Source organism: Thioalkalicoccus limnaeus (assembly GCF_041197575.1).
In the GTDB taxonomy this organism is placed as follows: Bacteria; Pseudomonadota; Gammaproteobacteria; order Chromatiales; family Chromatiaceae; genus Thioalkalicoccus; species Thioalkalicoccus limnaeus.
Map to the genome: position 1 here is coordinate 227,351 of NZ_JBDKXB010000002.1, position 55,660 is coordinate 283,010.

A 55,660-nucleotide genomic window follows, 5' to 3' on the forward strand; every position below is an offset into this window, starting at 1 on the left:
TAAGTTCTTCTTGTAGGCGGGGATGATCGCATTGCGCGCCTTCGAGAAGTTGGCGAATTCCATCGTCACGCTCGCGAGCTCGACGCCAGCGAAGTTCGCGTTGGTCACGTCGGCGCGGCGCAGGATGGCGCCGCCCAATACGGCATTCGTCAGGTCCACGTCGGTCAGGTTCGCGTTGCGGAGATTGACATCCTGCGCCATGACCTGGCGCAGGTTGGCGCCCCTCAGGTCGGCCCCTTCGAGGTTGGCGAGGTTGATGACCGTGAAGCCGTGGTGCTGCGTGCTCGAGAGGTCGGCCGCGTGCAAGCTGGCGAGCGCGAGGTTCGCGTCATTGAGGTGAGAGTCGCGCAGATCGGCCCCGCACAGGTTCGTCTCGCGCAGGTTCGCCCTGATGAAGAGGGCATGGCGCGCGACGACACCGGATAGATCGCTGCCGTGAAAATCGGTTCCACGCAGGTCGGCGTGGCTGAGCTCGGCGCCTTGCAGATTGGCATGGCGCACCTCGGCATTCCGCAGGTCGGCACCTGTGAGGTTCGCCCCGGTCAAATTGGTGCCTGATAATTGCGCGGCCCGGGCGCCGAGTTCGGAGCCGAACCGTGCCTGACTCAAATCGGCACCGCTCAGGTCGGCTTGATTCAGCTGAGCGCCGGTCAGCACGGCGCCGACGAGTCGCGCGCCGTGCAGGTCGGCGCCGACGAGGTCGCTGAGCTCCAAATTGGCACCGCTGAGGTCGGCGCCCCGCAGATCGGCCTCGTTGAGGCACATGTCGCGCAGATCGGCCCCGGCCAATGTCGACCCTGGGATCTGTTCGAGGACCTCGCCGCTCGTCTTGTGTCGGATCTCGATCATGTCCACCCTCGTTTCGTTGTTATGGATATCTTGGATCACGCGGGGTGACGGACACCGGTCGCGGGTCGTCACCGCAATGCCCGGCCAGGCCATTGGCCTTCAACTGGTTGTCGCGTCTCGGGTCCGATGCTGGCTTTGCCGTGTTGCTCCGCTGCACCGGGGCGTCTTGTATAGAGGGGGGCCGGTCCCCCGTTGTCAAGTCTCGCGAGCGACCGAGTCGATGATCCGAATCAGCCTCTGCGTGGCACCCCGGTTGGCGTTGACGACCCGTTGGCCGTTGTCCCCGATGCGGGCGCGTTCGGCCGCATCGGCCAACCAGGCGCAGACTTGGTCGGCTAGTTCGCGCGCATCCGCGACCTGGACCGCGGCTTGCTCGCGGACGAGGATCTCGGTCACCGAGGCGAAGTTGAACACATGTGGCCCGATCAGGATCGGCACCCCGAGCGCAGCCGCTTCGACCAGGTTGTGTCCCCCAACGGGGACCAGGCTGCCGCCGATGAAGGCGACGTCCGCCGCGCCCAGGAAGCTCGGCAGTTCCCCCATCGAATCACCAAGGAAGACCGCCGCGTCCGTCGTGCGGTCGGTGTCGTGGCTCCGGCGAGCCAGGGTCAGCCCAGCGCGTCTGACGAGCAGCGCGACCCGGTCGAAGCGCTCCGGATGGCGCGGGACCAGGACCAGCAGGGCGTCGGCCCACGAGCGCCGGATGCGCTCGTGTGCGGCGAGGATCTCCTCTTCTTCGCCTTCATGGGTGCTGGCCGCGACCCACACCGGGCGCTCGGTGCCCCAGCCTCGGCGCATGACCTCGGCGCGCTCGAGCAGGCTCGCCGGCCACTGCACATCGAACTTGAGGCTTCCGGTCGTCATGATCCGTCCCGCTCGCGCCCCGAGTGCACTGAGCCTTTCTGCGTCGGCGTCGGATTGCGCCGCGATGAAGGCGAAACGAGCGAAGGTCGCGTGGGCGAAGGGCCCGAGTCGCGCATAGCCCCGGGCCGAGCGTTCGGACAATCGGGCGTTGGCCAAGATGACCGGTATCCCGCGCTGTTCGCAGATCTTGAGCAGGTTCGGCCAAACCTCGGTCTCCATGATGATCACCAAGCGCGGTTCGACCAGATCGAGAAAACGCCGGACGACCGGGACCAGATCGAAAGGCGTGTAGAGATGAGGTACCTGTCCAGAGAATAGCGACCGCAATCGGTCGGCACCGGTCGGCGTCGTCGTCGTGACCAGGAGTGGGCCGGGCGTCTCGTCGGCCAGCAAGTGTCTGAGCAGCGGCTGCGCCGCCTGGACCTCGCCAACCGAGACCGCGTGCAGCCATATCCGCGCCCGCGGCGGCGCGGCGCGATACACCGCGAGTCGTTCGAGCCAGCGTTGTCGGTAGGCTGGCGTTCGGCGGCTACGCCAAAACAGGCGGGCCAGGGCCAGCGGCGTCAGCAACCAGAGGGCCAGGTTATACAGTCTTTCCACGTTACGGGTGATCCTTTAGCCAGCCGACACAGTCGGGTTTTCGTCCGACCTCGGCGCGAGCTCCTCGTAGACGGCCAGGTTTCCCGCGACCATGCGGTCGGTCGAGAAGTGCCGGCGAATCAGCTCGCGACCCGCCAGGCCCATCTGGCGGCGCAGAGCCGGATCATCGAGGAGCCGCCGACAGGCGGCGCCCAGCGCCGCGGGGTCGGCGGGCCGGACGAGGAAGCCGTTGTGGCCATCGCGGACCACCTCCGGGATCCCGCCGACCTGGCTGGCGACGATCGGTACGCCGGCGGCGGCGGTCTGCAACAGCGCGACACCGAGCCCTTCCATCGTTGCCGGATGAACCAGCAGGTCCAGCCACGGGAGGCACTCGGCGAGGTCGTCGCGAAACCCGACGAAGCGCACCGGCGCGGTGAGCCGCGCGGCCTCGACCTGCTCGCGCAGCTGGCGCTCGCTGGCGCCTTGCCCGAAAAAGACCACCTGAAGCCTCGGGTGGGCCGCGAGCAACCCGGGCAGCGCCTCGATCAGGTAGCGGTGGCCCTTGCGCGGGATCAATTGCGCCACGACGCCAAGCCACGAGGCTTGCTCATCGAGGCCGAGGCGCGCCGCAATCTCGGCCCGTGTGCCTTGCGGTAGGTCTGGCGACAGCTCGACGGCACTGCGTACGACGCGGAGTTTCGCGGGTGGCAACCCCTCCGCCAGCAGGACTTGGCCAATCGCGTCGGAAATGGCCACCACCCGGTCATACAGACGGTATTTGCGGGTCACCAGCCAGCGTGGCTCCGGATTGTCGACGCGGCGGGACAGGACCACTGGGCATCCTCGCCAACGTCCGGCCAGACCGCCCATCAGGTCAGCGCCGTTGCGGCTATGCAGATGAATCAGGTCTGGCCGGACGCGGTCGATGAGTCGCCCGAGGCGCGCGACCAGGGTCAGATCCAGATCGCCGCCGACCCACATCTCGCGGACCTCGGCGAGGTCCCGAGCGGCGCGCGCGATGTCACTGCCGCGTGGGCAGGCGAGGATGTTGGCGATGCCTCGCGACTGGAGTCCGCGCAGCAGGTAGACGACCTGCTGGGCGCCGCCGTACAGGTGCCGTCCGGTCTCGACGTGCAGGACCTTCATCGCGCGTCTCGCCGCAGGAGATCCCGGGCCGCGGCGAGGCAATCACCCACCTCGATCGATCGCATGCAGGGGAAACGGCCGTCGCAGGTCGGGCCGCGGCGGCACGGAGAGCAGTCAAGCGCGCGATACAAGATCCGGGCATCGGGCTGTTCGGGATCGAGGTACGGGCGGGTCGCGCCGAACAAGAGCAAGCTCGGCCGGCGCAGGGCGAGACCCATGTGAGCGAGCCCGGTGTCGACGCCGATGACCAGCGCCGCGCGTTCGATCAGCGCCGCGGCCTCGCGCAGACCGGTCGCGCCGACCAGGTCGACGAGGTGGCCGCTGGTCATGTGGCCGATCCGATCTGCGGCCGGGCGGTCGTTTGGGCCGCCGAGCAGCACGGCCGGCAGGTCGAGCTCGGCGGCCAAGCGGTCGGCCAACTCGGCCCAGCGAGATTCCTGCCAGTGTTTCTGCGGCCGGGTCGTGAAGGGGCAGAGTGCCACATGGCCGCCGGCCAGCTCGTGGCGGGTGATCTGGATCTCGGCGAAGGCGCGATCAGCCGCCGTCAGGTACAGGGCCATCGCAAAATCGGCGGTCGGCAGACCCAGGTGCTCGGCCAGGAAACGGTATTCGGAGCCGATGCGCCGTTCGTCACCCGCGCGTGGCAGCGTGCGTGTCATCAGATAGCCACTGGCCTCCCGCGAGCCGAGGCCGATGCGTTCCGGTGCTCCGCTCAGCCAGGTCAAGAGACCGCTCTTGGCGAGCCCCTGCAGGTCGAGTGCGAGATCGAAGCGGCAGGCGCGCAACCGCCGCCGGAGGTCCAGCATGGCGCGCGCCAGGTCGCGACGCCGGCCTGTCTGCCACAGCGTCCGCCACTCTCCCTTGGGCCAGATCAGGACCCGGTCCAGATCTGGATGATGCTCGATCAAGGGCGCGCACTCGGGCTGGACCAGCCACGAGATCTCGGCCGTCGGATAGGCGCGGCGGACGGCCGCGACCAACGGCGTTGCGAACAGGACGTCGCCGATCGCCGAGAGGCGTACGAGGAGGATCTTCACGGGTCTTGGGTGGGGTCGGGTTGGGGTCCCTGGGCCTGAACGGGCGCGTCCGAACCGGTCATCGCCGTATGGCCTTGAATCCTAACATAGCGCGATGCCCTTCGGTGGCGGCGTGACGCGCGCTGTCACGCCGCCCCGTGCGATTCGATTGCGGCGGAGGGCCGGCCGGGCTCGCCGGCTTGCGATGAGTCGTCGACCTCGTCGACTCGGGCGATGAGGCGGCCCACGGCCAACTGGATCCGGATATGGGTGCCGGGCGCGGCCTCTTCGCTGGCGCGGATCAGCTGGCCGTCCGAGACTCGGCTGACCAGCGCGAAACCACGACCCAGGGTCGCCAAGGGGCTCAAGGCCTCGAGGCCGCGGACCGCCGCGGCGACCCGTGTCTGGCGCGCCTTGATCATCCGCTCCGGGATCCGGTCGAGCCGGCCCCGGAGGCTTTGGGTGCGGTATCCCAAAGCCCGCAGCCGCTGACCGGGATGCTTGGCCTGGAGACTCGCGGCGGCGCCACCGAGCCGGCGTCGAGCTTCGTCGATCCGTGACCAGGTCGCCATCTGCAGGCGGCGCTCGAGATCATCGAGGGTCTGGGCCCGACTCTGCAAGCGAGCCATGGGATGCAGCAGTCGCAAATGCCGAGCCGATGCGGCGAGGCGCTGCCCCGCCTCCACCCATCGGCGCCGACCGGCGATGCGCAATCGCCGCCGCAACAACGCGATCCGCTGGATCAGGTCGGGTGCCGACGGGCTGGCGAGTTCGGCAGCGGCCGAAGGGGTCGCCGCGCGCTGGTCGGCCGCGAGATCGGCCAGGGTGACATCGATCTCATGCCCGATGCCGGTGACGACGGGCTGCGGTGTCGACCGGATCGCGCGGACCACCCGCTCGTCGTTGAAGGCCATCAGGTCCTCGGCCGAGCCACCGCCGCGGGCCAGGATCAACAGGTCGCATTCGCCTCGGGTCGCGGCGAGGGTCAAGGCCCTGACGATCGACTCGGCCGCGCCGTCGCCCTGCACCTGGACCGGATAGATGACGGCCGGCAGCGCGCGAAAGCGCCTCGCCAGCACCGTCAGGAGGTCGCGAATCGCGGCCCCGGATGGCGAGGTGATGAGCCCGATCTGGCGTGGGAAGGTCGGCAGCGGGCGTTTGGCGTCTTCGCGAAACAGGCCGTCGGCGGCGAGGCGCTGCTTCAACCTCTCGAGTTCGAGCCACCAGGCCCCGTCGCCGGTCGGTTCCATGTGCTCGACGAGCAGTTGGAACTCGCCACGCGCGTCGTACAGGGTCACGCGCGCCCGAATCAACACCTGTTGCCCGTTGGCTGGGCGAAATCGCAGCAACAATCGCCTCGGCCGAAACATCGCGGCGCGCACCTGGGCGTGGGCGTCCTTGAGCACGAAATACAGATGCCCGGAAGCCGGCTGTGCCAGGCTGGAAAGCTCTCCTTGCAGCCATAGCGACGGAAAGCTCCCTTCGAGGACCGCCTTGGTTTCGCGGTTCAGCCGGGAGACGGTCCAGACGTCGCGGGTGGGCGCCAGGCTGGGGTCGTGGGCGAGGGGACGAGGCATCGAGCGTTCTGGTGTGGAGGCTGGGTCCATGCCTCGGCATGATAGGGGGTGGCGGCGCTCGCGGCGAGGGGTGGTGCGATGGGCTCCACTTTTTGGTTTATCTTTGCGCGATGCTGAACTATATTTAACGGTTATTTTCCCTCCGACTGGAGGCCGCTATGCGCCTGATCCAGGAAGCTCTGACCTTCGATGATGTCCTGCTGATCCCCGCCCATTCCCAGGTTCTGCCGAAAGACACGGATCTGACGACGCGCCTGACGCGCGCGATCGAGCTGAAGATCCCATTGGTTTCAGCGGCGATGGACACGGTCACCGAAGCGCGCTTGGCGATCGCGCTCGCCCTGGAAGGCGGCATCGGCATCGTCCACAAGAACATGAGCGCGGAACGCCAGGCGCGTGAGGTCCTGGCCGTCAAGAAGTACGAAAGCGGCATCATCCGCGATCCGGTCACGGTTCACCCTGGGGTCAGCGTCGGCGAGGTGATGCAGATCACGCGCGCGCACAACATCTCCGGGGTGCCGGTGACCGAAGGAGGGCAGCTGGTCGGGATCGTTACGGGTCGTGATCTGCGTTTCGAGACGCGCCTCGATGAACCCGTCACCAGCGTCATGACGCCGCGCGAACGCCTCGTCACGGTGCGCGAAGGGGCCAGCCGCGACGAAGTGCTCGGTTTGCTGCACCGGTTTCGGATCGAGAAGCTGCTGGTGGTCAATGACCGCTTCGAATTGCGCGGACTGATCACGGTCAAGGACATCCAGAAGGCCAAGGACTTTCCGAATGCGTCGCGCGATGCCCAGGAGCGCCTCCGGGTCGGTGCCGCCGTCGGTGTCGGTCGTGGCACCGATGAGCGGGTCGCGGCGCTGGTCGAGGCGGGCGTCGATGTGCTGGTCGTCGATACCGCGCATGGGCACGCGCAGGGTGTGCTCGATCGCGTCGCCTGGGTCAAGCGGCATTTCCCGGAGGTCGAGGTGGTCGGCGGCAATATCGCGACCTCCGCGGCGGCCCGTGCATTGGTCGACGCGGGGGCCGATGCGGTCAAGGTCGGTATCGGGCCTGGCTCGATCTGCACGACGCGCATCGTGGCCGGCGTCGGCGTGCCTCAGATCACGGCCGTGGCCAATGTCAGCGAGGCCTTGCAGGGTACTGGCGTGCCGGTGATCGCCGACGGTGGTCTCCGATATTCGGGCGACGTCGCGAAGGTCATCGCGGCGGGCGCACACTGCGTCATGATCGGTGGGCTCTTCGCCGGGACCGATGAGGCCCCTGGCGAGGTCGAGATCTATCAGGGCCGGTCCTACAAATCCTACCGTGGTATGGGGTCGCTTGGCGCGATGGGCGCCCAGGAGGGGTCGAGCGACCGCTATTTCCAGGAGCAGGCCGACAAGGAGAAGCTGGTTCCAGAGGGCATCGAGGGGCGGGTCGCCTACAAGGGCAGTGTGACCAATGTCATCCATCAGCTCGTAGGTGGTCTGCGCTCGAGCATGGGTTACACGGGATGCGCTAACATCGACGAGATGCGGACCAAACCCGAGTTCGTGCGCATCAGCGCGGCCGGTGTCCGGGAATCGCACGTCCATGACGTGCAGATCACGAAGGAAGCCCCAAACTACCGGATCGAGACATGAGCTCCATCGATATCCATGCCGATCGGATCCTGATCCTCGATTTCGGATCCCAGTACAGCCAGCTGATTGCCCGCCGTGTCCGCGAGGCCGGTGTTTACTGCGAGCTGCACGCGCACGATCTGGCCCCCGAAACGATCCGCGGCTTTGCCCCCCGCGGGGTGATTCTGTCGGGCAGCCATCGTTCGGTGAGCGAAGAGGACGCCCCGATGGTCGACCCCGAGGTGTTTTCCCTCGGGGTACCGGTCCTCGGACTGTGCTATGGGATGCAGGTGATGGCCGCTCAGCTCGGTGGCCAGGTGAGCGCCGCGGACCACAAGGAGTACGGGTACGCACAGGTCCGCGCCCGCGGCCACTCGCGCCTGTTGCGCGACATCGAGGATCACGCGAGTCCGGAAGGCTACGGATTGCTCGACGTCTGGATGAGCCACGGCGATTGCGTCACGGATCTGCCGACCGGGTTTCAGGTCATCGGCGAGACCGACAATGCGCCCTATGCCGGCATCGCGGACGAGGCCCGGGGTCTGTATGGCCTCCAGTTTCATCCCGAGGTCACCCACACTCGTCAGGGGCAGCGAATCCTGGACCGTTTCGTACACGAGATCTGCGGCTGTGGGAGGGCCTGGACGCCGGGCAACATCATCGCCGAACGCCTCGAGCAGGTGCGGCAATCGGTCGGTGCCGAGCAGGTTCTGCTCGGCTTGTCCGGCGGGGTCGATTCGGCCGTGGTCGCGGCGTTGTTGCACAAAGCGATCGGCGCGCAACTGGTTTGCGTCTTCGTCGATAACGGCCTGTTGCGGCTCGACGAGGCCGATCAGGTGATGCGGACCTTCGCGCGTCACATGGGCGTCAGGGTGATCCGTGTCGATGCCGAACGCCGCTTTCTCGAGCGACTGCATGGCGTCGAGGATCCGGAGCAGAAACGCAAGGTCATCGGCAATACCTTCATCGACATCTTCGACGACGAAGCGAGCAAGCTCGAGGGCGTCAAGTGGTTGGCCCAGGGGACCATCTACCCCGATGTCATCGAATCGGCCGGCGCCAGGACCGGCAAGGCGCGCGTCATCAAGTCCCACCACAATGTCGCCGGGTTGCCGGAACAGATGAACCTCAAGCTCCTCGAGCCACTTCGCGATCTCTTCAAGGACGAGGTTCGCCAGATCGGCATCGAGTTGGGTCTGCCATCGGAGATGGTCTACCGCCACCCGTTTCCCGGTCCCGGGCTCGGTGTGCGGATCCTCGGCGAGGTGACCAAGGCCGCCGCCGACACGCTGCGCCAAGCCGACCAGATCTTCATCGAGGAATTGCGCCGCGCCGATCTGTACGATCAGGTCTCGCAGGCCTTCGCCGTCTACTTGCCGGTGCGCTCGGTCGGCGTGGTTGGCGATAACCGCCAGTACGAGCCCGTGATCGCGTTGCGTGCCGTCGAAACGATCGATTTCATGACCGCCCGTTGGGCCCATCTGCCCTACGATTTCCTCGATCTCGTCTGTCGGCGCATCGTCAATGAGGTCAAGGGCATCTCCCGCGTCGTCTACGACATCACCGGCAAACCGCCGGGGACGATCGAGTGGGAGTGAATTTACGTCCTTCGAACACTATCGCCAGCTATCGAGAAATCGTCGTAACGTTTTGATTATTTGAGCAAATACGTCACAGCGTCTATCGGTGGCTATCGCCGACCAGCAAAACAGGTTGACGGTAGGGCTGACGGTAAGAATCGAGGCCGGATTAAGACATTCTCGTTCACTATTCAGACTTTTACCGTCTTTGACGGCAAAAGTTTTCTCGGGAAAGCTTGTTTTATGCGGCTTTCCGGGCATCAACAGGTCTCCAGGTCCTTGACGGTAAAACCTGACGGTAAAGCCGTCAAAAGCCGGAGGAAACCTCGATGCTTACTGACACTGCACTACGACATCTGAAACGTAAGTCCAAGATTTATAAGGTTTCTGACCGCGATGGCCTGTATGTGACGGTATCGCCCAGCGGTACCGTCACCTTCCGCTACGACTACCGTCTCCACGGCCGCCGGGAGACGTTGACCATCGGACGCTACGGCCCAGGCGGTATCTCACTGGCGATGGCGCGGGAACTGCTCCTGGAGGCGCGCAAATCCGTTCAGGCGGGCATTTCCCCTGCGCTTGAGAAGCAGCGCGAGAAGCGGCGGGTGGTCGCCATCCAGACCTTTGGTATGGCGATGGAGGCATGGCTGACCAATGCAAGGTTGGCAGAGAGCACTCGGGCTGCGCGCAAGCACATCATCGATCGGGACATCCTGCCGGTTTTCCAGAATCGCCTGCTGACCGAAATCCATGCTGAAGACCTGCGGGCCTTGTGCAACAAGGTCAAGGAACGCGGTGCGCCAGCCACCGCAGTTCAGATTCGGGACATCGTGAAGCAGGTCTATGTCTACGCCATTGCCCACGGCGAGAAGGTGGAGAACCCTGCGGACAGCGTGCGAGCGTCTTCGATCGCCACCTTCGTGCCGAAGGATCGTGCCTTGTCGCCGCTGGAAATCCGGCTGATGGTGCAGCAGTTGGAGTCGGTAGCAACCTATCCGACGATCAAGGTGGCACTGCGCCTGATCCCGCTGACGCTGGTACGCAAGAGCGAACTGATCCACGCCACTTGGGATGAGGTTGATTTCGAGCGTGCGACCTGGACGATCCCGAAACAGTGGATGAAGGGACGCAATCCGCACGTGGTCTATCTGTCACGCCAGGCGCTCGACATCTTCGTCCAATTCCACGCATGTGCGGCGGGCTCGCAATTCGTTTTCCCGTCTCGTTACGATCCAAGACGCTGCATGTCCAATGCGACCCTGAATCGGGTCACCCGGCTTATCGTAGAGGCTGCAAAATCCAAAGGGCTGCCGCTTGACCCATTCACCGTCCATGACCTGCGCCGCACCGGCTCGACGCTGCTGAACGAAATCGGCTTCAACCGTGACTGGATCGAAAAATGCCTGGCGCACGAGGACGGGCGTTCCTCGCGCTCGGTCTACAACAAAGCCGAGTACGCGGAGCAGCGGCGCCACATGCTGCAAGAGTGGGCGAACCTGGTAGAAGCCTGGGGAGGCGGGCAGACCTACGTGCCGAAGCTGGTGCCGAAGAACGTGGTCGTGCCGGCGCTGAGCGCGCTCGGTTAGCAGGGCGGAAAGGTTGTCACTTGGCAACCCTGCCGGTCATCCCCATACTGGAGATCACTGATGGCCCGTCCCCCTCATCCGAAGAAAGAGGTCGAGGAAGCTCTCAGGCACGCCGAAGGGCAGGGCTGGCGCGTCGAAGTCGGCGGCAGCCATGCCTGGGGGCGGATTTACTGCCCATACAACGACGTCGCAAGCAGAAAGAGGCTGACGATGGTGCCAAGGAGTAGCGCGATGGAATACACCTTCACCTTGAAGTACCAGCTTGCCGACGACGATGGCGACTCGGATGCACTGGTCGAGCGTCTGGGTGAAGCCGGCTGTGATGATGCCTTGGTCGGCATCGGCCAGCCTGGCCGCCTGGCGCTGGAGTTCACCCGCGAGGCGACCAATGCGGATGAAGCCGTGCGTAGCGCGCTGGCCGACGTGCGCCGCGCTGTGCCATCGGCCCGGCTGATCGAAGTGGCGCCGGATCTGGTTGGACTGACCGACGTGGCGGAGATCGTCGGCGTATCGCGGCAGAACATGCGCAAGCTGATGCTAGCCCATCCGGGCAGCTTCCCGGCGCCGGTGCATGAAGGCAGTGCGTCGATCTGGCATCTGGCGGATGTGCTGGCATGGTTGGAGGCTAAAGGCAGCTATGCGCTAGCCAAGGACGTGCTGGATGTAGCGCGGGTGGCCTTGCAGGTCAACGTGGCGAAGGAGGGCCGGCGGCTGCCGCGCTCGGCATCCAAGGAGCTGAAAGCCTTGGTTGGTTGAGAGCCCTTGCCTGGCTTCATGCCTCGCTCGAACCCGCCCGAACAGGGCGGGTTTTTCGTAGATGGACATCCGGCTTGGAGGTCTGGTCGCGAGGCGCTTGCTTTCGTTCTTCCACCCACGCTTCCACTTCGGCCAAGTCCCACACTACGCAGCGCGGCGTCAGGTTGAAGCGGCGTGGGAACTCGCCACGGCGCTCCAATTCATAGATCGTCGTTTCAGCTAGGGGGACGATCTGCTGCAGTTCATAGCGGCGAATGGTGCGCCGGAAGGGAAGGGGACTGCGCTGCGGAAACTGCGGCAGCGACTCGTAGGCTTCCGTTCCCGGCAATGGAAGGGGCTTGCCGACGTCGATGTCGGCAGTGTTGGATGCTTGCGATAGCTGTTTCACCTCGTGCTCCATGAGTAACCGGTAACCGGCTGGCGTTCTTCTCCGCCCGCGCGCGATGCGGACAATGGCTCCTGTCATCGATCACGACAGGAGGCCACGATGGCCACGACGAAGACGGGGGTGCGGCGCAGCCGCGCGGAATGGCAGGCCCTTCTTGAGCGCGCCGAGCGCAGCCGGCTGAGCACGGTGGCGTTTTGCGCGGCCGAGGGGATCAGCACCGCCAGCTTCTATCTGTGGCGCAAGCGCTTGGGCGCGAGCAACCCGCCGCAGGGCGATGTCGGCGAGGAGGCGCCTGAGTTTCTCGATCTTGGCCTGGGATCGGGGGTTCAGGCGAGTGGGGAGGCCGCTTTCATCTTAAAAAGATGGCATGCGATGTAGAAGCAACAGATGTATCTCCCGCTTAAAGCTTCCTAATCTCAGCCAAGTCATCCTCCGTTTTGCGCAGAATGAGTTGGAAACACGCATCGCACACGCGCCGGTCGGTCGAATACGCTTGTCCAAGTTTGGGGATCTCGATGCAGTTCGTTCCCATAGTAAGGTCATCGTGGCAGCGGTAGCACTTACTGAGTCGTTTAACAGGCGCCCGCTTGGGGCGACCGTTGGTCCCTCCGATCAGAGAAGGCGTCGGCCCTCTAGGACTCGATTTTTTCATACACAGCCTTCGCCTTGCGCACGCGCCTCACGAGTACCTGCAACAGGTCATCCAGATTATCGAGAACGGAACGGAATTCCTCAGTTGTCGCCTGCTGCCTTTCTTTTCCCAAGCGCTTTTCCATCTCTTTGTTCACCATCATCAGCGCGCAGATGTAATTATTTTTTCCGGTGAGCTTCAACGTCTTGTATTTATAGACCATTTCGTTGCCGGTCTGCTTGAGTTCAACATGGTTCAGCAGCACGTTTGCCAAGCGCTTGGCCTGCTCCTGCATCCGTTTCCTGGCCTCTTCCCACTCCCGCTGCGGCTGAACCATGAAAGGTGCAGTGGGCGAGTTCTTGCGCACGGGAGATTGCTGTGCAAGTCGAACCATCTCCTCAGCCTTGCTGTCGTCGAGACCTAGGAGCTTTAAACGTTCGCGGAGGTCCGCAACGATCTGCGTGTCCTCAACCGACGTGAAGTCCTCTTCCCACAAGGAATCCACGACCTCGCCATGAACAACGACCTGATCGCCCGCGCGGAGCCGCGTGGTACCGTCGAGCACGGCCTGTGGCACCTCAGGTTCATCGCCGCCAATAACCTTGTCCCAGAACGCTTGGTCATCGCTCTCGAATTGCTTGAACTCCTTCAAGCGCGCATCGAGGTTCATGCCCAGATGAGTGACTATATGGCCGATGTTGTCAGGATGCCCCGGATCGTTCTGGACCACGACTCGCATGATGCGCCCGACAAATTGGATGTAGGGGGCTAGCGATCGAAACGGACGAAAAATCGCCGCTACGCTCAATTTCGGATGGTCGAATCCTTCGCCCAGCATCTGTACCTGGATGATGCAATCGAGTGAACCGTTGCGCAGTGCGGCAAGAATGGCCGACTGCTCATTCTCCGTCTGTTTGCTATGGATAACATCGGCATTGAAGCCGCGTTCCTGGTACAGAGAACGTATCTCCCGCGCGTGGTTGATGGAGCATGCGACTGCGATTAACTGGTGCTGCGTTCCGCTTTGGCGGAGTTCCTCAAGCTTTTGCAGGCTGCTGTCGACGATGTACTTGTTGCACAGCCTAGCAAGCGCAACGCCGCGGCTGAACCATTCCTCTTCCTTCAGCTTCAGCACTTCTTCCAATGTGTACGTCTTCCCGTCAGCATCGGAAAATCCGAGTTCAATGGTCGAGGGGGCGACGTAGCTCGCCTTCAGGCGCTTGATATAACCTTTCAGCGTGGCGTTCCTGAATGGGTACCGGAACACCAATTCGCCATCGAGTTCCTGGCGGTCACTCCGGAATGGGGTTGCTGTCAGAAGGATGACCTTGGCCTTCGGGAAACGCTCGATGACTTTCTGCCAACTGGCGGCCGCACTGTGGTGAGCTTCATCGACGATGATCATGTCGAAAAAGTCATCAGGGAACTGGGTCAACCATTTGTCCACGTTGGTCGCAAGTTGGTGGACGTTCGTAATGACGATATGGGACTTCGCCGCGATCGAAAGGTTGCCGCTGTCGAGCGTACAGGCGAGTGGTCCAGACAGCATCTGATCAGTGCTTAGTACGCCAGATTTCCGCCAGAAGCATTTCTGACGGTTGGTGATGTCCATCGCCTCGTAGAGGCCGTCCTTAATGGTGAGGTTTGGCGCGATGACGATGACCCTGCCTTCCGAAATTCCGAACGGAAGCAAGGATGCCAAGCCGGTCTTGCCGCACCCGACGGGAATCTGGAGGATTGCCTTGTTCTTGCCTGCGCGGAAGAACTCGTAGGTGCGCAAGTAACCCTCGCGTTGCGGGTCGCGAAGATGGTCGTTCCCGTCGATCTTGAAATCAGCGTCGAGAAAATACGACTGAAGAGGGCGGGCGGTGCGCACCCATTGGTCGAGCCCGCTTTTCTCGAAAATCCATTTCTTGCCGATCTTCCGCGCCGGAATTCGGCCTTCGCGCGCCATCGCATACAGCGCCGTTTTGCCCATTCCCAAGTAGGTCGCGGTCTCTTCGAGGGAGAGCCATCCGTCTGAATCAGTCATGTCATATCCATCATTTGATGCCAAATGATAGCAAATGATAGATAGTGATAGATAGAGAGGCAAGAGCCAGCGTCGATGCGCTGTTCTGCAATCGTCAACCGTTCGATCCAGCACATGCTGGAAGCCTTCATGGCGGGGGAAGAGGACTTCAGGTGGGACAGAAGGGGCCGGCAATCGGGCGCTTCTGGCGGTGGGAGTGATGGAAGGTGGTAGGGAAGTTTTGGATAAGAATTTTCTGTCGTAGTATGGCTACGACTGATTTAATTATATTAAATTGTCTTTTACTTAGAAAAGTTGTATAAATCGTAGTATGGCTGCGACTGGAACAAGCAAACTAAAGGTGCTCTACGCTCGGTTGGCGCCGGGGACGCCGCTGATCTCGGAGGACCTGGCAGCGTTGGGCATCTCCGCAGACCTGGCCGTTCACTACGTCCGGGCAGGCTGGCTCACGCGCCTGGCGCGCGGCGTGTACTGCCGCCCGAATGACACCCTGGCCCTGCATCCCAGCCTGCTACTGTTGCAACGCAGGTTCAACGGTCTGCATGTGGGCGGCAAGTCAGCGCTCGACTGGTACGGCCTGCGCCAGTACGTGTCGCAGCAACCTGTGCTGCACCTTTATGGCTGGACGGCCGGACGCCTGCCAGGGTGGTTCACCGAGCGTTTTCCGGCCGAGTACCACCGCAAGCGCTTGTTCGATGAGCAGCCGGACGCCTTGCTACACGTTGATGCCTTCGAGAAGCGTAGTGGGGCGCCGCAGGTTTCGGCGCCGGAGCGCGCGCTGCTGGAGCTGTTGAGTGAAGTCGGTGTACGCCAGCCCTTGCAGGAAGCACGCGAACTTGTCGAGGGAGCCTATAGCCTGCGCGCCGACGTGCTGCGCGAGCTGTTGCAGCACTGCACGAGCGTGAAGACCGTGCGGCTGTGCCTACAACTTGGCCGCGAGGCGTCGTTGCCTTGGGCGGCCAAGCTCGACCCGGCCACGCTGCCGACGGGCAGTGATCGACCCTGGGTGTCCCGATCGGCCGACGGCCTCTTGGTGCTCAAGCCATGAATCCGGTCTATCTCGAAACCGCGCGCCTGCTGACGCAGGTCGCGCCGTTGGTGTTCGTGGATGACACCTTTGCCCTGAAGGGCGGCACTGCGATCAATCTGTTCGTGCGCGACATGCCGCGTCTGTCGGTCGATCTGGATTTGGTCTTTCCCGATCACACGCTGCCGCGCGACGAGGCGCTGGCGCGCATCAACGAGGCTATCCGACAGGCAGCCGAGCGGCTGAAGAAGCGAGGATTCCAGACGCATACGCCTGCTGCGGCAGCGGGGGAGACCAAGCTGCTGGTGCGGCGCGGCTCGATTCAGGTCAAGGTCGAAGTCAACTTCGTCATGCGCGGGACCGTACAGCCAGTGCGCCTCGCTTCGCTCACGCCGGTTGCCCGTGACGTGTTGATGGCCGATCTGGAGATTCCGGTGGTATCGCTGGAGGACATGTACAGCGGCAAGCTGGTGGCGGCACTGGATCGGCAGCATCCGCGCGACCTGTTCGACGTGATGCAGCTCTTCGCGCACGAGGGCATCACGCCCGGCATCCGGCGCGCGTTCGTGGTCTACCTGGCCAGCAGCAATCGGCCAATCCATGAGGTGTTGTTCACGCCGCTGCGGGACATCCGGCACGACTACGAGCACAACTTCCAAGGCATGACGGCTGAGTCGGTGCCGCTCGATGCGCTACTCGCCGCGCGAGAACGCATGGTGCGCGAACTCCAGCAGGGGCTGGATGACAACGAGCGACGCTTCCTGCTGTCGCTGGTCTCGGGTGCGCCCGACTGGCCGCTACTGGGAATCGCGCACCTCGAACATCTGCCTGGAATCCGCTGGAAGCTACACAACCTGGCGCAGTTGCAGCAGACCGATGCGAGGAAGTTCACTGAGCAAGCCGACCTACTCGGCAAGCAGCTATCTGCGTTATCCTAGAAGGCGATTGATGGTGGTGTCGCCAGAGTCGTCGTCTCGCAAATCGCTCATATCCCGCGCCAGCAAAAGGTATGCGCTTCTGACGGTAAGAGCGACGGTAAAGGCCCCATGTCGATCACAGCCAACCCTTTAACCACGCGGACTTGCGTGACCCGTTGATGATCGAGTGGGCATCGCCCTAGCGGGCGTGCCGGCCTGGCGGCAGGTCGAAGGCTGCGATTCGCTGGCCGACCTTTTGGAGGTGGTGCGGCCGGCTTGCGCTCCTCGGTCCGGAATAGCCACTCCGTGGCGAGCGCGGACGAACTGGATGTCTTGCGTTCGAGCATCGGCAGGGCGCGATCGAGCGTATCAGGCGGCGCCGGCCTTGGGCCGCTTCCAGGTATAGATGGCGGTCACCGCGTAATTCCAGACCGCGCCGACCAGGATCCCGGCGATCGCTGACAGGACCCAGTAGGATTCCGCCTGGAACAGATAGGTCGCGATGCCGACGTTGGCCAGCGCGCCCACGCTGCACGCCAGGACGAACGACAGCCAGCCCCAGATCAGCGCCCGACCGCGCAGGCGCATGTCCCGGTAGGTCAGGATGTTGTTGAGGAAGAAGTTGCTGGTCATGGCCACCAGGGTCGCAACGGCCTGTCCGACGAGGAAGCTGACGCCGAGCCCCTTGAAGAGGAGCCACAGCACTAGAAGGTGTACGCCGACGCCGACGCCGCCGATCAGCGAAAAGGCGATGAAGCGCAGCGGGATCAAGGGGCCGAGCAGCTTCTGGATCAGCATCAACAGATATTCCCACAGGACGGCGTTGTCGAGTTTGCTCGCACCGGCCTGGCGCACGCGGAACTCGTAGGGCAGTTCGCGGAAGCGCAGCGGCGGTTCGCCAGAGGCGAAGAGATCGAGCAGGATCTTGAAGCCGACGCCGCTGAGGCGGCGGACCCGGCGGCGAAAGACCTCAGCGCGGACCATGAAGAAACCGCTCATCGGATCTTTGATGTCGGCCTTGATCAGGCGGCGGCCGAGGTTGCCGGCGAAGCGGCTCATCGAGCGGCGGCGCTCGTCCCAGCCGCCGAGCCCACCGCCGGCGACATAGCGACTGCCGATGACGATGTCGAGATCCTCGCTGCGCAGGGCCGCGAGCATGTCCGGCAGCAGGGTCTCGTCGTGTTGCAGATCGGCATCCATCACCGCGAGATAGGGCGCGCTCGACGCGAGCAGGCCCTCGATGCAGGCCGACGACAGCCCGCGTCGTCCGATCCGCTGCAGCACCCGCACCCGCCGATCGGCGGCCGCGAGGGTCCGCGCCCGGTCGGCAGTGCCATCCGGCGAGTCATCGTCGACGATGATCAGTTCCCATGCGAGGCCGCTCAGCGTCCGTTCGACGCGCCCGACCAGATCGGCGAGGTTGTCGGCCTCGTTGTAAGTCGGAACGATCACGGATAAGAGCGGTGGCGGGCACGGGGTCGACGGCATGGACATGGCAGGTCGGTCACTCACGGCGAATAGGTTCGAGGCCCGATCAAAATCGGAGCGGGGATCGGGTATTGTAGGGCGCCTTTCGCCATCGGTTCTGGGAAACCTCATGGAAGCAGTACAACGTCCTCGTCGGTCGCCGCACTGGGCCCTCTGGTTGATCCTGGTCGTGGTCGGGATCACGCTGTGGCGAATCCTCGCCGCGTGGCTGATGCCGGTGACGCAGGACGAGGCCTATTACTTCGACTGGGCGCGCCATCTCGCATGGGGCTACTTCGACCACCCGCCCGGCGTCGCACTGTTGGGGCTCGGCATTTGGTTGGAGCCCGGCTCGACCCTCGCCGGCCGCCTCGGTAACCTGATCGCGGCGACGGCGACGCTTTTCGTGCTGCTGTCCTTCTACCGCAACGCCGGCCTGGCGTCGGCGCAGGATCGGCTGTTGGCGCTCGTGCTCGCGGTCGCGACGATCCCGGGGCTCGCGGTCGGCGTCTTGACGACGCCCGACAGCGTGCTGGCGCTGGCCTGGGCGCTGGCGCTGCACGAGGCCCTCGCGGCGCTGCAGCGGGATCGGCGACGCTGGGTCGCGGTCGGCGTCGTCGTCGGGCTCGGTCTGCTCGGGAAATACACGATGGTGCTGATCGGCCCCGTTCTGTTGTGGGCGCTGCTTCGTGCCGATCCCGGCGCATTGCGCACGCGCTGGCCCTACCTCGGCGCGCTGGCCGCGCTGCTGGTGTTCCTGCCGCACCTGATCTGGAACGCGCAGCATGATTGGCTGACGATGCGCTTCCAGTTCGGTCACGGCTTCGCGCTCGATACCGGGGCGGCCGTCGACACCGCCCTGCCGGAGCCACTCGCCGCCGCGGCGACACCGGTGCCGGTGGCCTCGCCGGGCTGGGGCGGCCTGCTCGGCTACGCCGGCCAACAGATCGCGTTGCTGGGTGTGTTCGCGCTGCCGTTGCTCGCGGCCCTGTTCGGTCGTGGCGCCTGGCGACGTATCCGCGCGGACCTTGGCGCGCACCTGGATCCCAAGGCTCGGCCGCTGCTCCATGCCGGCACCCTGGTGCCGCTCGCCTTCTTCGCCGTCGCCGCCTGGCGCAGCGAGGCCGAGGCCAACTGGCCCGTGGTCTATCTGTTGGCCGCAGCGCCGCTGCTGGCGCTCGCCGCCCGGCCGCTGTGGCGCTGGCTGATGGCGGCGGCCGCAATCAATGTGCTGCTCGTGAGCCTCTACGTGGTCCATGGGGCCACCGCGGCGCTCCCGCTCCCGGACAGCGGACAGCGGATCCTGCGCGAGACCTATGGCTTCCGCGAACTGGCCGAACTCGCAGCGCGCCTCGATGGCCCGGTCTTCACGGATCGCTATCAGGCCACCGCCATGCTGCGTTTCTACGCACCGCCGCTCGGCGTCGGTCAATGGCCTGGCCTGACCCGGCCGTCGGAGTATCTGCGCGGCTCGTTCGCGAACGGAGACGCCGCAAAACGGATCGAGGAGGCTAGCGGCTTCTGGTTGATCGCCCGCAGCCCCGGGCACGAGTTGCCGGGATTCCGGCTCGCCGAGGCGCGAACCCTCTTCATCTGCCAAGGCGAGGGCGTCATCGAAGCCGCTGACCCGCCCTGCGCCCAGCCGCTTAGGGTCTGGCGCTTGTATCGTTACCAACCGGAATCGATCGGCGGGTAGGTGCTCGGCCGTGCCGAGCCCGCTGGGCGTCTCTCGGCGTTGTAGCTCAGCGCAGAAGCTGTGGCGGATAGGACGGCGGCAGACGTGTGAATGAAAGATAAGTTGCTGATCTTTCGAATTGGCGGAGAGGGAGGGATTCGAACCCTCGATGGGCTATTAACCCATACACACTTTCCAGGCGTGCTCCTTAAGCCACTCGGACACCTCTCCGGTTGAGTGCGGCGCCAGCGGAAGAACGCTGGCACGGCGACAGCGAAGGATAGCGCATCACCTGTGGTCGCGCAAAGTGCGCCCTCGACATGGCTCACGCAGTCCGTGGGCCAATTGGCCTTCACGGCGCCCCCGGGCGTCTTCCGCCAATGCCCCGCTGGTGCCGACTGGCGTTAAACGCCACTGGGTGCGTCAGGTCGACTGACGCGCGATGACGCGGATGCAGCGATGCGGCGGATCGCGATACCCGACCGAACGGGCTGGCGCGCAGTCCGAGATGTCGTGTGCGTCTCATCGGCCGATCCACGAGCCAACCCCCGAGGATGCCTGGGTCGACGCAACGAGTCGGGGCGCCGCTCGACCCGCCCGTCGAATATGCGCTGCGCGGGATCTGTTGTGATGCCCGAACAGCGTACGATCTTTCCACTTATAATATTCTGGTCCGCTGTTGCACGGAGCATTCAACCTCGACCAGGTGGACCATCGAAACCCAGTTCAAAAGTTGGACTCCGTGTATGATTGAGCCCATCCCGACCTTGCAAGGCTTAGGCCGTCGGCCGCCGGTTGCCCTCCACCCGGGGGTGCCCCAGCTCGACGCGTTGCAGATCCTGACTCGCCATCACGCCAGCGGCGGTCTCGTCGGTGACGCCGATGAGTTGGTTGGCGTGGTCACTGTCCGGCAACTCGTGTATGCCGCGCAGGCCGTCGATTGGCGGCACCAACCGATTGGCCGGATCATCGAGCATGCGCCGATGCGGTTCGCGAGCGCGATGACGTGGCGCGAGGCCGGTCGAGTGCTATCGAAGCAACCCCGCGAACAGATCCTGATCGTCGATCCCCCCGGTAGGCCGGCCGCGTTGGTTGGCCTGCGTGATCTGTTGTGCCGGCTCTACCTGAGTTCCGAGAGCACCGAGCGGCCGGCGATCGAGATCCTCGAGGCCAACCCCCCGATCCTGCCGGGTCGAACCCCGGCGAGCGAGGCCCTCGCTGCGATGGCCGAGGCCGACACCAACTGCGTGCTCATCGGTTCGAAAAGGCGAATCGACGGACTCGTCACGCTGAGCGATCTGAGGCCGTTGTTGTTGTCTGGTGGCGACCTGCGCCGATCCGATCTGATCTCGCTGCGACACGGCTCGACCCTCGATCAACCCGTCGACCTGACATTGAGCGCGGCCCTGCACCATTTGCGCCGCTCCGGATCGGGCGAGTTGCTGATCTCGGATCCTGCCGGTCGGCCGCTCGGGCGCATCACGCGGTTGGGCATGCTGCGCTTTCTGCTTGGCGAGGCAGGCCGTGCCGATGACGCCCTGGTGCCGCCTTCGGCCTCTTGCCGAACCTTTTGGGTCTGTCCAACGGTCCGCGAAGTTCGCGATCCGGCGACGAGCGAGGTCACGCTCGAACCGGCGATCGAGGCGCTGGTGTACAGCGAGGCACGGTTCCGGGCGATCTTCGAGCAGGCCCCGCTCGGCATGGCCTTGCTGGACCACGATGGCCGCATCCTGCTGACGAACCCGAGTTTCGCGGGCCTCCTCGGTCAAAGCCCCGATGCCTTGCACCGATCCCGGCTGCTCGACTGGGTCGCCATCGATGACCAGGCCGCGTCTGCCGATCTGCTGCGCAGGCCTTTCGACGTCGGATCTTCCGGCCAGCGGTACCGAATGCGCATGGCGACCCGCGACGGCGCCTGGCGGGCGTGCGACCTGGTCCTCGCCCCGGTACCGAAGCTGACCGGCGAGGTCGTCGCCGCGGTCGCGATGGTGAGCGACGTCTCCGAGCATCGTGCCGCACTGCAACGTCTGCGTCAGGCCGAGGCCGTATTCGAAGCGACGCATGAAGGTATCCTGATCACCGATGCCGAGTGTCGGATCGTCGCCGTCAACCGGGCCTTTTGCGAGATTACCGGCTACCCCGAAAAGGAGGTGCTCGGTCGTAACCCGCGGTTCCTCCAATCCGGAGAGCACGATGCTGCCTTCTACCAGCGGATGTGGCACGCCATCGAAACCTTTGGCGAGTGGGACGGCGAGATCTGGAATCGGCGCCGCGATGGCGAGATCTATCCCCAATGGCTGAAGATCCGCCGCATCGACAGCGAGTTGGGCGGACCAGCGACCTATGTCGCCTTGTTCGCCGAGTTGAGCTCGGCCCAGGACGCGCAGGCGGCCGACTATCGGGCGCACCACGACGCTTTGACCGGGTTGCCGAATCGGCTGCTGTTCGAGGCCCGATTGGAGCATGGGCTGAATCGCATCGCACGTGAACGGCGACGTTTGGCCGTATTGATCCTCAACATCGACCGTTTCAGCCACGTGAACGACTGCCTGGGGTATCACCTCGGCGATGATCTGCTGCGCGAGATGGCCGACCGCTTGCGGGCCGTCTTACCGGAGCGAACCCGCGCGGCATGCCGCCGTGGTGGGGAATTCGTGTTCCTGTGCGAGGATCTTCAATCGACCGAAGAACCTGGTTTCCTGGCCGCGGAACTGATCCGCGCCCTCAAGACCCCCTTTTTCATTGGTGGTCATAACCTTTTCGTCACTGCCAGCATCGGCATCAGCCTGTTTCCCGAAAACGGCGACACCGTGCTCCATCTGTGCCGAACCGCCGAGGCCGCGCTTGACCAGGTCAAGGAAGCTGGTGGTAACCATTACCAGTTCTACACTCCAGGCCTGACGCATCTTGCTCTGGAGCGCTTGACCCTCGAGGCCTTGCTGCGCGATGCCCTCGCTAAAGACGAGTTCAGGCTCCATTACCAACCGCAGGTCGATATGGAGACCGGGTTGTGGCTCGGCGCTGAGGCGCTGATCCGCTGGCACCAACCGGATTTGGGGTTGGTCGCACCCAATCGTTTCATCCGGCTGGCCGAGGAAAGCGGTCTCATGGTGCCTCTCGGTCGCTGGGTGATCGACACCGCCTGCGCGCAGGCGCGGACCTGGCTTGACGCCGGATTCGAACCGGGATTCATCGCCGTCAACCTGTCTCCCGCCCAATTGCTGCAAGACGACCTCGTCGCGACCGTCACCAAGGCCCTGGCCGCAAGCCGGTTACCACCGGATCGATTGGAACTCGAGATCACCGAGAATCTGCTGCTCGATCACCGATTCGAGGTCCAGCGCACATTGGAGGCATTGGGCGCGCTCGGTGTGCGCATCGCGATAGACGATTTCGGGACCGGTTTTTCGTCCTTGACCTACCTCAAGCGCCTGCCGATCCGGAGTCTCAAGATCGACCAGTCGTTCATCCGGCACCTGCCCGACGCCGAGGAGGATCTCGCGATCGTCCAGGCGACGATCGCCGTTGCCCAGGCGCTCGGGCTCGACGCGGTAGCCGAAGGGGTCGCCAGAGAGGACCAGCGCCTACTGCTCCTGACGGCCGGCTGTCTCCGCGGCCAGGGAAGCCGCTTCGCGGCTGCGCGGCCGGCGCGGTCACTGACGCCGGGCGGTCGCTTCCTATGACCCATCGACCGCGCCCCTGCCGGCCCGCGGCTCGCTCTCGGCAAACGGGGGAGAGCGAACGGCCATCGCGGTATTGGTCCGACCATCGTCGCGGGGTCGAAGCACCGTTCATCACCAGGTGCTCGCCCGGCTCATCGGCGCGGTCGAGGAAACGGTCGAGCGGATGAAACAGCCGCAACGTGTCGAGCTCTTCAAACGTTTGCAGGCGGCCAACCCCGATCCGACCACGGAGCTCGAATATCATTCGCCTTTCGAGCTCTTGATCGCGGTCATGCTGTCCGCCCAAGCGACCGACAAGGCCGTGAATCGCGTGACCAGTCGCCTCTTCGTCGAGGCCAACACCCCCGCCGCGATCCTGGCTTTGGGCGAGACCGGCCTCAGCGACCGCATTCGCACCTTGGGCCTTTACAACAGCAAGGCGCGCCACATCATCGCCGCCTGCCAAATGCTGATCGAGCGGCACGATGGCGAGATCCCAGCCCATCGCGAGGCCCTGGAGGCCCTGCCTGGGGTGGGGCGGAAGACGGCCAATGTCGTCTTGAATACCGTTTTCGGGCAGCCAACGATCGCCGTGGACACCCATATCTTTCGCGTGGCCAACCGGACCGGTCTGGCCCCGGGCCGCACCCCTCTCGAGGTCGAGCGCGGGCTGCTGCGTCAAGTACCGGTCCCGTTCAGGCGCCATGCCCACCACTGGCTGGTTCTGCATGGTCGCTACGTCTGCACTGCGCGGCGACCAGGCTGCCCGAACTGCGCGATCGCCGATCTCTGCGAATACCCGATGAAAACACAGACCGGCGCTCGGCCGAGGCGCGAACGCCCCACGGCCGACGGTCGGCCTTGATCATGGTCGTTAGGCCATCGCCCAACTCCCGCGGCAGGGCCCATCCCACAGCACGAAATCTCTCGGCCGCAGGCAAGCCATCTGGCTTTCGGCGGTGTCTTTCACGCTAAACTGAGAAGGCGGCGCCCTCGATGGCGCGGCATCGTCTCAATCCGCTTGATGGCCGCCGCACCGTGGTGGCCCTTCGACACGAGGGACTTCGAGATATGGCAACCTGGGTCTTAGTCGCCGACAACAGCCGTGCCCGTTTCTTTTCAGCCGAGAAGCCGGCCAGTCCGCTGATCGAGTTCCGCGACCTTGCCCATCCAGAGGGTCGACTACACGAAGGCGACCTGGTCACGGATAAGGGCGGGCGTGACCGCAACCCGGCCAACGGTGTCTTGCACGGTTTGGAACCGGGCACGACCCGCAAGCAGGACGAAGCGGAACGGTTTTCCCAGATCGTCGGCGAGGAACTGGAGGCCGCGCGCTCGCGGGGTGAGCTGACCAAGCTCTACATCGTCGCCGCGCCGGCTTTCCTCGGCCTGCTACGTCGACAACAATCGAGTGCCTTGCGTCAGTTGATCGTGAGCGAGATCGACAAGAATCTGACTACCCAGGATTCGTCGTCGATACGCAGGCAACTGCCGGACTACCTGTAGCGTGCCGTTGGTCGGGCACCTCGAGTGTTTCGAGGTGCCCTCAAAAGTATCGCTCGGGAACGACGAGCCAACCTCAAGGCCCGTAACGCTCGGCCGCATCCGGCGAGACCGGCACGGCGACATCGCTCGCCGGCGCCGCCTCCCGCGCGTCCTCGACTGGCCGTTCGGGCTCGCCGGCGGCAGCCTCTGCCGGCTCATCCGTCACCCGGTCGGCTGGCTCGTCGCGCCCATTCTGGCGCACCCGGCCAGGCCCGTCACCGGATGTGGCGAAAGAGGCCGACTCGATGACCGGCGGTGCATCGACGGCGATGGCCGTGGTCGCGGGCTCGAGTTCGTCGACAGGTTGATCGCTCACCACGAGTTTGTCGGCGACCTCGGGTTCGCCGGCTACTGGTGGTTGATCGGTTACCGCCGGGCGCGGCTGGGCCGCCGGCGACAAGGTCGCATCGCTGCGCCCCGCTTCGCTTCTGCGATCGGCGACAGCGCGTGACGCCTGGGCGGCCTCGGCCCTTTCCATCTCGCGGGCCTCGGCTGCCGCGACCCTTTCGCGCTCGCGGGCCTCGGCGCGCACCTGCTCGGCGTAGTCTCCGTAGGATGGACCGCTACCCTCGATGATCACCGGCGTCCCATGGCTTACCTTGCGAAACACCACAGGAGCGAGCTTCTTGGGCAGCCGAATGCAGCCGTGCGAGGCTGGATGACCAGGACGCGGGATCGGACCGGCATGCAGACCGACCCCGTCATAGGTCAGGCGCAGGAAAAAGGGCATCTCGGCCCCCACGAAGCGGCCGCCGGCCGGGATCCGGTCGCGACCCTGTCGTGCGTTCGTCTTGACGACGCGGCCGGCCTTGTCGTAGATGGTCCCGTACAGGTTCGAACGCTTCTCCGCGGTGCGCTCCATGATCTCGAAACGGCCTGTGGGGGTCGGGTGGCTCGTGGTGCCGGTCGCCACCGTGGACCATCCGATCCGCGTGTCACCATCGTAAAAGATCGCCTTCTGCTCGTCGGTATTGATGACGATACGCGAAATGCGCCGGCCATCGCCCCCCCATTCGTAGAGAGGGGCTGGAGCGACGTCGGGCGGCGAGGCGGTCGGTGGAGGATCGGTGGACGCAGTCGATGCCGGATCAGCGGCCTCGCTGGACTCGGTGGCCGAACTCGATAACCCCTCGCCGGAACCCGGCCAGGGCAAGGACGCGCAGCCGCCGATCAACCCGGCCAGCAGCCCGATAACAACGGATCGCATTCCGACATGCGTGTGTAGAATATCGCTCATGGTGGCTCTCACCCTTCTGGCTCGCCCCGCGTCGCACGAAGAACACGGACCAGGCTTCCGCCCGTGGCGGGCCGTCCGTCGCGCGGGGCTGGGTTGGCTCGGCGTTCGGCTCTCGATGGCTGCATGATACCGTTAACGATGGCGTCTCTTACATCGACCTGGAAGACTGCGCCGGTGTTCCGTCGCAGGAGCGACCCTGGCATTTCATCTCCGACCATCGGGCGGTGGACGATCCTCGCGACGATCGTGCTCGTTGCCGCGGGGTGCGCGTCAGCCCCGAAACCGCCCCGTCAGATCGACGATGCCTGCGCGATCTTCGCTGAACAGCCACGGTGGTACCGGGCGGCGCGGCAAGCCGAACGGCGCTGGGGCACGCCGGTGCAGGTCCAATTGGCCATCATCCGCGCCGAATCGGGGTTTCGTCACAATGCTCGCCCACGGGCCACCCAGGGCCAATTGTTATCGACCGCTTACGGCTATCCGCAGGCCATCGATGGCACCTGGGACTGGTACCGCGAGCAGACCGGCAACCGCCGCGCCCGACGGACGAGTTTTGCCGATGCCGTCGATTTCATCGGCTGGTATACCGATGTCAGTCAACGTCAACTCGGCATTTCGAAATGGGATGCCCATAACCAGTACCTGGCCTACCATGAGGGCCACGGAGGCTTCCAGCGCGGCAGCTACCGCAACAAGGACTGGCTGCTGCGGACCGCTCGCCGCGTCGACCAATATGCGCACACCTATGGGGCTCAGCTTCGGCAATGCCGCCGCCGATGACCATGGCTCGACCGCACAGGGTGGCGGTCGTCCGGGGAAGCCCTTAACCATTCCGCGTGTCCCGTGCGGGGCAGGTGCCCGCGCTGACCTCTGGCCAGGACGGCCGATCGATCAGCATCTCCCGAGGCGCTGCGGAGGTCGCTCACTCGGTCATCGTCTTTTCGATTGCCTTCAGGTCCATGGCCTCTAGGAACGCCTGAATCGGCGCCTTGTCCTTGAGACCGCTTCCTCGCAGCTCGACGAGGACTCGTCCGCCGAGCATCAGTTTCATGTCCCAATCCTGACTACCCTTCTCGTGCTCGAGGATTCCGCGGTAGCCTTGGGCCAGGAAACTGCTGGTGACGGGGGTGGCTTGCAGCAGCATCGGATTGGCGAACATCATGCCCATCATGCCGATCAGCGGCGAATCGGCCACGATGCTGATCTCGATCTCGGCCCCTTCTTCATCGTAATAGCGGCGACTCAGGTTGGTCCCCGTCAGCGCATTCAGAATGCCGAGGCTTTGCGATGCCGGTTCGTCGGCCTGCCATCCCGGCAATGGGTCGGGCAACAGCGTCCAGAGACGGGCCGTGATCTGCTCCTGGATCTTGGCGATCGCGAACTCGAGGGTCTGGACGGTCCCGCGCAGGTCCCCGGCGTCATAAGCCGAGCGGGCGGCATCGAGCTGACTGTGGATCGTATCGGCGGAGGCGGAGCCACCGCAGCCGAGCGCCGCCGCGATGGCGAGCGTCAGGCAAAGGCGTGCGCGTCTGATCATGATCAATCCCCTTTGCTGAAGGTAACGGCCTCGGCGCGTTGGCGGACCAAGCCAGTCTACTGCGGCGCGCGGGGCCGGCATCCCGGTCAGCATCCCGTGGACGCTTCCGGTCGATATGGCTGCGAGTCGAGGTCCGCTGCCGCGAGCAAGTCCGGGATATCGGCAGCCACGATTTCCAAGCCGTGACGCTCGCAGAAGCGGCGTTCCTTGTCGGTCGGTTCGCGGATCAAGGCCCAGCCGGCCGGGTGCCCGGCATCGTGAATCAGATCCGCTAGCACCATCCGCTCGGTGTCGCGAGTCAGGCGCAGACCCAGAAGCAGGTAACGGCGGCCTTGCCGGTAACTCTTGATCCGCCTCGGAATCGCGAAACCGCCCATCAACTCGGTGATGTAATCGACATAGTCCGCATCCGAAGCGACATAGCACGGATCTGGCCAGGGACTGCCCATCGGCTTGAGCAGGATCGGCCACTCGGCGGCCACGGCTTCTTGGTTCGTTTCCTGATAACGCGCACCGTCCCACCAATGCAGACGGAACCGCTCCGGACCGCCCCCCAGTCGCGCCACGCCACGCACCAAAAGATGACAGCGATCCGAGTAGGCCGCCTGAAGCTGGGTGTCGCGATTGATGTCGATGATATAGGGTACCCGCATACGAGCCAACCAGGCATGCAGCGGGGCCGGGGTCCAGGTGCGCCCTGCGTAGGTGTGGGTCAGAAAACGCACGACCGCACCCCGGCCACGTTTCAGTTCGACGTTCATCGCGGCCCGCGAGAACTCCCACATCAGCCGTGGCGCCATGGGCCGGCCATTGTTCATCGCCAGGATCAGGCTGTCGCTGTCGGCCGGGATGGGTTCGGCGGTGTTGACGTCAACGACACCCGACAAGGCTCCTGGGCCGAGATAGGGCACCAGTTCCCCCTGGCTAAGGGCTTCGATCAAAGGCTTCAGGTCATGGTCGGACATCGCGAGCGGCCTCGTGCAGGTGGTGGCTTGCGAGAATTCAAAGCAATATCCGCGCCATTAAGTGGGCGTCGGATCCGCGGGCCGGGCCGATCGCCAACGAGTCGAGCACCGCCGGCAGGGCGGGGCAGTGCATCCCACCACTCACCCCGCCTGGATCTTTGCCCATCCGGCTCGTGGGTCGACCATGTCAGTCCTTGGCATGGGTATCTCCGCCCGCGGTCCGGGACCGTGCGCCTACAGGAGACTCGGCAACCAGGTCGCCAAGGCGGGCCACAGGGCCAGCAACAGCAAGACCAGCAGCTGGATACCGACGAAGGGAACGGCGCCCCGATAGATCTGCATCGTGGTCAACAGCCGCGGCGCGACGCCGCGCAGATAGAACAACGCGAATCCGAATGGCGGGGTCAGGAACGAGGTCTGGAGGTTGATCGCGATCATGACCCCGAGCCAGACCGGATCGACGCCCATCATGAGCAAAACCGGTGCGACGATCGGGACCACGACAAAGGTGATCTCGATGAAATCGAGGATGAAGCCGAGCAGAAACATCACCAGCATCACGAGCGCAATGGCTCCGGCCGTGCCCCCGGGCAGCCCCGTCAGGAACCCGGCGACCATCTCATCGCCGTCGTACCCGCGGAATACCAGCGAGAAGAGCGCTGCGCCGATGAAGATGAAGAAGACCATCGCCGAGACGATCGTCGTTTGTCTGACGACGCCGCTCAGAATGGGCCAGGTCAATCGGCCGCGGAGCGCAGCGAGCAGCAAGGCGCCGACCGCGCCGACCGAGGCGGCCTCGGTCGGCGTGGCCCAGCCGGCGATGATCGAGCCCAATACCGCGATCATCAGGAGCAACGGCGGCATCAGGGCGCCGACGACGCGCCGCATCAGCGCGAAGCCGCCGATCGGCCGTTCGCTACCGGGAATGGCCGGCAGCGCGTCGGGCTTGATCCAGGCCAGGGCGAGCACGAAGACCACATAGAGTGCGACGAGCAGCAGGCCGGGCAGCAGGGCGCCGACGAACAGGTCACCGACCGAGACCGTGTCCGGCGCGAAGATGCCCATGTCCAGCTGGGCCTGCTGATAGGATGACGACAGGATGTCGCCGAGCAGAACCAACACGATCGACGGCGGGATGATCTGACCGAGGGTGCCCGAGGCGCAAATGGTGCCGGCCGCGATCGATGGGTTGTAGTTGCGACGCAGCATCAGGGGCAACGACAGGAGCCCCATCGTGACCACGGTCGCGCCGACGATGCCGGTGCTCGCCGCCAACAGGGCGCCCACGAGGATCACCGAGATCCCGAGCCCTCCGCGCAGCGGCCCGAACAGCATGGCCATGGTATTCAGCAGATCCTCGGCCACGCGCGAGCGTTCGAGCATCACGCCCATGAACACGAACAACGGAACGGCGATCAGCGTCTCGTTGGTCATGATGCCGTAGAGGCGATTCGGCATCGCCTCGAGGAAGGCCGGATCGAACGACCCCAAGGCCAGCCCGATCAGCGCGAAGAACAGCGCGACGCCGCCGAGTGACAGCGCCACCGGGTAGCCGAGCAGCAGAACGATGCCGACCGCTACGAACAGCAGCAGGGGCATCCAGTCAAGCATCGCCGGGCCTGGTGTCGACGGATTCGGCCGGTGGCACTGATTCGTCGATCCCCAACAGGACCAAGGTGTTGCGCAGCACCAGCACCAGTCCCTGGATCATCACCAACCCGGGCATGACCAGGATCAAGGTCTTGAGGAGGTAAACGCCCGGCAAGCCGCCGGCCTCGCGCGAACCCTCACGGACTGACCAGGACGAGGCCACGTAGTCCCAGCCGATCCACGCGATGAACAGACACACGGGGAACAGCAGCACCAGTGTGCCGCCGAGATCGACCCAAGCGCGCGCTCGCGGCCCCATCCGATAATAGAAGACGTCGACCCGCACGTGCCCCTCATGCCGCAAGGCGTACCCGATGCCCAGCATGAACAGCATCGCGTGCATATAGGTGACCGACTCCTGCATCGCGATCCAGCCGAGATCGAACAGGTAGCGCAGCACGACGACCAGGAAGGTGACCGCCACCATCAGCAGGGCCAGCCAGGCGGCCGCCCGCCCCACCCAATCGTTGACCCACTCGAGGCCCGCGATCGCGCGCCGCCACCAGGGCGGCGAAGGTCGAGGCGCCGGATCGGGGCCGGGCACAGGGGTTCGGCGGTGGCTTGGTGTCGATCGTCCGATCATCGTCGCGGCACGATCAGGAACAGGATCGGTGCACCGGGTCACCAACTAAACAGCAGCCACTGGGGCACCGCCATATTCCACGGCCGATCATCGCGCACATCGAGCACGCCATCGCCATTCGAGTCGATCAGATAGTAAGGCCGGCCAACCAGGGGGTCGATCCGCACCATGTACAGTCGCCCGCGGATCCGGTATTCCTGGATGATCTCCCGCTCGGTCTCGATGATCGTGATCTCGGGCTCGATCGCCTCGCCGCTCAGCGAAGCCGGAGGCAGGACCGGAGGCGACAGGTACTCGTCGATCAAGGGGTCGGCTCCCGCCGCGCCGACGATCAGGGCAGCCACGATTGCGAAGGTCAATCTGTTCATGAGATTCCAGCCAGTAACATTAGGGGGCCACCACCACGGATTCGACGAGAGCGGTGCCGCGCTCTGCTCCAGCACTGCCGCGTGGGTCGGGTCGAGCGCCCAGACAGGATACGACAAGCGATTCACAAAACGGAGGTCAAATCGCCGCCACACTACCATATTCAGGGTCGCCGCTGCCCGGCGCGCGTGGCCTGTTCGAACACGAATAATGACCTCACCAAGGAGCACCCGTGAAGTACGTAACCCCTGACCTCTGTGATGCCTATCCCGACCTGATCGAAGTGGTTGAGCCTATGTTCATCAACCTGGGTGGTCGTGATTCCTTCGGTGGTCGAATCGTGACCATCAAGTGTTTTGAAGATAACTCTCTGGTCAAAGAAGAAGTCGAAAAGCCAGGTCAAGGCAAGGTGATGGTGGTGGACGCCGGTGGTTCTTTCCGCTGTGCCATGCTGGGCGACATGCTGGCGGAGAAAGCGGTCGAAAATGGCTGGGAAGGCGTGATCATCTATGGCTGTATCCGTGATGTGGATGCCATCAACCAGCTGGATCTCGGTGTTCAGGCGCTGGGCACACATCCGAAAAAATCCGAGAAGAAGGGTGTCGGTGAATATCGGGTGCCTGTCTCCTTCGGTGGCGTGACCTTCGTCACGGGCGATTATGTCTATGCCGATAATAACGGCATCATCGTTTCCCCCGAGCCGCTGACAATGCCTGAGTAACTCCTGTGCTCGATCCTGAACAGAAAAACGACTACGGATACGAAATCCAAGCCGCCCTGAGTGTCCCGGCTGGGGCTGAAACACCTGCGACGGGACGGCAGTGAAGGCGGGATGTGAGGTCAAGGCCCGGAAACACCTTGTCCGGACGCTCGTGAGTCGAGACAGTCGATGGAGCCACAGCACAAGACCCTGACGATGACCCTCCTGATGACGCCCGACATGGCCAACTTCTCGGGGCATGTCCACGGGGGCGCCACCTTGAAGCTGCTCGACCAGGTCGCCTACGCCTGCGCCGCGCGCTACTCGAACCGCTATGTCGTCACCCTGTCCGTGGACCAGGTCTTCTTTCGACAGCCACTGCGTGTCGGGGAGCTGGTCACCTGTCTGGCATCGGTGAATTACACGGGCAACACCTCGATGGAGGTCGGGATCCGCGTCATCGCCGAGGACATCATCCACAAGACCACCCGCCACGCCATGACGTCCTACTTCACGATGGTGGCGGTGGACAAGCAGGGGCGCCCCGCGAAGGTCCCACCGCTGCACGTGGAGACACCCAACGAGCGGCGTCGTTACGAAAGCGCCCTCCTGCGGCGGGAGTTCCGGCGGGAGATCGAGCGTCGTCACGAGGAGATCCGTCGGTTGCACAAGGCCGACACCGGGGAGCCACCGCCCGATTGACCATCACAGCTCTGCCGTGCCCCGATACCTTCTTGCCGTCATTTCGCGCGCAGCGGATATTACTCGTGTCGGCGAACAGGCTACACTAGCGCAGCGTGAATAGTCCGATGGAACCGCACCGTGCCAAAATCGAAACGATCGACGACCCCGAGGGATCTGGACCCGCACCTCAAGCGCGAGGCGAAGCGATATGCCAGGCCGATCCCGAGCCGCGAATACATTCTCCAGATCCTGACCGAAGCCGGCGTCCCGTTGGCGTTCGACGAGGTGGCCAAGGCCCTGGCTTTGCACGAAGAGGCGGATCTGGTCGCGCTCGATCGTCGCTTGGGGGCCATGGTGCGCGACGGGCAATTGGTGCGCAACCGACGCGAAGCCTACTGTCTCGTCAACAAGCGCGATCTGATCGCCGGGCGCGTCATCGGTCACCCGGATGGCTATGGTTTCGTCAAGCCGGATGACGGCGGCGACGACCTCTACCTGTATCCGAAGGAGATGCGGTCGCTGTTCCATAACGACCGGGTCGTCGTGCGGGTGACCGGGCGCGATCGGCGCGGGCGACTCGAAGGCGCGCTGGTCGAGATCCTCGAGCGCAATACCCGCACCGTCGTCGGACGCCTGAATCAGGAGAGCGGCGTCGGCTTCGTCAAGCCCGACAACAAGCGTCTGACCCACGACATCGTCATTCCGCGTGACCGCATCGGCGAGGCCCGCGCTGGCCAGATCGTCGTCGCCGAGATCACCGATCAGCCGACGAAGCGCACGCCGCCGATCGGCCTGATCCGCGAGGTGGTCGGCGACCACCTCGCGCCCGGGATGGAGACCGATATCGCGATCCGAACGCACGATGTGCCCGTTGAATGGCCGCCCGAGGTCCTTGCGGACGTCGCCGGGCTGGGGGCCGAGGTGCCGGATGAGGCCAAGGCCGGGCGCGTCGATCTGCGCCATCTGCCGCTGGTCACGATCGATGGCGCCGACGCCCGCGACTTCGACGACGCGGTCTTCTGCGAGCGCAAGCCGAAAGGCTGGAAGCTGCTGGTCGCGATCGCCGATGTGTCGGCCTATGTGATGCCCGATACCGCGCTCGATGCCGAGGCCTTGCGACGCGGCAACTCGGTCTATTTCCCCGACCGCGTGATCCCGATGTTGCCCGAGGTGCTGTCGAACGGGCTCTGCTCGCTGAACCCCGCGGTCGACCGTCTGTGCATGGTCTGCGAGCTCTACGTCGCCCAGGATGGACGCATCAGCCGCTCGCGCTTCTACGAGGCGGTGATGCGGTCGCACGCCCGGCTGACCTACGATCAGGTGGCCGCGATCCTGGTCGACGAGGCCCCCGATCTGCGCGCGCGACATGCCGAGCTGTTGCCGCATCTGACCGAACTGCATGCCCTCTATCGGGTGCTGCACGCGGCGCGGGTCGAGCGGGGCGCCATCGATTTCGACACGACCGAGACAAAATTCGTATTCAACGAACAGGGTCGGATCGAGGCCGTCGAGCCCCTGGTGCGTAACGATGCGCATCGGCTCATCGAGGAGTGCATGCTGGCGGCCAATGTGGCCGCCGCGCGCCTGTTCGAACGCCGCAAGATCCCGTCCCTGTTCCGCATTCATGAGACCCCGAACGACGAGAAGGTCAGCGACCTGCGCGAGTTTCTGGGCCAGCTCGGTCTGAGCCTGCCGGGCGGCAAGAAGCCGAAGGCGCAGGATTACGCGGCCCTGTTGGTCCACGTCAAGGAGCGGGCGGACTATCAGTTGATCCAGACGGTCCTGCTGCGTTCGATGCAGCAGGCCATGTACAGCTCCGACAATGTCGGCCACTTCGGTTTGGCGTTCGAGGCCTATACGCATTTCACGTCGCCGATCCGGCGCTACCCGGATCTGGTCGTCCACCGCGTCATCAAGCACATCCTGGCCGGCGGCACCGCGGCCGATCTGGATTTCTCCAAGCCGCAACTCCAGGGGATCGGCGAGCACTGCTCGGGCACCGAGCGGCGCGCCGACGAGGCGACGCGCGACGCGGATGCCTGGCTCAAGTGCGAATTCATGCAGGACAAGCTCGGCGAGCGGTTCGCCGGGACCATCACCAGCGTCAATTCGTTCGGGCTCTTCGTCGAGCTCGACGGCATCCATATCGACGGCCTCGTCCATATCACGGCGCTCGACAACGATTACTATCATTTCGACCCGGTCGGCCGCCGTCTGACCGGCGAGCGCACCGGGACCGTCTATCGCCTCGGGGATCGGCTGCGGGTACAGCTGGCTGCCGTGAACTTGGACGAGCGCAAGATCGACTTCGTGCTGGCCCCATCCGATACGCCGGCGGCCAAGCCGGCCGGGCCGCGGCGCCGGTCACGGCGCCGCAAGGGCTGAGCCGAGCGGGATGACACCGCCAGGTCTCACGCCGATCGGCGGTCGGCACAGCGTGCGCCTCGCCTTGAAGCAGGGTCAGGCCGGGCTCGTCGAGCTGTGGATCGCGGCCGGCGACCGGGAGCGGCGGCTTGCCGACCTCGCCGAACAGGCGCGCCAAGCCGGCCTGCCGGTGCGCGTGATGGCGCGCGAGGAGCTCGACCGTGTCAGCCCGGGGCTCCAGCATCAGGGTGTGTTGGCATGGGTCCGTCCCGTTGCGCCACGCGACGAGACGGACTTGGAGACCCGGCTCGAGGCGCTCTCCGGCCCCCCCTTCCTGTTGATCCTCGACGAGGTTCAGGATCCGCACAACCTCGGTGCCTGCCTGAGGACCGCCGAAGCCGTCGGCGTGCAGGCGGTCATCGCGCCGCGCGATCGCGCCGTCGGCCTGACGCCGGTCGTGCTCAAGGTGGCCTGCGGCGCCACCGAGACCCTGCCTTATATCCAGGTCGCCAACCTGTCGCGCACGATGGATCGGCTCAAGGCGCGCGGCATCTGGCTGGTGGGCCTGACCGGCGATGCCGGGGCTGATCTGTACGACGCGGATCTGACGGGTCCCTTAGCGCTGGTGATGGGCAACGAGGGGCGAGGTCTCAGGCGTCTGACCCGTGAACGCTGTGATCTGTTGGTGCGCTTGCCGATGGTCGGCCAGGTCGAGAGCCTCAATGTCTCGGTCGCCACCGGGATCGGACTCTATGAGGCCTTCCGTCAGCGTCGGCCGGTGTGATGCCGCACCCAAGTCCGCGGCGCGACCAGGCGATCACATCGGAATAATCCTACAAGCCTGTCGGAAGTGGGTGATTTCGATATGCGTTGCGCCGTGCGAGACTGGAATCGTCGCTAGCAAGGATGGTCAAGGACGACAACGTGCTGCCGGAGGTGCAGAGCAGGGAGCGCCCCAAACCCCAACCAAGCGCGTGGCGACACGGATCCCGTCACATGGATGGTGGCGGGATTTCTTTTTGCCCCGGCCCGCGCTGGCCGGGGTCGAAGTCGCCTCGCCCTCAACGTGTCCGATAGGCCATGTGGCAGGCGGCGCAGATGCCGGTCAAATCCTGCAAGGCGCGCAGCGCCGCGCCCAGGTCGTCCTCCTTGGTCACCCGGGCGAAGTCTGTCGCCGCCTCGTGCATGCCGAAGGCCATCTGGCGCATCCCGTCCGGCATGAAACGTCCTGGTCCGCCGAGCCCCCGGGTCGCGGCCGCGTGCTTGCCCATCGTACTGACCCCCATGGTCTGCTCGGCGACCTCGCCAGCCGCGGCTAGTTCGCCGTTGGCGAGGTGCCCAAGGATCCGCTGGTAGGCGAGCAGGTGCTCTTGCATCTCGCGTCGCAACAGTTGCTGCTGCAGCTCCGGCATCTCGACCAGATACCGGGTGTCGGCCGGAGGCGCCGGGGCCTGCGCGACGGCCATGGGCGCGAAGGCGAGCAACGTGGCGAGGATGGCGGGTCGCAGCATGGTCGGCCGTCCTGTGGTTCGATAAGCCGAGGGATGGTGGATATTCTAGGGCGAGGGGCCGGTCGCGTCACCACCAGAGTTCGTCCCGTGGTGCCCCGCGCCGCGTTCCCCGTGAAGGCGGCGCGGGGCAGACCGAGCATCAATGGCGTTCCGAGACCTCGGCCTCGGCGAAGGTGGCCATCTGATTGTGCAGCGCGCATGCGATCCGCAGCAGCGGCACCGCAACGGCGGCGCCGCTGCCTTCGCCCAGGCGCAGGCCAAGATCCAGCAGGGGCGGGATACCCAGCGCCTGCACCAGTTGCCGATGCCCGGGTTCGGCCGAGGCATGCGACAGGATGAACCAGTCCACGGCGCCCGGGCGCAGGCGCTCGGCCGTCAGGGCCGCCACCGTGCTGATGAAGCCGTCGACGAGCACGGGAAGACCCATCTGCGCGCACGACAGATAACCCCCGGTCAGAGCCGCGATCTCGAAGCCGCCGACGCGGCGCAGGGCCTCGAAGGGCCGTCCGAGATGATCGCGATGGAGGCTCAGGGCGCGATCGATGACGGTTATTTTGTGGGCGACGCCGTCCGGGCTCAACCCGGTTCCGGGGCCGGCAAGGGCTTCCGCCGGGGCCGACAACAGGGCGCAGGCCAGCGCTGCGGCGGCGGTCGTGTTGCCGATGCCCATCTCGCCGCCGATGAAGACATCGGCACCGGCCAGGCGCGCGCGCTCGGCCGCATGTCGGCCCGCGGCCAAGGCGCGCACGCATTGGTGTTCATCCATCGCCGGACCGATGACGAAATTCGCGGTGCCCGGACCGAGATCGCAGCGCGTGACGCCGTCGAGCGCACCGGTATCGACGACGGTGCCGAGGTTCACGACCTCGAGCCTGGCCCCGAGCACCCGCGCCGCGACGCTGATGGCGGCGCCGCCGCGCGCGAAGTTCTTGACCATCTCCGCCGTCACGACCTGCGGGAAGGCCGAGATCCCTTCGGCCGCGACACCATGATCACCGGCGAACACGACGATATGAACGCGGTCCGCACGGGGCTGTTCGGTGCCTTGCATCGCGGCCAGGTGCACCGCGAGTTCCTCCAGCCGACCGAGCGCCCCGGGCGGCTTTGTCAGCCTGACCTGCCGGGCCAACGCATTCTGACGTGCCGACTCGTCGAGCCGGGCGGCGGGGACATTCAACCATTCGAGGTCCTGACTCACTGATCACTCCGAAAGCGGGTGCCGGCCGCGAGGCCGAGCGGGGATGATTGGGGCGCCCAGGTGCGGGTCGCCCCGATTACGAGTATGAGATCCCTGGCGATGTCGTGTGGTGCGCCGCGGCGATGCCGGCCGGTTCCGCCGGATCTCCATGCCCGGTCGCAGCACCTTCGAGTGCCGCATCGAGGCGTCGCCACGCGTCCTCGTCGCGCGGCAACCCGAAGCGCAGGCTCGGCGGGGCCGTGAATCGGCGCGTCAGGATGCCCCGGCGCGCCAGCCGGTCGTGGATCCGCTCGGCGTGCCCTGTCTCGACCCACTGGAACAGCGCGCAGCCACCGGTCGGTCGCAGTCCCTGTCGCGTCAGCAGGGCGGCAAGTCGCTCCGAGGCCTGCGCGAGCCGCAGCCGGGTGGCCTGCTGCCACGCCTGATCGGCCAGCGCCTGCCGTGTCACCCAGCGCGCCGGTCCGGTCAGCGTCCAGGGTCCGAGGCGGGTGCCGAGGGCGTCGTTCAGCTCCGGTTCGGCCAGCACGAACCCGACCCGGGCGCCGGCCAGGCCGAAGAACTTGCCGATCGAGCGCAGCAGGATCAGCCCTGGCCTTGGGCAGTCGAGCGCGAGGCTTCGCTCCGGGGTCGCATCGATGAAGGCCTCATCGACCACCAACCAGCCGCCCCGGTCCGCGAGGGCCTGGTGCCATGCCAGGAGTTCGTCGCGCTCGAAACGGACGCCGGTCGGATTCGCCGGGTGGATCAGGATCAGCACCTCGACCGCGGGCAGGCCGGCGCGCAGCGACTCGGCCGTGATCGGCGTTACCCCGTGGCCCGCCCGACGCCAGGCCAACGCGTGTTCCGCGTAGCCGGGATGCAGGACCGCGACCCGGCCGCGTCGGCGCAGCCAGGGCAAGGCCTGGATCGCAGCCTGACTGCCGGCCACGGGCCTGATCGTCGGGCAGCCATAATAGGTGCGTGCGGCCTCGTCGAGCCCGTCGTCGTCTTCCGGCAGTCGATTCCACAGGGCCGGCGGGATCGGCGGCACCGGCCAACCTTGCGGGTTGATGCCGGTCGACAGATCCATCCATCGCTCGAGCGGGATCCGATACCGGGCCGCCGCCGATCGCAGGCGCCCGCCGTGTTCGAGCAGGCCAGGCATCACCGTGGGCAAGATGGGGGGTCCGACCGGGACGGTATCAGCGTTGCCTTCGCCCATTAGAACGGGTTGATATGCGCGCGGCGCGTGAAGTCCATGTATCCGGCGCTGATTCCCTGCCGCCAACCGGCGCCGAGGCGGATCGGGGCGATGACGACGTCGCCGGATTGCAGGTAATTGACGCCGACGCCGCCGACGAAATAGAGGCTGCCCTCGACCCCGGGATAACGTTGAAACAGCTCGTTCTCGTGCGGTAGGCGGTAGATGAGCACGAAGACCTTGGACACATTGATGCCGGCGTCGATTCCGATCGAGGGACCTTGCCAGTACACCGGGGTCTGGGTGGCCGGCTTCATGTTGAGCTCGCCGCGCCCGTAGCGGACGCCGATCCCCAACGCGGCGGCGAATTCCTCGCCGGCAATATAGGCATTCGGCTCGCCTTGTTCCTTGAAGACCTTGCTGACCACGTCGGCCAGATTCTCGGCCCCCTGGCCGAAAAACTGCTCGATCCGCTGGAGGATCTCGTTCTCACTGAAGGTCTCGTTCGCCGTGACCGGCATGGCGGTCGCCGCGAGGAGCAGGAGCGACAGGACGAGGCGATGGATCATGGTCGTTAATCTCCACGCAATGAGGATCTTTCCGGATCGGGACCCTGGCTCGGCCGAGTCGGTGCCGTGTCGGTCGGTGCGGTCCGCGTGCCGCCGCCGGTGGACGTCACCCAGGTCATCGGTGCTAGGATCGTGGACATCCATTTGTCCCGTGACCGAGACCATCCGCCTGACGGACCATGAACCGCCCCGCGCCACGACCGATGGGCCCTGGCCGCCGGCCGCCCTTTCCCGGCTCGATCGGCTGGCTGGAACAGCTCGGCCTGGCCTGGCACACGCTCCGCGCCTGCGGTGATCTGTACCGCCGGATCCTGGTCGGCCAGGCACGGTTGGACATGCCGGCCTTCGCGATGGCACTGCGCCACGCGGGGCTCTCCATCTTACCAGCGATCACGCTGGTTGCGGTCGCCCTCGGCATGATTCTCGGCAATCAGACCCAGGCGGTGCTCGCGCGCCTCGACCTGCCCGGATTGGCCCTGCTGTCGATGGTCTATCTGATCGTCATGGAGCTGGTTCCGGTCCTGGTCGGGATCCTGGTGGCCGGGCGGGCCGGCGTCGCGCTGGCGGTGCGTCAGGCGACCCTGGGTGTCAGCGGCGAGATCGACGGACTCCTGGTGCAGGGGGTCGACCCCCTGTCCTTCACCGTCGGCCCGGCGCTGCTGGCGATGTTGCTGATGTCCTTCGCGTTGGCGGTCTGGACCACTGTGGTGACCGTGCTGGCCGCCTTCCTCTGGCTCTGGAACCTGGTCGGTCTGTCGCCGGCGCTGTTCGTCGCCGCGCTGCAGCAAGCCCTGACGCCGGGCGACCTGGCGCTGGCCTTCGGCAAGCCCTTGCTCTTCGCATTGGTGATCGCCCTCATCGCCGCGGTCCAGGGGACGCTGGCCGGGCGCGATCCGGCTGGCGTCGCGCGCGCCGCCACGCGCACCATGATCGGTGCCGTGGTGGCGATCCTGATCATCGATCTGGTCCTCGTGTTGCGGCCATGACTCCGAGCCAACCGACCCCGGTCCTCGAGTTGCGGAAGGTCTTCCAGCACGTCGGCGGCCGGTGCCTGTTGAATGCCGTCGACCTGCGCGTCGACCCCGGCGAATGGCTCTTGATCATCGGCCCGAACGGCGCCGGGAAGAGCCTGCTGATCCGCCTGGTCCTTGGGCTGGACGTCCCCTCGGCTGGTCAGGTGCGGCTGTTCGGGGAGGACATCGTCGGGCTCGGGGATCGTCCGATGCGAGCCTTGCGTCGACGCCTCGGGGCGGTGCTGCAGGGCGGTTCGCTGCTCGAAGACATGACGGTCGCGGAGAATCTCCTGGTGCCGCTGCGCAGCCGGCCGCTGACCCGTGGCGAGATGGCGCGCGCGGTGCGCCTGGTTCTGACCAGACTGCAACTGGACGGGCTGGAGAACCATCTCCCGCGCTCCTTGTCATTGGGTCAGCGCCGGCGCGTCGAGTTGGCCAGGGCCCTGATCCATGGCCCTGGCCTCATCGTTTGGGATGGGTTGACCGACGGTCTCGATCCGGTGGCGGCGCACGAGGTGGTCGCGCTGCTGGGCGCGGAGCGGGAACACCAGAACCTGACGCTGGTCGCGACCGACAACCGCCCCGACGCCTTATCGGAATACACTAGCCGTATCGCCGTGCTCGATCAGGGCCGGCTGCTGTTCGATGGCTGTCGCGCCGATCTCGAGTCGGCGATGGCCGAACGTCTCGAGTTGCGGTATCTGTTGCAGGGTCGTCCATGACGCGGTTGGAACGCCTTTACGCCCCCCCCGAGATCGGCGCCCCGGGACAACGCCAGGCGCGACAGCGGCGCCGTGACCTGCGACGGGCCGGGCTGTTCGTGCTCGCGATGCTCGGCATCGCGGTGGCGGCGGTGGTCCTGGTGACGCCCGGCCTCTTCGCCGGGGCCTATCGGTTGCATGTCTATTTCGACGAGGCGGCTGGCCTGGAGCCCGGGATCCCCGTCATCCAGGATGGGTATGTGATCGGGCTGGTCGATGGTGTCGAGGCGATCTTTCCCGGGCGCGATCCCGATGCGCGGCACTGTCCCGCGGTCGATGGGGCGCGCTCGGGCCTGCTGCCGTGTTTCCGCGCGCGGCTGCGCATCGCTCGGGATTGGCCGATCCCGAGCGACAGCCTGGCGCGGATCGGATCGGCCGGCCTGCTGCAAGGATCGGCAATCCGGATCGAGCCAGGGAAGGCCATGGAGAGCCTGAGCGACGGCGAGGCCCTCGCGTCCGCCGGTCGCGAGATGGACCTGCCGGCCCAACTCGGAAACCTGACCGACACGCTGCAAGCGCTGGTCGATGAAACCATCGCGCCGGCGCTGGCGAGTATCCAACAGCAGATCCGGACCATCGAGGGCTTTATCGGTGTTGACGACGGGTCGGGTGAGAGCCAGGAGCGCCTGGCCGGTGTGTTCGATAGCCTGCAACAGCTCGCGGCGCGCATCGAATCGGTCGTCGATGCGGCCCAATTGGGGCGCATCCTGGCCTCGGTCGAACGGATGGCCGAGAATCTGGGCGAGGCCTCGGCGGATCTGACCGGCAGCAGCGCCGAGGTGCAGCGCACGGTTCGCGAGTACGGTGACCTCGCCGGCGACCTGCGCCGCCTCGTCGACCGGAATCGGCCGGCGCTCGAAGGTTCTTTGGACGACAGCCAGTACGTGCTTCAGGAACTGGCGGCGGCCCTGGTGCCGATCTTGGCGAACATCGATGCGGCGACGCGCGACCTGTCGGCCCTGGCCCGCGATCTGCGCGCCAACCCGGCCGTGATCTTGCGTGGTCGCCCGGTCGAGGAGCGTCCATCATGGTTCGATTGATCGGCTGGCGGAGTGTCCTCGGCAGTCTGGCCGTGATGCTGACCCTGACCGGTTGCGCGACCTCGCCTCCGGCCGAGCGCGACCGTTTCTTTCGTCTCGAGCCGACGACGGTCGTGCGACCCGCGCCGGTTGCGACCTCCGCCTCGCTGCAGGTCAGTCCTTTCGCGGCGCGTGGCTTCGTCGGCGGACGCCAGATCGTCTACCGCACCGCCGAGAACCCGCTCGAGATCCAGCGCCATCCCTTGCATCTCTGGGAATCGCCCCCGGCGTTGGCCTTGGCGGGGGGGCTGACATCCGCGTTGCGCGAGGCCGCCCTGTTCGAGTTCGTCGTCGGCCGGGACGTGCGCACACCAACCGATTATCAGCTGGTCGGCGAACTGACCCGTTTCGAGCACCGCCCGACCGATGAACCTCGCCGGGTCGTCGTCGCCTTCGAGGTCCTGGTGCTGGCCGGTCGCGACCGGCAGACCCTGTTCGCCAGGCCTTACCAGGGCGAGGAACCGATCGACGGCGGGACGCCGGAGGCCATGATCTCGGCCTTCAACAGGCTCACGGGGCGCCTGATCGGCGACTTGGTGCGCGACCTCGAGGGCCAGCGTTGGCGACGGGTCGAGGGGGCGGCCTCGGGATGAGCAACGCCGGTCGCGGTCGCGATCCCGGGCGGCCAGATGCGAATCAGCTGGTCAGCCGCCATCACGACCCCTTCGGTGTCCTTTACCCGGCCGCGACCGATGCGATGGCCGTGGCCCTCGATCAGGTCCAGATCCCCGGGCCGCCGGTGGGATTCGACCTGACGCCGGCCGAATCGCGCGACCCGGACCCCGCGGTGCGCTACCGCCGCCGCACGATCCAGCGGCTGACCGGTCGCGATTGGGCTGGCGACCGCATGGCGCTGATCGACAAGGCTACGCCGCACGCGCTCTACGACCTGATGCTGAGCGAAGTCTCCGTCGATGAGAAGCCCAGCCCGCGCGACGTCGCCCTGGCGACCAACCAGTCCTTATGGCGGATCGGGTCGAACTTCATCGCCTTCGTGTCGGATCCCGCCGTGCGCCGTGATTTCGGCCTGGCCGGCGGCGTTCCGCATCTGGCGATGAATTGCGATCCGAACACGCGGGACCGCGAGAGTGTCCAGGCCGCGAAGCAATTCCATCTGCATCTGATCTGCTGGACCCGGGACGAATTGGCCGGATTGGCGCGACCGGACCGGTTCGCCGAGGTCGCGCAGGTCACGACGCGCCGACAGGTGCTCGATCCGCTGGCCTTCGTGGCGGCCCGCCTCCTCCCGCCGATGCTCGGAGACCGGCCCTTGCAGCCGCTGGGTGGGCGATGGTTGGCCCCGGATGATCGCGCCTGTCTCGACGGAACACGACCATTCGGCGCGTCGATCCGCCTTCCGGGTTGGTCGGTGCTCGCGCAACCGGCCTTCGGCGTTATGATCCAGGTCATCCACGATCGCCTGATAACGTTGGCCACCCTGCTGCTGGAGGCCTTCACCGGAAAGCTCATGTCCCCTGATCCCTGGCGGCGCCACCGCCTGCTGGCCGCCGAGCGCATCCGCGCCAATCTCCGTGAGCTGGCGCTGCCGGTCGAGGCGTGCACAGCACTCGAGGTCTTCGCGGCCCGGCTGCGCGACCTGCCGGAGGCAGTCGTGCGGCGATTGGCGCGCGGCGGTTCGGTGCGTCGGCAACACCTGATGACATTGAACCTGCCGAGCTATGCGCTCTGTCTGCATGGCGCCGGCGGCGCCGCGGCGACCCCTGACTCGGCGGTCGATCTGTCGATCCAGCCGCGGCTCTTTTCCGGTATCGGAGGCGCCGGATTGGTCGGCCTGGCCGGTGTCCCATGCGTGCGGATCGCACGCGGCCGCGGCCGCTACAGTTTTGCGCAGTGGGCCGAGCGGGCGCGCTTCCAACGCGACTTCGCCACCTTCAACCAACGGCAGATGGCCGACCTGGACGGCCTCGTGTTCGAGCCGGTCCGGACCTTCGCCGGCGTCCCGGCCGGTTGGCTCGCGGCCGAGCGGGATGCCGATCGCGATCGAGGGGCTGCGCCAAGATGACACTCAACCGCAAGATGACCCTGTTGCTCGGCCTGGTCGCGATCGGCGTCCTCGCGATGCTGCTCCTGATCAGCCTTGTCGCCTTCCGGTCTTTTTCGATCCTGTCGTCGACCGCGCATGTGCAGACCGCGGCCGAGATCGTCCGTGTGCATCTGACCGAGGCCATGATCACCGGCGTCATCGACAAGCGCGAACAGTTCCTTGAACGGCTCACGGAGATTCGTGACCTGCGTGATGCCCGGGTCGTGCGGTCCCCGTTGGTCGTCGACCAGTTCGGGGTCGGTCTGGCCAGAGAGATGGTCGCCGACGAGATCGAGCGGCGCGTCCTGGCCGATGGCCAGCCGCGGTTCGAACTGACCGACGAGCGCGGCGAACCCGTGTTCCGCGGGACCATCCCCTATATCGCGACCGCACTGGGCACGCCCAACTGCCTGCAATGCCATCATGTCGAGGAAGGCGCGGTGCTCGGTGCCGTGACCATCGAACTGTCGTTGGCCGCCCTGCAGCGTCAGGCGATCGCTGCCGTGATCGTGGTCCTGCTGGCCGTGACCCTGATCATCTTGCTCGCGATCCTCGGCGCCCGTCGCCTGATCGGCCCGATCGGCGACACGGCCGGGGCCATCGGTGCGCTCGTGCAGCGCGCCTTGCGCGGGGACTTCAAGGGCCGCGTCACGCAACGCACCCAGGACGAGATCGGCCAGATCGCCGCCCACACGAACCAGCTCGTCGCCTTTCTCGATCAGGGGTTGGCGCGGATCAGCGAACGCGTTACCCAGTTGATGGGGCGTCTGCCGCAGCAGGATGAAAACCAGCTGCAGGCGACGATCGACATGGTCGACGGGCTCGCCGACGCGGCGCGCTTCAAGGCAACGATCGAGGAGGACGAGACCAAGACCGAGATCTACGATCGCTTCGGCCAGCTTCTGATGGACGACTTCGGGGTGCACCGCTTCTCGTTCTACGAGACCCAGGGGCCGAAACGCCTGATCCCGATGGCCGTCGATGGCGAGATCGGCGGCAGTTGTCACTGGTGCGATCCGCAGATCCTGGTCCGCAGCGACACCTGTCGCGCGAAGCGCTCCGGGCACCCCGTCGACGGCCTGCGACAGCCGGGCATCTGCTATGCCTTCCGGCCCGACGAGGCGGGCCGGTCGAGCGACCCGCTTCGCCACTACTGTTTTCCGATCATCCAGTCCGGCGCCGTCGGCAGCGTGATCCAGCTGGTGACCACGGCGGCCGATGCCGACGCCTTGCAGGATCGGATCCCCTACATCCAGATCTACCTGCGCGAGATGGCCCCGGTCCTCGAGGCCAAGCGGCTCACCGAGACGCTGCGCGAGTCCGCGTTGCGCGATGCGATGACCGGCTTGAACAACCGCCGTTTCCTCGAGGAGTACGTCGACACCCTGATCGCCGGCGCGCGCCGCCGCAACATCCGCCTGGCGCTGCTGATGGTCGATCTCGACTACTTCAAGATGGTCAACGACACCTACGGCCACGATATCGGCGACACGGTCCTCAAGGGCTTGGCCGGGATCCTGAAACAGGCGCTGCGTGCATCCGACGTGCTGGTTCGTTTCGGCGGCGAGGAGTTCCTGATCGTCCTTCAGGAGATCGACGCCGATGGGGCGCTGGCCGTCGCGGAAAAGATCCGCGCGTTGGTGGCCAACCACCGGTTCCGGATCGCCGGGGGCACCCTGCAAAAGACCGTCTCGATTGGCGTCGCACTCTTTCCGGACGACAGCGAGACCTTCTGGCAGACCCTCAAGTACGCCGATGTGGCGCTCTATCGCGCCAAGGAAGACGGGCGCGACCGGGTCGTGCGTTTCACGCCGGACATGTGGGAGGCCGGGGCGGACATCTATTGATTCGGCCAGCCCGGACCGATTCCCATCGAAAGGCCGTGAAACGTTCATGCCGTTTTCATGTCCGGTCTCCGGGCGCGCCGAGGCGGTGCGGCGCTTCGCCTATCCCATCGCGGCGGGGCGGTATCGGGCGCTTGACGAGCGGGTGATCGGGTAGGGCGGGCGGGACGGTTGTCGAATCTGTCCATCGTCGCCGACTCGGATGGAGCAAGCATTTTTCCCGATTTCCGTTACCGAGCCCCGCTTGGCTAATCTGGCTATGATGATCTGGTCGAGGTGGAGGATCTGTCATGCAAGTCAATATGCTCGAAGCCAAGAACCAACTCTCGAAGCTGGTGAAAGCGGCTCTCTCCGGCGAGGAGGTCATCATCGCCAAACACGGCGAGGCTCAGGTCAGGCTGGTTCCATGCGTGGCCGCTCCGGGGCTGCGCCATTGGGGCGGGCTGGCCGGGCAGTTCGGGGATGTGGATGCCGTCTTCGGCGCACAGGTGGATGCTGACGTCGCCAGGCTTTTCAACGACGCATGAAACTGCTGCTCGATACCCAGATCATGCTGTGGTGGCTGCTGGGCGATGCGCGATTGCGGCAGGAGACACGGGAGCTGATGGCGACTCGCCCACTCGATGATCAGACCCCCGGCGCGAGGCGGGCGGTTGGCCTGTCGCCGCTGACGAGGGTTGGCTGAAGGTGACCAAGGGCGGTGTTCACAGCAGCTTCACCAGCGCCGCCATGGCTCCGACTTGGGCGAACATCAGCGGGATCAGCCAGGCCAGTAGGCTATTGCGGCTCCGCTCGATATCGGTCTTCAGCTCGCCGCGTAGCTGCTCGATCCGCAGCGTCAGATCCGCGCGTACCTGTTCGATCTCCCGCGTCAGATCCGCGCGCACCTGCTCGATCTCCCGCTGCAAGCGCAATTCCGTCTCGCGCAGGTGCGACTGCGTCGTTAGATCGGGGAGGTGCGGATAACGCTCTTCGCGTCGCTCGAAGGCCTCGGCGATCACCCGCGCTCGGGTGCGATCGTCCGGCGCGCTAGCCAGGGCTTCGTAGAGCTGGACGACGGAAGTCATGCCGGGATCCCTTTGCTTTCAGGGTCTGAAACAAGCCCGATTATAGCTGGCCATTTCGCTGACGTCCGAGCCTCCACCAGACGGCATCACCCAAGGGCCTCACCGACCTCCGGCAGGGCCGGAATGTCGACTCCGAGCGCCAGGTCGACGGCCAGACCCGGTGCGAGACCGGGCCCCGAGGTTCGGAGCACGGCCAGATTTCTCGACCGCTTCATTGATGGCTTTCTGGTAATGGCCTCATGACAGATCTCGGCGAACTGTTGGCTCAAGGCGAGCACGCGTTCCTGGAGTTCAAACTGGAGGACGTGCGCCCCGAGTCCCTCGCCAAGGAGTTGGTGGCTTTGTCCAATACCCTGGGCGGGGTCGTGCTGATTGGGGTGGCTGACGACGGTACCATTCATGGCGTTGGGGATCGGCCGCGCATCGAACAGCGGGTGATCAATGTGGCGCGACACAATGTGGTGCCGGCCATCGATCTAGCTCTGTCCTGGGTCCGCGTGGCCGACAAGGACATCTGTCAGGTGACGGTCGGCAAGGGGATGGCCAAGCCCATCCCCATCCCGTTACACGCAAGTCTGAAAAAACTGTAGAAACAGTCTGTTACGGACGCTCGGGCGGATCGGTTAGAACGAGGCCGTTGCTCTCCAGATCAACGAGTTACGCCATCGTCTGGACGCCCGGACCTTCGCCCCAGAAAGATGTGTATAACGAGATGCGTTAACCCAGGGCTATCGCAGAAACGTCACGAATATAGACCAACGGCGTTTCCGGCTGCCGTGCCGGGTCAAGCGGGCTCCTCGAGCAGCAGGTTTACCGTAATCCTTCACTCCCCCGGCCGTCGTGACGGCCGGGGGAGTGAAGGATTCAGCCTCCTCGAATCGGCAGGGTTAGAGGAGCGCGAGTTATGATGACCCATCAAGCGCAGCGGGTCCAAAGCCATGCCGTCTCCCCTTGATCAGCGGGGAAGACATGCCGCGATACGAAACCCCAACCTGCGTGCGACTCAGTCGGCCCAGAGGGCATCGAGCGGGAAGGGTACGGCCGCGAAGGGCTCGGTCGCCACCTCGGCATCCTCGACGAAGCTCGCCAGCAGGACCCATTGGCTGTCCCGGAGCTTGAAGGCCTCCAGGGTCTTGGCGTTGGGGTCCACCAGCCAGCAGTATGGGACGCCGTGGCTCGCGTAGCGCGGCATCTTGGTCATCCGATCCAGTCGGGCCGTCGCGGGCGAGAGCACCTCGCACACCCAATCCGGCGGCATTTCGATCCAGGCCGTGTCGGGAAGCCGTGGCAGCCGTTCGCGACGCCAACCCGCGAGATCGGGCACCAAGACATCGGCGCCCAAATGCACCTCGGGCTCATCGAGGATCCACCAGCCCCCCGGGCCTCCGCCTTTGCCCTGGTCGAACGGGCCGCCGATCTCGACGCCTAGCGATGAACTCGCGCGTGCATGCTTGGGTGCGGGTCGTGGATGCGTGTGGATCTCACCGTCGATAATCTCACCGACCACCGTGGTGGGGAGCGAGAAGAGATCCGCGTATTCCGCCGGGCGTGCTTGGGGGCGAGGCATGGCAACAGGCTCTCGGTCGGACAATCGTAGGCGGTTGACCAGAATGCTACGCCGAGTGCGGGTGCCGTCGCAAATCCAGCCAACGGCGCGCGTTTCGTCGGGTACGCATCGCGTACCGTCCCGCCAACGCCCGAACGAACCGCCGCATCCCGGGAAAGAAACGCGGCGGTTCGATCAGACGACGGGGGGATGTTACATGTCATCCGCCCGCCCTGTATCGTGTTACATGTCACAAGGTGGAGGGGCTTCACATGGCCAGCTCGCACGTTAATGCGCGAGTTCAAAGGCACCGCGACGCGCTGCGCATGGCTGGGCTTCGCCCGGTGCAGATTTGGGTGCCGGATACGCGACGGCCAGTCTTCGCAGACGAATGCCGCCGTCAGTCTCGCCTTGCCGCGGAGGCGGACATGGCTGACCGGGACATGCAGCAGTGGATGGATGACGCCCTGGCGGACTTGGACGGCTGGGCGAATTGATGCGCGGCGACTTGGCGACCATCGCCATGCCAGGCGATTTCGGCAATCCGCGACCCGCTTTGGTGATCCAGGCTGATCACTTCAACGAGCACGCCACGGTCACCGTGCTGCCGGTGACCAGCACGCTGGTGGCCGCGCCCTTGTTGCGCATCGCCGTTCAGCCCAGCGCGGAGAATGGTCTCCAAAAGCCGTCGCAGGTGATGGTGGACAAGGCCGTGACGGTGAAACGCGACAAGGTGCGCCAAACCTTCGGGCACATTGATGCCGAGACGATGGTGGAGGTTGATCGTTGCCTGGCCGTGTTCCTGGGGATCGCCAAATGATCGATGCCGCGCCGCCGCCGAGCTGACGCGGACGTCCTTGCAGTGTGTCGCAGCGAGCCGTCTCCGATTACTTTATGTAACCCTCGACAATACCGGATCCCGATCGGTGTGGGGAGAGACGCGATGGCTCCCGGCAAAAAGAGAGACCGCCGAAGCGGTCTCGTTTGCGCTCGGGTGAGGAGAAGGGAGCCAGAGATGTTACCCTTCGAGAACCCGGTATTCGCTCAGGCGGTATCGAGCGACTCGACATCGGTCGAATCGTGATAGATCTCGATGCCGAGCTGCTCGGCGACCTTGCGCGCTCGCCCATCGACCATCGGCGAGATGACGATCAGCCGCTGCGCCTGGCGCTGATGGCGCGCCTCGTAGAACCGGGCCTTGCGCTCGAAGCTGTATAGCCCGGCCTTGTCGATCGACGACTTCAGCTCACAGATCAGCAAGACGCCATTCTTGATGATCACATCGAGCTCGATCTGCTCTGGGCGTCCGAACACCACGCCCTCGTCATCGAATTCGTTGACGTTGATCACCTCCACGCCGAAGCTTTCCTCGAGGATCCCGGCCAGGGCGTTGCGAAACGCCCGCTCGGACTGGATGCCCCATCGCGCACCCAGCGCGCCGATGCTGCGGTCGAACTTCTTCGACTGGGCCATGATCTCTTCATGCACCCGATCGAAGTGCCGATTGCTCTCCTCCCACTTGCGCTCTTGCGCGTCCCACCGGCGCGCCTGCTCGGCGCGGTCGCGGTCCGCCTCGGCCTTCTGCTCTGCCCACTTGCGTTCGGCCTCGGCCTTTTGCTCTGCCCACTTGCGTTCGCTCGCCTCTCGGTCGCGCTCGGCCTCGGCCTTCTGCTCTGCCCACTTGCGCTCGGCCTCGGCCTTCTGTTCTGCCCACTTGCGCTCGCTCGCCTCTCGGTCGCTCCGCAGCTCCCTGAGCATGGCATGGAACCAGTCTTCGGTCTCACCGCGCGTTGGGTGGTGCTGGCGCACGAGCGCCAGGACATCATCGCGAAAGGCGGGATCCTCGCGCAGCAACACCGGCAGCTCGCGTTTGATCGCGTCTTTCAAGGATTCCGCGGTCATCGTCGTTCCTCTCCCATGGCCAGCAACCATCGCGCAATATGACAGCCCGAGCCCGGCACCTTTCCCCACCTGTGGAGGCGGCCCCAACGCGCGCGCCCACAGGTTCGACCGCCGCGCGCCACCGCCTTCGCAGGCGTCCTCGACCGCGGGCGGCGGCAAGAGGCACGGGCCGCTGCGATTCCTCGGCGTCGAGACGTCCATCATCGCGTCGACCTCCGGCGAGGTAAAGCCTTCGATCCGCGATGCGACACCCTCCGGCTAGCTGAACGACGCCTTGCACCCCGTGCCATGGTGACTGGCTATCTCCAGCGCCATCTTCTGGGGCTCGCATGAGCCACGGGCCGGGGGCCTTCTCCCCACCGGGAGCAGCCCCATCGCCTAGAACCTGAAGGGTGAGTGGTGCGGAGTGGCTCCGCAAGCACCAAAGAAAACCGGCGGCGCGTCCAAGGCGCAACGCCAGGTTTCGCGGACAATTGATCCGGATTCTCGCGCCCGGCCCCCAGGAACTTCTGTCGCCTCGTGATCCGGGTCGGCTAAATGGTGACCGCAACTCCCGACCCCGAATCCTCTGTGAATGTTATAGAGCGAGGCCTGACGCCGATCCCTATGGGTCCCCAATCACAGTCCCAGGATGACGGATACACCGCCATCGTCGTAACCTAAGGTTCAGCATTGCAAGCCTCGGGCACCGCCATGAGCCAAAGTACAAACTATGACACCGACTACGTGCGCTGGCTGGAAGACCAGGCGCGCCATCTCCGGGCGGGCGACCTCGACCGACTCGATCGGGAGCACCTTTCGGACGAGCTTGACGGTATGAGCCGAAGCGAGCGGCGACAACTGCGCAACCGTCTGGTCATTTTGGTTTTGCATCTCCTCAAGATGCAGTGCCAACCTGAGCGCCGTTCCCGCAGTTGGGAGGTGACCGTCATCACCCAGCGGATCGACATCAAGCTCTTGCTCAAAGAGAGCCCGAGCCTGCGACCAACGTTGGCTGCGGCCTTGGGCGCGATCTACGACACGGCTCGGCGCGAGGCGGCGCAGGAGACCAGGCTGGAGCTGAACCGCTTTCCGCCGACCTGTCCCTTCACCATCGATCAGGTCCTCGACGATGAGTATTGGCCCGGCGGCAGGGAGGGCGACCTCGGATGAACGGCCGCCACGGCCAAACGCCGCTGACCTTGGCATTTCTCGACCTCGGCCGCGCGGCTTACACCGTGTTTGCCGCATGGTCTTCCGGATCGACGAGTACCAAGCAGCGCCCGACCGCCCGGGGAGTGCCCGGCCGGCTCGGGAGCCCGCCCCAGCCCCCGCGTGCCAGGAACTTCTGTCGCCTCGTGATCCGGGTCAGCAAAATGGTGCCCCCGGCCGCCGTGGATCACAGCTGAGCCCACAGCGGGCAAAAGACAAGGCCTGACACCTTTCCCCGGTTTTCAGCTTTCTCACAGCAGCTTCACCAGCGCCGCCATGGCCCCGACTTGGGCGAACATCAGCGGGATCAGCCAGGCCAGTAGGCTATTGCGGCTCCGCTCGATATCGGTCTTCAGCTCGCTGCGCAGCTGCTCGATCCGCAGCGTCAGATCCGCGCGCACCTGCTCGATCTCCCGCGTCAGATCCGTGCGCACCTGCTCGATCTCCCGCGTCAGATCCGCGCGCATCTGCTCGATCTCCCGCTGCAAGCGCAATTCCGTCTCGCGTAGGTGCGACTGCGTCACCAGATCGGGGAGGTGCGGATAACGCTCTTCGCGTCGCTCGAAGGCCTCGGCGATCACCCGCGCTCGGGCGCGATCGTCCGGCGCGCTGGCCAGGGCTTCGTAAAGCTGGACGACGGAAGTCATGCCAAGATCCCGTTGTTTTCAAGGTCTGAAACAAGCCCGATTATAGCTGGCCATTCCGCCCACGTCCGAGCCTCCACCCGACACCTGTGGTGGTCGGTCCCGAGCGGCCATCACCGGGGCCTTCGCCGGCAATCTAGGGCTATCCGCCCACCGTCACACCCCCCGTCCCATTGCCGGAGAGGATCCAGAGAAGCGCCCGGTTTTCTCTTCTCGACCTTGCTATCATTTAGACGTCTATCCGACTTGGAACCGAAAGCGCGATGAATGCCTTCATCGACGATGACGCCTCGCTCGAATATTTGGATGGCCGGATCACCGTTCACCCAGACGACTGCAATGGGCAGCCGACGATCCGGGGCATGCGGATCACCGCCGAGACGGTTCTCGGCTGTCTGAGCGCCGGAGAAACCCGTGACGGGATCTTGTGCCAGTATCCCTCGCTCGAGCCCGCAGACATCGATGCTTGCCTGCGCTTTGCCGCTCACTTGATGGCCCCTCGCGATACGCTGCGCCATGTCGCCTGATGCCGCGTTTCCTAATCGATGTCAACCTCCCGTATCGTCTCGCTTTGTGGTCGGGTGGCGACTGTTCGCGCATGCGCGATCTCGGTGAAACCTGGACGGACGGACAGCAGGGGGAAATCGCACTAAATCGTGACCGCGCCCCCTCGGGACCGACGGCGTATCGTCGGCCGTTCCACATCCTCGACTGGAGGATGATGCTGTCTGACACCCCAGGACGTGCAATGGGAGCCCCCGGCCACCCGTCTGAGCCCTGACTGTGACGACGCGAGGACTGACCCCGAGCCCCGGCTATGGCGATGGTGACGAACAAGCCGCGCTAGCGCCCTAGGATGTTCTGAGTGCCTTGGAGATGACAGCTGAATCCCTGAAAGAAACCATCAAGCGTGAGCTTCCGGCGATCCTGCGGGAGGACCCGTCGTTTCGCGACTATGTTCTGGAGTTGACTCGTCAGCATCACCCATCGCGTGGCGAGACCGAGGACTGGTTTTATGCCCTGCTAGGCGAGCTGCGGCGCGATCGCGAAGCGCAGACCCGAAAATGGGAGGAACAGAAGGCCGAGGCCGAGCGCGACCGGGCCGAGCAGGCGCGCAGGTGGGAAGAGCAGGCGCGCAAGTGGGAAGAGCAGAAGGCGGAGTCCGAGCGCGATCGGGCAGAGCAGGCGCGCAAGTGGGAGGAGAATGCTCGGCACTTCGACCGGGTCCATGAGGAGATCATGGCCCAGGCGAAGAAATTCGACCGCGGCATCGGCGCTTTGGGCGCACGGTGGGGGATTCACTCCGAGACGACGTTTCGCAATGCCCTGGCCGGAATCCTCGAAGACAGCTTCGGCGTGCAGGTGCTCAACGTCAACGAATTCGATGACGAGGGCGTGGTGTTCGGACGTCCGGAGCAGATCGAGCTCGATATCATCGTCAAGAACGGTGTGCTGCTGATCTGCGAGCTGAAGTCGTCGATCGACAAGGCCGGGATGTACATCTTCGAGCGCAAGGCCCGCTTCTACGAAGCGCGGCACCAACGCCAGGCGGCGCGCCTGATCGTGATCTCACCGATGATCGACGCGCGGGCGCGCAAGGTTGCCGAGCGACTGGGCATCGAGACCTACCATGATTCCACGGACGTGACGTCCGTGGACGAACCGCCGACCGACTGACTCCCGGTGCGCAGCCGGCTTGCCGGCTCGTAGAGGTCGCGCGGGACGCGCCCGGGCTGCACTCCTCCGATTGGACGTCGACGTGACAGGTGCGACTGGACCCCCGGTTGCGCACCCGGTCACGCACTTTACTTTAGATCAAGCCGAGCCCGAAACGGGCAAAAGACAAGACCTGACACCTTTCCCTTCTGCAGAACTCCAGGCCACATGGCAGATTAGCCCCACGAGCTCGAGTGTCGTCCGCTACGCCGGCCGGTCGGCGGAGAAGACAACCCGAACACCGTCACGGCCCGCCGTTTGGTCCGAAATTTGGACCCTGCCGTCTTCTCCTACAGCCCGAAATGTTGCATTTCAAGACCTGACCCCATTCCCGCGGCTCCAGGTCGCTTAGATCGATGGAAAATGTTGTGCTATCGTAACATTTCGCGCAACCGGCCGGATCAAAGCGTCCGGTTTTGACATTCACCTGTTTCCGAGTATTGAAACAACCAACCACCACCATGCGCCTGACCGAAGATCAGAAACAAAAAATCCGCGCGGCAGGGTTGCGACATTTTGGAACGATCCCGCGATTGTTCGGCTCTCGGCTGGATGATGATCGTCATGGCGGAGACATTGACCTCTTTATTCCAGGCAACTGGTCTGCCGATGAAATCGTCGGCCGTCGTTTGCGGTTCTGTGCAGAATTGCGGCGTGAGTTGGGCGATCGGAAAATCGATGTCGTGATTGAAAAGAGCACACCGTCGTCGATTCAGGATCACGCAAAACGGACAGGGGAACCGATATGAGACCGCTGACGGAACTATACGAGGAATGCGGTCGGCATCTTCAAGCCTTGTCGGAAGCCATGCAACGCTGCCCATCCCCTTTGACGCTGGATCACTTCAGGACTCGCAACCCGGATTTGATCGCAACGCTTGATCAGTTTGCCTATCGTTTCTCCAAACTTCAGGATGTCATGAGCGTACAACTGTTTCGTCAGTTTACCGTGCAAATCTTGAAAGAGCCGGTCGAGTCCGTGCCGATCATCGACATCCTGAATCTTCTGGAACGTTATCGCTTTCTCGATTCCGTACAGCGCTGGCAGGAAATTCGGGAGATCCGCAATCAAATTGCGCATGAATACCATCTCGATATCGAAGAGTTGATTCTGACCTTGCGAATAGCATTTACAATGGTCGACGAAATGGCTGAAATGATCGCACGCATGAAAGATCGCTCAAAATGACGATCGATCCCGAAAATATTCAGCTTCATTCAAGATTTCGATTCGCCGCATCAAAGTTTTTCGACCATGCGTATCGCCGTGTTCCGGAAACGCGGTTACATGGGACAGGACGTCATCAGCGACCGCTATGCACGGCTCTATGAACTGCCGCGCGGCCTGGCCGAGCTTGGGCATGAGGTGCGGGTGTTCTGTCTGAGCTATCGACCGGCCGGATCG

At 64.9% G+C, this 55,660-nt stretch carries 57 protein-coding genes and 1 tRNA gene (3 of these 58 running past the window's edge); 34 read left to right on the forward strand and 24 right to left on the reverse strand.

Annotation, left to right across the window (positions count from 1 at the left end; all coding sequences use genetic code 11):
• Positions 1-3 carry the final stretch of a sulfate adenylyltransferase gene (gene sat / locus ABC977_RS02640; RefSeq protein ID WP_369665681.1) on the forward strand. 1,194 nt of this gene lie to the left of the window's left edge, so the window shows 3 of its 1,197 coding nt (coding positions 1,195-1,197); its start codon lies beyond the left edge, outside the window; its stop codon occupies positions 1-3.
• Here the strand turns inward: sat and ABC977_RS02645 are convergent.
• The 5 genes from ABC977_RS02645 to xseA all read right to left on the reverse strand — a co-directional run.
• Positions 1-849 carry the 5' portion of a pentapeptide repeat-containing protein gene (locus tag ABC977_RS02645; protein WP_369665682.1) on the reverse strand. 6 nt of this gene lie to the left of the window's left edge, so the window shows 849 of its 855 coding nt (coding positions 1-849); its start codon is at positions 847-849; its stop codon lies off the left edge, out of view. The genes sat and ABC977_RS02645 overlap by 9 nt on opposite strands.
• Positions 850-1,044: 195 nt before the next feature.
• The gene (waaA, locus tag ABC977_RS02650; RefSeq protein WP_369665683.1) at positions 1,045-2,313 is read right to left on the reverse strand and encodes a lipid IV(A) 3-deoxy-D-manno-octulosonic acid transferase; all 1,269 of its coding nucleotides are present in this window, start codon (positions 2,311-2,313) and stop codon (positions 1,045-1,047) included.
• A gap of 15 nt (positions 2,314-2,328) precedes the next feature.
• Positions 2,329-3,441, reverse strand: coding sequence for a glycosyltransferase family 4 protein (locus tag ABC977_RS02655; protein ID WP_369665684.1), 1,113 nt, complete (start codon positions 3,439-3,441; stop codon positions 2,329-2,331).
• Positions 3,438-4,478: a glycosyltransferase family 9 protein gene (locus tag ABC977_RS02660; RefSeq protein ID WP_369665685.1), complete on the reverse strand. Its 1,041-nt coding sequence runs from the start codon at positions 4,476-4,478 to the stop codon at positions 3,438-3,440. Before ABC977_RS02660 ends, ABC977_RS02655 begins: the two co-directional genes overlap by 4 nt.
• Positions 4,479-4,603: 125 nt before the next feature.
• Positions 4,604-6,034, reverse strand: a complete 1,431-nt coding sequence (xseA, locus tag ABC977_RS02665) for an exodeoxyribonuclease VII large subunit (protein WP_369665686.1) — start codon at positions 6,032-6,034, stop codon at positions 4,604-4,606.
• 158 nt (positions 6,035-6,192) lie between these two features.
• Between xseA and guaB the strand changes: the two genes are divergently transcribed.
• The 4 genes from guaB (at position 6,193) to ABC977_RS02685 (ending at position 11,560) form a co-directional block, all read left to right on the forward strand.
• Complete coding sequence (gene guaB, locus ABC977_RS02670) at positions 6,193-7,659, forward strand: IMP dehydrogenase (protein WP_369665687.1); 1,467 nt, start codon at positions 6,193-6,195, stop codon at positions 7,657-7,659.
• The gene (gene guaA / locus ABC977_RS02675; protein ID WP_369665688.1) at positions 7,656-9,236 is read left to right on the forward strand and encodes a glutamine-hydrolyzing GMP synthase; all 1,581 of its coding nucleotides are present in this window, start codon (positions 7,656-7,658) and stop codon (positions 9,234-9,236) included. Before guaB ends, guaA begins: the two co-directional genes overlap by 4 nt.
• 311 nt (positions 9,237-9,547) lie before the next feature.
• Complete coding sequence (locus tag ABC977_RS02680; protein ID WP_369665689.1) at positions 9,548-10,804, forward strand: tyrosine-type recombinase/integrase; 1,257 nt, start codon at positions 9,548-9,550, stop codon at positions 10,802-10,804.
• A gap of 60 nt (positions 10,805-10,864) precedes the next feature.
• Positions 10,865-11,560, forward strand: a complete 696-nt coding sequence (locus ABC977_RS02685) for a helix-turn-helix transcriptional regulator (protein WP_439849143.1) — start codon at positions 10,865-10,867, stop codon at positions 11,558-11,560.
• Between the two features lie 16 nt (positions 11,561-11,576).
• Here ABC977_RS02685 and ABC977_RS18295 read toward each other — a convergent pair whose 3' ends face one another.
• Positions 11,577-11,948 carry a helix-turn-helix transcriptional regulator gene (locus ABC977_RS18295; protein ID WP_439849144.1) on the reverse strand — a complete coding sequence of 124 codons (372 nt, stop codon included), beginning with the start codon at positions 11,946-11,948 and terminating at the stop codon, positions 11,577-11,579.
• A gap of 99 nt (positions 11,949-12,047) precedes the next feature.
• Here ABC977_RS18295 and tnpA point away from each other — a divergent pair, with 99 nt between their 5' ends.
• Entirely contained in the window at positions 12,048-12,326 is a 279-nt protein-coding gene (gene tnpA, locus ABC977_RS02695; RefSeq protein WP_369665690.1) for an IS66 family insertion sequence element accessory protein TnpA, read from the forward strand.
• A 254-nt stretch (positions 12,327-12,580) separates the two neighbouring features.
• Here tnpA and ABC977_RS02700 read toward each other — a convergent pair whose 3' ends face one another.
• Positions 12,581-14,611: a DEAD/DEAH box helicase gene (locus ABC977_RS02700; protein ID WP_369665691.1), complete on the reverse strand. Its 2,031-nt coding sequence runs from the start codon at positions 14,609-14,611 to the stop codon at positions 12,581-12,583.
• Positions 14,612-14,921: 310 nt separating this feature from the next.
• Here ABC977_RS02700 and ABC977_RS02705 point away from each other — a divergent pair, with 310 nt between their 5' ends.
• On the forward strand, positions 14,922-15,659 hold the full coding sequence (locus ABC977_RS02705) for a type IV toxin-antitoxin system AbiEi family antitoxin domain-containing protein (protein WP_369665692.1): 738 nt from the start codon (positions 14,922-14,924) through the stop codon (positions 15,657-15,659).
• Entirely contained in the window at positions 15,656-16,576 is a 921-nt protein-coding gene (locus tag ABC977_RS02710) for a nucleotidyl transferase AbiEii/AbiGii toxin family protein (protein ID WP_369665693.1), read from the forward strand. Before ABC977_RS02705 ends, ABC977_RS02710 begins: the two co-directional genes overlap by 4 nt.
• 348 nt (positions 16,577-16,924) lie before the next feature.
• On the opposite strand, the gene ABC977_RS02715 is transcribed toward ABC977_RS02710, so the two are convergent.
• Positions 16,925-18,049, reverse strand: a complete 1,125-nt coding sequence (locus ABC977_RS02715; RefSeq protein WP_439849145.1) for a glycosyltransferase — start codon at positions 18,047-18,049, stop codon at positions 16,925-16,927.
• Positions 18,050-18,152: 103 nt separating this feature from the next.
• On the opposite strand from ABC977_RS02715, the gene ABC977_RS02720 reads away from it, so the two are divergent.
• Complete coding sequence (locus ABC977_RS02720) at positions 18,153-19,718, forward strand: ArnT family glycosyltransferase (RefSeq protein WP_369665694.1); 1,566 nt, start codon at positions 18,153-18,155, stop codon at positions 19,716-19,718.
• Positions 19,719-19,837: 119 nt separating this feature from the next.
• Here ABC977_RS02720 and ABC977_RS02725 read toward each other — a convergent pair.
• Positions 19,838-19,928: transfer RNA gene (locus ABC977_RS02725), tRNA-Ser, on the reverse strand.
• A gap of 515 nt (positions 19,929-20,443) precedes the next feature.
• Here ABC977_RS02725 and ABC977_RS02730 point away from each other — a divergent pair.
• The 3 genes from ABC977_RS02730 (at position 20,444) to ABC977_RS02740 (ending at position 24,865) form a co-directional block, all read left to right on the forward strand.
• On the forward strand, positions 20,444-23,380 hold the full coding sequence (locus ABC977_RS02730) for an EAL domain-containing protein (RefSeq protein ID WP_369665695.1): 2,937 nt from the start codon (positions 20,444-20,446) through the stop codon (positions 23,378-23,380).
• 163 nt (positions 23,381-23,543) lie between these two features.
• On the forward strand, positions 23,544-24,224 hold the full coding sequence (gene nth / locus ABC977_RS02735) for an endonuclease III (RefSeq protein WP_369665696.1): 681 nt from the start codon (positions 23,544-23,546) through the stop codon (positions 24,222-24,224).
• Positions 24,225-24,430: 206 nt separating this feature from the next.
• Complete coding sequence (locus ABC977_RS02740) at positions 24,431-24,865, forward strand: host attachment protein (protein WP_369665697.1); 435 nt, start codon at positions 24,431-24,433, stop codon at positions 24,863-24,865.
• A 73-nt stretch (positions 24,866-24,938) separates the two neighbouring features.
• Here the strand turns inward: ABC977_RS02740 and ABC977_RS02745 are convergent, their stop codons facing one another.
• Complete coding sequence (locus ABC977_RS02745; RefSeq protein WP_369665698.1) at positions 24,939-26,141, reverse strand: L,D-transpeptidase family protein; 1,203 nt, start codon at positions 26,139-26,141, stop codon at positions 24,939-24,941.
• Between the two features lie 174 nt (positions 26,142-26,315).
• Here ABC977_RS02745 and ABC977_RS02750 point away from each other — a divergent pair, with 174 nt between their 5' ends.
• Positions 26,316-26,921, forward strand: coding sequence for a transglycosylase SLT domain-containing protein (locus ABC977_RS02750; RefSeq protein WP_439849146.1), 606 nt, complete (start codon positions 26,316-26,318; stop codon positions 26,919-26,921).
• A gap of 142 nt (positions 26,922-27,063) precedes the next feature.
• Here the strand turns inward: ABC977_RS02750 and ABC977_RS02755 are convergent, their stop codons facing one another.
• The 5 genes from ABC977_RS02755 to ABC977_RS02775 all read right to left on the reverse strand — a co-directional run bounded on the left by ABC977_RS02755 (position 27,064) and on the right by ABC977_RS02775 (position 31,244).
• Positions 27,064-27,678 (reverse strand): hypothetical protein, encoded by a 615-nt coding sequence (locus tag ABC977_RS02755; protein WP_369665699.1) that lies wholly within the window; start codon positions 27,676-27,678, stop codon positions 27,064-27,066.
• A gap of 86 nt (positions 27,679-27,764) precedes the next feature.
• Positions 27,765-28,643 (reverse strand): SIR2 family protein, encoded by an 879-nt coding sequence (locus ABC977_RS02760; protein WP_369665700.1) that lies wholly within the window; start codon positions 28,641-28,643, stop codon positions 27,765-27,767.
• 234 nt (positions 28,644-28,877) lie between these two features.
• Positions 28,878-30,254, reverse strand: coding sequence for a TRAP transporter large permease (locus tag ABC977_RS02765; protein WP_369665701.1), 1,377 nt, complete (start codon positions 30,252-30,254; stop codon positions 28,878-28,880).
• A complete protein-coding gene (locus tag ABC977_RS02770) occupies positions 30,247-30,876 on the reverse strand; it encodes a TRAP transporter small permease subunit (RefSeq protein ID WP_369665702.1) in 630 nt (209 codons plus the stop codon). Before ABC977_RS02770 ends, ABC977_RS02765 begins: the two co-directional genes overlap by 8 nt.
• A gap of 38 nt (positions 30,877-30,914) precedes the next feature.
• The gene (locus ABC977_RS02775; protein WP_369665703.1) at positions 30,915-31,244 is read right to left on the reverse strand and encodes a DUF2782 domain-containing protein; all 330 of its coding nucleotides are present in this window, start codon (positions 31,242-31,244) and stop codon (positions 30,915-30,917) included.
• A 230-nt stretch (positions 31,245-31,474) separates the two neighbouring features.
• Between ABC977_RS02775 and rraA the strand changes: the two genes are divergently transcribed.
• The 4 genes from rraA to rlmB all read left to right on the forward strand — a co-directional run bounded on the left by rraA (position 31,475) and on the right by rlmB (position 35,774).
• Positions 31,475-31,963: a ribonuclease E activity regulator RraA gene (gene rraA / locus ABC977_RS02780; protein ID WP_369665704.1), complete on the forward strand. Its 489-nt coding sequence runs from the start codon at positions 31,475-31,477 to the stop codon at positions 31,961-31,963.
• Positions 31,964-32,131: 168 nt separating this feature from the next.
• Positions 32,132-32,644 carry an acyl-CoA thioesterase gene (locus ABC977_RS02785; protein ID WP_369665705.1) on the forward strand — a complete coding sequence of 171 codons (513 nt, stop codon included), beginning with the start codon at positions 32,132-32,134 and terminating at the stop codon, positions 32,642-32,644.
• Positions 32,645-32,764: 120 nt separating this feature from the next.
• Positions 32,765-35,011, forward strand: a complete 2,247-nt coding sequence (gene rnr / locus ABC977_RS02790) for a ribonuclease R (protein ID WP_369665706.1) — start codon at positions 32,765-32,767, stop codon at positions 35,009-35,011.
• Positions 35,012-35,021: 10 nt separating this feature from the next.
• Positions 35,022-35,774, forward strand: a complete 753-nt coding sequence (gene rlmB, locus ABC977_RS02795; RefSeq protein ID WP_369665707.1) for a 23S rRNA (guanosine(2251)-2'-O)-methyltransferase RlmB — start codon at positions 35,022-35,024, stop codon at positions 35,772-35,774.
• Positions 35,775-36,051: 277 nt separating this feature from the next.
• Here the strand turns inward: rlmB and ABC977_RS02800 are convergent, their stop codons facing one another.
• From ABC977_RS02800 to ABC977_RS02815, 4 genes are all read right to left on the reverse strand, one after another.
• The gene (locus ABC977_RS02800; RefSeq protein WP_369665708.1) at positions 36,052-36,501 is read right to left on the reverse strand and encodes a hypothetical protein; all 450 of its coding nucleotides are present in this window, start codon (positions 36,499-36,501) and stop codon (positions 36,052-36,054) included.
• A 139-nt stretch (positions 36,502-36,640) separates the two neighbouring features.
• Positions 36,641-37,699, reverse strand: coding sequence for a nicotinate-nucleotide--dimethylbenzimidazole phosphoribosyltransferase (gene cobT, locus ABC977_RS02805; RefSeq protein WP_369665709.1), 1,059 nt, complete (start codon positions 37,697-37,699; stop codon positions 36,641-36,643).
• Between the two features lie 76 nt (positions 37,700-37,775).
• Positions 37,776-38,843, reverse strand: a complete 1,068-nt coding sequence (gene cobD, locus ABC977_RS02810) for a threonine-phosphate decarboxylase CobD (RefSeq protein WP_369665757.1) — start codon at positions 38,841-38,843, stop codon at positions 37,776-37,778.
• 56 nt (positions 38,844-38,899) lie between these two features.
• Positions 38,900-39,448, reverse strand: coding sequence for a DUF1134 domain-containing protein (locus ABC977_RS02815; RefSeq protein WP_369665710.1), 549 nt, complete (start codon positions 39,446-39,448; stop codon positions 38,900-38,902).
• A gap of 179 nt (positions 39,449-39,627) precedes the next feature.
• On the opposite strand from ABC977_RS02815, the gene ABC977_RS02820 reads away from it, so the two are divergent.
• The 8 genes from ABC977_RS02820 (at position 39,628) to ABC977_RS02855 (ending at position 46,874) form a co-directional block, all read left to right on the forward strand.
• A complete protein-coding gene (locus ABC977_RS02820; RefSeq protein ID WP_369665711.1) occupies positions 39,628-40,434 on the forward strand; it encodes an MlaE family ABC transporter permease in 807 nt (268 codons plus the stop codon).
• A complete protein-coding gene (locus ABC977_RS02825) occupies positions 40,431-41,183 on the forward strand; it encodes an ABC transporter ATP-binding protein (RefSeq protein ID WP_369665712.1) in 753 nt (250 codons plus the stop codon). Before ABC977_RS02820 ends, ABC977_RS02825 begins: the two co-directional genes overlap by 4 nt.
• Positions 41,180-42,262, forward strand: coding sequence for an MlaD family protein (locus tag ABC977_RS02830; protein ID WP_369665713.1), 1,083 nt, complete (start codon positions 41,180-41,182; stop codon positions 42,260-42,262). The genes ABC977_RS02825 and ABC977_RS02830 overlap by 4 nt, the downstream gene beginning before the upstream one ends.
• Positions 42,250-42,894, forward strand: coding sequence for an ABC-type transport auxiliary lipoprotein family protein (locus ABC977_RS02835; RefSeq protein ID WP_369665714.1), 645 nt, complete (start codon positions 42,250-42,252; stop codon positions 42,892-42,894). Before ABC977_RS02830 ends, ABC977_RS02835 begins: the two co-directional genes overlap by 13 nt.
• Complete coding sequence (locus ABC977_RS02840) at positions 42,891-44,324, forward strand: hypothetical protein (RefSeq protein WP_369665715.1); 1,434 nt, start codon at positions 42,891-42,893, stop codon at positions 44,322-44,324. The genes ABC977_RS02835 and ABC977_RS02840 overlap by 4 nt, the downstream gene beginning before the upstream one ends.
• Positions 44,321-46,192, forward strand: a complete 1,872-nt coding sequence (locus tag ABC977_RS02845; RefSeq protein WP_369665716.1) for a diguanylate cyclase — start codon at positions 44,321-44,323, stop codon at positions 46,190-46,192. Before ABC977_RS02840 ends, ABC977_RS02845 begins: the two co-directional genes overlap by 4 nt.
• A gap of 287 nt (positions 46,193-46,479) precedes the next feature.
• Complete coding sequence (locus tag ABC977_RS02850) at positions 46,480-46,716, forward strand: type II toxin-antitoxin system Phd/YefM family antitoxin (protein ID WP_369665717.1); 237 nt, start codon at positions 46,480-46,482, stop codon at positions 46,714-46,716.
• Positions 46,713-46,874 (forward strand): hypothetical protein, encoded by a 162-nt coding sequence (locus tag ABC977_RS02855; RefSeq protein WP_369665718.1) that lies wholly within the window; start codon positions 46,713-46,715, stop codon positions 46,872-46,874. Before ABC977_RS02850 ends, ABC977_RS02855 begins: the two co-directional genes overlap by 4 nt.
• A 19-nt stretch (positions 46,875-46,893) precedes the next feature.
• Here ABC977_RS02855 and ABC977_RS02860 read toward each other — a convergent pair whose 3' ends face one another.
• Both ABC977_RS02860 and ABC977_RS02865 read right to left on the reverse strand, forming a co-directional pair.
• On the reverse strand, positions 46,894-47,256 hold the full coding sequence (locus ABC977_RS02860; RefSeq protein ID WP_369665719.1) for a DUF1640 domain-containing protein: 363 nt from the start codon (positions 47,254-47,256) through the stop codon (positions 46,894-46,896).
• 86 nt (positions 47,257-47,342) lie between these two features.
• Positions 47,343-47,471, reverse strand: a complete 129-nt coding sequence (locus ABC977_RS02865; protein ID WP_369665720.1) for a hypothetical protein — start codon at positions 47,469-47,471, stop codon at positions 47,343-47,345.
• Between the two features lie 24 nt (positions 47,472-47,495).
• On the opposite strand from ABC977_RS02865, the gene ABC977_RS02870 reads away from it, so the two are divergent.
• The gene (locus tag ABC977_RS02870; RefSeq protein WP_369665721.1) at positions 47,496-47,846 is read left to right on the forward strand and encodes an AlbA family DNA-binding domain-containing protein; all 351 of its coding nucleotides are present in this window, start codon (positions 47,496-47,498) and stop codon (positions 47,844-47,846) included.
• 413 nt (positions 47,847-48,259) lie between these two features.
• Here ABC977_RS02870 and ABC977_RS02875 read toward each other — a convergent pair whose 3' ends face one another.
• Entirely contained in the window at positions 48,260-48,823 is a 564-nt protein-coding gene (locus tag ABC977_RS02875) for a Uma2 family endonuclease (protein ID WP_369665722.1), read from the reverse strand.
• Positions 48,824-49,074: 251 nt separating this feature from the next.
• On the opposite strand from ABC977_RS02875, the gene ABC977_RS02880 reads away from it, so the two are divergent.
• Complete coding sequence (locus ABC977_RS02880) at positions 49,075-49,299, forward strand: antitoxin MazE family protein (RefSeq protein ID WP_369665723.1); 225 nt, start codon at positions 49,075-49,077, stop codon at positions 49,297-49,299.
• Positions 49,300-49,310: 11 nt separating this feature from the next.
• Positions 49,311-49,622 (forward strand): type II toxin-antitoxin system PemK/MazF family toxin, encoded by a 312-nt coding sequence (locus tag ABC977_RS02885; protein WP_439849147.1) that lies wholly within the window; start codon positions 49,311-49,313, stop codon positions 49,620-49,622.
• A 224-nt stretch (positions 49,623-49,846) separates the two neighbouring features.
• Here the strand turns inward: ABC977_RS02885 and ABC977_RS02890 are convergent, their stop codons facing one another.
• The gene (locus ABC977_RS02890; RefSeq protein WP_369665725.1) at positions 49,847-50,704 is read right to left on the reverse strand and encodes a PD-(D/E)XK nuclease family protein; all 858 of its coding nucleotides are present in this window, start codon (positions 50,702-50,704) and stop codon (positions 49,847-49,849) included.
• A gap of 672 nt (positions 50,705-51,376) precedes the next feature.
• Between ABC977_RS02890 and ABC977_RS02895 the strand changes: the two genes are divergently transcribed.
• Entirely contained in the window at positions 51,377-51,856 is a 480-nt protein-coding gene (locus ABC977_RS02895) for a DUF29 domain-containing protein (protein WP_369665726.1), read from the forward strand.
• Between the two features lie 290 nt (positions 51,857-52,146).
• Here the strand turns inward: ABC977_RS02895 and ABC977_RS02900 are convergent, their stop codons facing one another.
• Positions 52,147-52,542 carry a CCDC90 family protein gene (locus tag ABC977_RS02900; protein ID WP_369665727.1) on the reverse strand — a complete coding sequence of 132 codons (396 nt, stop codon included), beginning with the start codon at positions 52,540-52,542 and terminating at the stop codon, positions 52,147-52,149.
• A gap of 260 nt (positions 52,543-52,802) precedes the next feature.
• Between ABC977_RS02900 and ABC977_RS02905 the strand changes: the two genes are divergently transcribed.
• The 5 genes from ABC977_RS02905 to ABC977_RS02925 all read left to right on the forward strand — a co-directional run.
• The gene (locus ABC977_RS02905) at positions 52,803-53,066 is read left to right on the forward strand and encodes a DUF433 domain-containing protein (protein WP_369665728.1); all 264 of its coding nucleotides are present in this window, start codon (positions 52,803-52,805) and stop codon (positions 53,064-53,066) included.
• 349 nt (positions 53,067-53,415) lie between these two features.
• Positions 53,416-54,216, forward strand: a complete 801-nt coding sequence (locus ABC977_RS02910; RefSeq protein ID WP_369665729.1) for a PD-(D/E)XK nuclease family protein — start codon at positions 53,416-53,418, stop codon at positions 54,214-54,216.
• Between the two features lie 479 nt (positions 54,217-54,695).
• A complete protein-coding gene (locus ABC977_RS02915; RefSeq protein WP_369665730.1) occupies positions 54,696-55,004 on the forward strand; it encodes a nucleotidyltransferase family protein in 309 nt (102 codons plus the stop codon).
• Complete coding sequence (locus ABC977_RS02920; protein WP_369665731.1) at positions 55,001-55,444, forward strand: hypothetical protein; 444 nt, start codon at positions 55,001-55,003, stop codon at positions 55,442-55,444. The genes ABC977_RS02915 and ABC977_RS02920 overlap by 4 nt, the downstream gene beginning before the upstream one ends.
• A 66-nt stretch (positions 55,445-55,510) precedes the next feature.
• Positions 55,511-55,660, forward strand: the beginning of a protein-coding gene (locus tag ABC977_RS02925; protein WP_369665732.1) for a glycosyltransferase. It continues 555 nt past the right edge of the window; 150 of the gene's 705 nt are visible here — the first part of the coding sequence; its start codon is at positions 55,511-55,513; its stop codon lies beyond the right edge, outside the window.

Excerpts from the sequence above, each read along its gene's own strand:
- ABC977_RS02655 (WP_369665684.1), bottom strand. The coding sequence starts at position 3,441 with ATGAAGGTCCTGCACGTCGAGACCGGACGGCACCTGTACGGCGGCGCC.
- xseA (WP_369665686.1), bottom strand. The coding sequence starts at position 6,034 with ATGCCTCGTCCCCTCGCCCACGACCCCAGCCTGGCGCCCACCCGCGAC.
- guaB (WP_369665687.1), top strand. The coding sequence starts at position 6,193 with ATGCGCCTGATCCAGGAAGCTCTGACCTTCGATGATGTCCTGCTGATC.
- guaA (WP_369665688.1), top strand. The coding sequence starts at position 7,656 with ATGAGCTCCATCGATATCCATGCCGATCGGATCCTGATCCTCGATTTC.
- ABC977_RS02680 (WP_369665689.1), top strand. The coding sequence starts at position 9,548 with ATGCTTACTGACACTGCACTACGACATCTGAAACGTAAGTCCAAGATT.
- ABC977_RS02685 (WP_439849143.1), top strand. The coding sequence starts at position 10,865 with ATGGCCCGTCCCCCTCATCCGAAGAAAGAGGTCGAGGAAGCTCTCAGG.
- tnpA (WP_369665690.1), top strand. The coding sequence starts at position 12,048 with ATGGCCACGACGAAGACGGGGGTGCGGCGCAGCCGCGCGGAATGGCAG.
- ABC977_RS02700 (WP_369665691.1), bottom strand. The coding sequence starts at position 14,611 with ATGACTGATTCAGACGGATGGCTCTCCCTCGAAGAGACCGCGACCTAC.
- ABC977_RS02705 (WP_369665692.1), top strand. The coding sequence starts at position 14,922 with ATGGCTGCGACTGGAACAAGCAAACTAAAGGTGCTCTACGCTCGGTTG.
- ABC977_RS02710 (WP_369665693.1), top strand. The coding sequence starts at position 15,656 with ATGAATCCGGTCTATCTCGAAACCGCGCGCCTGCTGACGCAGGTCGCG.
- ABC977_RS02715 (WP_439849145.1), bottom strand. The coding sequence starts at position 18,049 with ATGTCCATGCCGTCGACCCCGTGCCCGCCACCGCTCTTATCCGTGATC.
- ABC977_RS02720 (WP_369665694.1), top strand. The coding sequence starts at position 18,153 with ATGGAAGCAGTACAACGTCCTCGTCGGTCGCCGCACTGGGCCCTCTGG.
- ABC977_RS02730 (WP_369665695.1), top strand. The coding sequence starts at position 20,444 with ATGATTGAGCCCATCCCGACCTTGCAAGGCTTAGGCCGTCGGCCGCCG.
- nth (WP_369665696.1), top strand. The coding sequence starts at position 23,544 with ATGAAACAGCCGCAACGTGTCGAGCTCTTCAAACGTTTGCAGGCGGCC.
- ABC977_RS02740 (WP_369665697.1), top strand. The coding sequence starts at position 24,431 with ATGGCAACCTGGGTCTTAGTCGCCGACAACAGCCGTGCCCGTTTCTTT.
- ABC977_RS02745 (WP_369665698.1), bottom strand. The coding sequence starts at position 26,141 with ATGAGCGATATTCTACACACGCATGTCGGAATGCGATCCGTTGTTATC.
- ABC977_RS02755 (WP_369665699.1), bottom strand. The coding sequence starts at position 27,678 with ATGATCAGACGCGCACGCCTTTGCCTGACGCTCGCCATCGCGGCGGCG.
- ABC977_RS02760 (WP_369665700.1), bottom strand. The coding sequence starts at position 28,643 with ATGTCCGACCATGACCTGAAGCCTTTGATCGAAGCCCTTAGCCAGGGG.
- ABC977_RS02765 (WP_369665701.1), bottom strand. The coding sequence starts at position 30,254 with ATGCTTGACTGGATGCCCCTGCTGCTGTTCGTAGCGGTCGGCATCGTT.
- ABC977_RS02770 (WP_369665702.1), bottom strand. The coding sequence starts at position 30,876 with ATGATCGGACGATCGACACCAAGCCACCGCCGAACCCCTGTGCCCGGC.
- ABC977_RS02775 (WP_369665703.1), bottom strand. The coding sequence starts at position 31,244 with ATGAACAGATTGACCTTCGCAATCGTGGCTGCCCTGATCGTCGGCGCG.
- ABC977_RS02785 (WP_369665705.1), top strand. The coding sequence starts at position 32,132 with ATGGAGCCACAGCACAAGACCCTGACGATGACCCTCCTGATGACGCCC.
- rlmB (WP_369665707.1), top strand. The coding sequence starts at position 35,022 with ATGACACCGCCAGGTCTCACGCCGATCGGCGGTCGGCACAGCGTGCGC.
- ABC977_RS02800 (WP_369665708.1), bottom strand. The coding sequence starts at position 36,501 with ATGCTGCGACCCGCCATCCTCGCCACGTTGCTCGCCTTCGCGCCCATG.
- cobD (WP_369665757.1), bottom strand. The coding sequence starts at position 38,843 with ATGCCTGGCCTGCTCGAACACGGCGGGCGCCTGCGATCGGCGGCGGCC.
- ABC977_RS02815 (WP_369665710.1), bottom strand. The coding sequence starts at position 39,448 with ATGATCCATCGCCTCGTCCTGTCGCTCCTGCTCCTCGCGGCGACCGCC.
- ABC977_RS02820 (WP_369665711.1), top strand. The coding sequence starts at position 39,628 with ATGAACCGCCCCGCGCCACGACCGATGGGCCCTGGCCGCCGGCCGCCC.
- ABC977_RS02825 (WP_369665712.1), top strand. The coding sequence starts at position 40,431 with ATGACTCCGAGCCAACCGACCCCGGTCCTCGAGTTGCGGAAGGTCTTC.
- ABC977_RS02830 (WP_369665713.1), top strand. The coding sequence starts at position 41,180 with ATGACGCGGTTGGAACGCCTTTACGCCCCCCCCGAGATCGGCGCCCCG.
- ABC977_RS02835 (WP_369665714.1), top strand. The coding sequence starts at position 42,250 with ATGGTTCGATTGATCGGCTGGCGGAGTGTCCTCGGCAGTCTGGCCGTG.
- ABC977_RS02840 (WP_369665715.1), top strand. The coding sequence starts at position 42,891 with ATGAGCAACGCCGGTCGCGGTCGCGATCCCGGGCGGCCAGATGCGAAT.
- ABC977_RS02845 (WP_369665716.1), top strand. The coding sequence starts at position 44,321 with ATGACACTCAACCGCAAGATGACCCTGTTGCTCGGCCTGGTCGCGATC.
- ABC977_RS02850 (WP_369665717.1), top strand. The coding sequence starts at position 46,480 with ATGCAAGTCAATATGCTCGAAGCCAAGAACCAACTCTCGAAGCTGGTG.
- ABC977_RS02855 (WP_369665718.1), top strand. The coding sequence starts at position 46,713 with ATGAAACTGCTGCTCGATACCCAGATCATGCTGTGGTGGCTGCTGGGC.
- ABC977_RS02860 (WP_369665719.1), bottom strand. The coding sequence starts at position 47,256 with ATGACTTCCGTCGTCCAGCTCTACGAAGCCCTGGCTAGCGCGCCGGAC.
- ABC977_RS02865 (WP_369665720.1), bottom strand. The coding sequence starts at position 47,471 with ATGAAGCGGTCGAGAAATCTGGCCGTGCTCCGAACCTCGGGGCCCGGT.
- ABC977_RS02870 (WP_369665721.1), top strand. The coding sequence starts at position 47,496 with ATGACAGATCTCGGCGAACTGTTGGCTCAAGGCGAGCACGCGTTCCTG.
- ABC977_RS02875 (WP_369665722.1), bottom strand. The coding sequence starts at position 48,823 with ATGCCTCGCCCCCAAGCACGCCCGGCGGAATACGCGGATCTCTTCTCG.
- ABC977_RS02880 (WP_369665723.1), top strand. The coding sequence starts at position 49,075 with ATGGCCAGCTCGCACGTTAATGCGCGAGTTCAAAGGCACCGCGACGCG.
- ABC977_RS02890 (WP_369665725.1), bottom strand. The coding sequence starts at position 50,704 with ATGACCGCGGAATCCTTGAAAGACGCGATCAAACGCGAGCTGCCGGTG.
- ABC977_RS02900 (WP_369665727.1), bottom strand. The coding sequence starts at position 52,542 with ATGACTTCCGTCGTCCAGCTTTACGAAGCCCTGGCCAGCGCGCCGGAC.
- ABC977_RS02905 (WP_369665728.1), top strand. The coding sequence starts at position 52,803 with ATGAATGCCTTCATCGACGATGACGCCTCGCTCGAATATTTGGATGGC.
- ABC977_RS02910 (WP_369665729.1), top strand. The coding sequence starts at position 53,416 with ATGACAGCTGAATCCCTGAAAGAAACCATCAAGCGTGAGCTTCCGGCG.
- ABC977_RS02920 (WP_369665731.1), top strand. The coding sequence starts at position 55,001 with ATGAGACCGCTGACGGAACTATACGAGGAATGCGGTCGGCATCTTCAA.